A 44783-nucleotide genomic window follows, 5' to 3' on the forward strand; every position below is an offset into this window, starting at 1 on the left:
TGCGAGACCAGCACGATGCCGACCCGGCCGTGCGCGGGCGGCCGGCCGGGGGTCGGCCGGGGCAGGGGGGTGCGCGAGGGCGGGGTGCGGGGCGCCGGGGGGTGGGCCGACGGGGCCTCGGAGATGGGGATGACATCGGCGCGGGTGCCGTCCCGGCGGCTCATCGGCGGCTCCTCGGGGCGTTCGGTGGGGGCTTCCCTCACTCTGGCAGCTTGCTCGCCGCCCGCCCCGCCGGGACACGCTCAGGGCGGGTTCCGGGCCGCCTCACGCCGTATCACACCGCTCCCGGCCGCGGGGTGGTGTGCCGGCCGCCGGCCCCGGTGCGGGTGGAGACCTCGGCAACTCGCTGACCGGGGCGGCGAGGGTGGCTAGGCTGGCCGGGACGCCGTCGGGAGGAGAGCAGCAGTGCCAGCCAACATCGGAACTGACGTGGAATCGGCCGCCGAGCCGGTGGACCTGGTGCCGGAGCTCGCACCGAGCGGGAAGCCGAAGGTCGACTTCACCGGCGCCACCTGGCAGTGCTCCAGTCAGGGCGTCGGCGATGTCCAGATCGCGTTCGTGGACGGCTACATCGGGATGCGGGACGGCCGCCAGGAGGACGGGCCGATCCTGGTCTTCACCCCGGGCGAGTGGCGGGCTTTCGTGCTCGGTGCGCGGGACGGCGAGTTCGACCTCACCTGAGCCGCCGGTGGACGGGCCCCGAGCGGGGGTCCGTCCACCTCTGCATCGGACGCGCATCGGTCCGATCTCGTTTGAGCGTACCCCGTCATATTTTCTGTTGACTGTTAGACAAACGCAGCTCAGAGTATGAGCACAGGCAGACGCCGTGCCCACCGCCCCCACGCGGCCAGACACGGCGCCTGCTGTGCAGCCCGGCAGCGCTGCCAGGCCTGCCTCCCAGTCATCCCCTGCGCACCGGGGGTGCGTTGGCCGGTCCCGACCCGCGAGGGGTCGGCAGTCGCCGGGAGGCTGGCACCGGCTCCGAGAGCGACTCGGACCCGGTACCGGGTGCTCGGGACCCGCACGCCCCCACGCGGCGGCGTCCCGAGCAGATCCGCGGGAGCGACGGGCCGGGGCCCCGCGGACCTTGCTTGTGTGGCATCGAACTGTTGGCTTGTGTGTGCTGTGTGCGACGTCGAAGCTGGGTGCTCGGCTGTTCGGCACGACATATGTGCACAGTGAGGGATACGCGTGTAGGGCCGCGTTGCGACATGCCGTCCCCCCGGAGGGTGAAACCCAGAACGGCTGTCGTGCTGAACCGAACGTAGCCCGGACGGTTGCTCAGAGTCAACATTGGTCTCTGAGCGTGGATCTCCGGCCGGTGCCCGACCCACCCCGCGAGCGCGGTGTGCCGGGCACGTACGATGTTCCCATGTCTTTTCTCCGCCGTCGCTCCGGACAGCCCGCCGGCCCGGACTTCGACGTGCTCGCGATGGACCCGGGCGACTGGCCCGGCGACTTCGGTGCGGCCATGATGACCGGCCCGGACGGCTCCTGCCAGGGGATTTTCCTGCGCTACGACCTGTTCGGCGGCAGAGGCCCGGCGATGTTCATCGGCAACCTCCCCGAGGGCTCGCCCGCCCGGGACACCGGGGACGACGTGCCCTTCGAGGTCCGGCAGCTGCTCGCGGCGCTGGAGAACGACGAACCGGTCGAGTTCGTCTCGGCCGAGGACTTCCCGGTGATGCTCGGGGACGACCTGCTGATCGTGAAGAAGGTCAAGGTCAGCGAGGGGCGGGTGTTCTGCTCCCAGTTCGGGCGCAGCGACGGCGTCCAGGTCACCATCGCCTCCTGGGACCGACCGATTTCGGACGACCTCTACCAGCTCCTGAAGCCGCTCCCGGCGGAGATGTTCCAGCAGGGCTGACCGGGCCGCCCGGCCGTCGAACGGCCGGGCGGTCGGCGCGTTCCGGGTGCTGCTTGACGGTTTCGATCACCGCTTCGTACAGTCGCGGACATGTCGTGCCGTCTCCCGCTGCTGACCCGTCGCAGCTATCTGGACCTGCGGCGTACGGCCAGTGCGGTGTGTCCGGGCCACTGAGGGGATCCGTCCCCGAGGCGGCGGGCGACCGGCCGGAAGGGCCGGCGCCGATCCGGGGGGCACACGTCCACCGACCTCCGGGGCCGCTCACCGGTACCGCGCGCCCGTTCGGCGTGCCGCCCGCAGTTGCCGAGCCCACGCTGCCGCCCGGAGGCACCAGCACCATGACCACGACCCCTGACGACCCGTCGCCCGTCGCCGCCGCCCTGGCCGGACTGCCCCGGGTCGTCGACCTGCTGGCCGCCCGCGCCGAGGAGCACGACCGCGACGCCACCTTCCCGTACCAGGGCATCGAGGCGGTGCACGAGGCCGGACTGCTCACCCTCACCGTCGGCCGGCGGTACGGCGGCCCGGGCGGCACGCTCGCGGACACCGTCCGGGTGCTCGCCCAACTCGGGCGCGGGGACGCCTCGGTGGCCCTGGTCACCGCGTTCACCCTGCTCCGGCACGCCGAGCAGGCCCGGGTGGCGGCCTGGCCGGCCGCGGGCTACCGGAGGCTGCTCACCGAGTCCCGGCGCGGACCGGTGCTGGTCAGCACCCTGCACGCGGAGCCCGGCGGCCGGCCGGGGGAGCTCCCGGCGACGCTCGCCCGACGGGACACCGAGGGCGGGTGGCTGCTCAGCGGCCGGAAGACGTACTGCGCCGGCGCCGAGGCGCTGGCCTGGATGGCCGTCACGGCGCGCACCGACGAGCCGGAGCCGCGGGTCGGCACCTTCCTGGTCCGGGGCGAGAGCGAGGGCGTCGAGGTCGACCCGACCTGGGACCAGCTCGGCCTGCGGGCCAGCGCCGGCCACGACGTGGTGCTGGACGCGGTCCGGGTGCCGGCCGAGCTCGCCCTCGGGCTGACGGTGGCGAAGGCCCCGTCCGCCGGCGGCTCCGGGCCGGCCGCGGACGATGCCGACGATGCCAGGGGTGCCGTCCCGGCGGCCGAACTCGCCCGCGCCTGGCGTGATCTCGCCCTCGCCGCGGTCGTCCTCGGGGTGGCCCGCTCCGCGGCGGACTGGCTGGTCCGGTTCCTGCACCGGCGCACCTCTGCCGACCTCGCCGAGCCGCTCGGCGGCCTGCCCCGGTACCGGTGCGCGCTGGGCGAGATCGAGGCCCAGCTGATCGGCGCGGAGGAGCTGGTCAACGGGCTCGCCCCACGGGTCGACCGGGCCGAGGCGGAGGCCGTCGCCCGGACCGGCCCCGCCCAGCTGCTGGCCACCCGCGCCGCGGTGTCCGCCGTCCAGCAGGCGGTGACGCTCACCGGCAACCCGGGGCTGAGCCGGCGCCACCCGCTGGAGCGCTACCTGCGCGACGTCCTCAGCTGCCGCGTGCACTTCACCCCGGACGAGGCCGTCCTGGACGCGGCCGGCCGGGCCGCCCTGGCCCGCGGGGCCCGGCCCTGAGGACCGGGCCCCGCGATCGGGCCTGAGGACGGCGCACCGAGGCGCGCACCGCGGCGCGTCGGCTCAGCGCGTTCCGACGGCGGCGCGGACGGCCCGGCGGGCCAGGGCGGCGTCGTCGTACAGCCGGCGGATCATGATCCGCTGCTCCTCGCCCGCGCCCGGCACGTCGTACAGCCGGATCTCCCGCATCAGCACGAGCACCAGGTTGACCAGGAAGGCGTCCCGGGCCATGGTCCCGCCGCTCTGGGCGAGCTGGCTGATCTGCCGGCGCGCCGCCGTGTCCCCGGAGAGCACGCTCCACAGCACCGCCAGGTCGTAGCCGGGCAGGTACCAGCCGGCCTGCTCCCAGTCGACCAGCACCGGACCGGACGGCGCCAGCAGCATGTTGCTGAGCAGGGCGTCGCCGTGGCAGAGCTGCAGCGGGGTGTGGCTCAGGCCGTGCAGCAGGCCGCGCAGGTCGCCCGCGTCCCGGTCGGTGAGCTGGCCCACCGAGTGGTACCGGGCGATCTCCAGCTGGTAGTCCAGCCGTGGCTGGAACACGTCGGTCGGCGGTCGCCACAGGTTGAGCGTGCGGACGGCGGTGAGCAGAGCCCGCACCTCGCCCGGGGTGGGCGCGTTGACCGGGTGGCGCTCCCGGGCGGCCGGGCGGCCGGGAACGCGCTCCATGACGAGCACGCAGCGGTCGTGGTCGGCCGCCACCAGCCGGGGCAGCCGCACCGGCGGGCGGTGCCGGACGAACGCCCGGTAGACCGCGACCTCGTGGTGGAAGTCGGCCACCAGCTGCTCGAAGTACTCGCTCCGCACCGCCTGCGGCGCCAGGCACTTGGCGACCACCGGGGCCCGCCCGATGGTGCCCGCCACCAGGATGTGGCGGCTCCCCTCGCGCAGCACCTGCCGCGGGGTGAAGGCGGGACATATCCGCGCGACACCGGCCAGTGCGGCCCGTACCGCGGGCGTCTGCAGGGCCGACGGGTCGATCCGCTCCGGTGCGCCGGACGGGCCGGGGCGCATCGGAGCCCGCAGCGGCCGGCCGTCACCGGGGCGGGTGGCCGGGATGCGGGTGGCGGGAATGCGGGCGGCCGGGATCCGGGCCGCCGACTGCCCGGCCTCGGGGGCGCGCAGCCCCAGCGCCGTACGGGCGGCCTGGCCCCGCGCGTCCGCGGACCGGCCGTCGGTGCCCCGCTGCGGGGCGGGGCGGCCCGGCGGCGGGAGCAGCTTCGGGCCGGGTCGGCCGGTGGCTGCGGTGGGGGGGCGCAGCGCGGTGCGGGTCGCGGTCGGCGTGGGGGAGGTCGCTGAGGAGTACATGGGGTGAGGGTGGTCCCTTCCTGTCCGTCGGCGGGTGAGCCCCGCGGTGCGGGGGAGGGCCGGTGCCGTGTGCTTCCTGGCGTGACGGCGGCCCTGGTTCGGTGCAGTGGGTGGAGCGCGGGCGCCGGGCACGGACGGGGACCGGAGCCCCCTGCTGCGGTGGACCGGCCGTCCGCACCCTGGGGAATGCGGTCGGCCGGACTGCCGCGGCCGTGCCCGGCGCCCCCGCGCCACCCGGCCGCGCCACCCCCTCGGGTGAGGACCGGGGACGCCCCGTTGACCCGGGCGGGAGTGAACCCGCCGCCGGCCTGGGGCGCCGCCCGAACCGAGGGGCGGGGTGGCGCACCTCTACATCACACCCGGACGGCACTGGTTCGTAATGTGGCGGACCCTGGCGAAGCCTGGCGAATGCTCGCCTGGCACATGACGGAGCCTCTAGCCTCGAACCAGCCGAGGAACCTGGGGGCTTCACTTGAGCAGGGGACCCAACACCCGACTCGCCGATCTGTTCGTCATGACCGGATGGTCGAAGGGCGAGCTCGCGCGGCTGGTCAACCGGCGCGGTGCTTCGATGGGACAGCAGCAACTGTCCACGGACACCTCGCGGGTGAGGCGGTGGATCGAGCAGGGGGAGATCCCGCGCGATCCGGTGCCCAGGGTACTGGCTGCCGTGTTCACGGAGCGGCTCGGCCGTGTCGTCACCACTGAGGACCTCGGTCTGGAGCGACACCGGCCCACCAGGACCGGAGCGGCGCAGCCCGCAGCACATCCATGGGAGCCGGATCGTACGGCCGCGGTCCTCACCGAGTTCACGGGAATGGACCTCATGCTGAACCGACGTGGATTGGTGGGCGCGGGAGCCGCGCTCACGGCCGGGGCGGTCGTCGCCGACTCGCTCAGGGGCTGGTTGGGCGGGGACGCCGTCGCCTACGCGGCCTCGGCGGCCGGACCCCGGCCGGTGGTCACCGGACAGGGCGGTGCCCGGCCGGTGGTGGACGTGTACGACGCGGGCCCGGTCGGGCTCGACGAGGTGGAGGCGCTGGAGCGTTCGGTGCAGGTGTTCCGCGCGTGGGACGCGGCGCGCGGCGGCGGACTCCAGCGCAAGGCGGTGGTCGGCCAACTCAACGAGGTGGGAGGCCTGCTGACGAGCCGCCACAGTCCGGTGGTGGAACAGCGGTTGTGGCTGGTCGCCGCCAACCTCGCGGTGCTGGCGGGCTGGATGTCGCACGACGTCGGCCTGGAGCCGACGGCGCAGAAGTACTTCGTGATCGCCGCTCAGGCGGCCAAGGAGGCAGGCGACCGTCCGCGGGCCGGCGAGGCGATCTCGCGGGCCGCCCGGCAGATGGTCCACCTCGGCCGGGCCGACGACGCGCTCGACCTGATGGCGGCCGCGAAGGCGAACGGCGGCCGGCTGCTGCCCCGGACCAGAGCGATGTTCAACACCGTGGAGGCCTGGGCGCACGCCTCGATCGGGCACTCCCAGGACACCTGGCGCCTGCTCGGCGAGGCGGAGGACCTGTTCGCCGAGGACGCACCGGAGCCCCCGCCGTCCTGGATGCAGGTGTTCGACGAGGCCGAGCTGCGCGGGATGCAGGCGCTGGTGCTGCGCACCCTGGCCGAGCACGACCCGGCGGCCGCCCCGCAGGCCCGCCGGCACGCCGAGCGGGTGATCGGCCTGCGCGAGGGCACCGGGCAGCTGCGGTCGGCGCTGTTCGACCGGATCACGCTGGCCTCGCTGCACTGGCTCACCGGCGAACCGGACGCGGCGGAGCTCCAGGCCAAGATGGTGATGAACCTGATCGGCCAGAACTCCTCGCACCGCACCTGGGACCGGCTGCGCGAGATGTACCGGCTGACCGCCCAGTACCGCGGGGTGCCGGAGGTCGACGAGCTCCGCGCGGAAATGGGGCGCGAGCTGCGGCGGGCGGACGAGAAGAACCGGCCCCGGCTCGCCTGAGCGGGCCGGCCGGGGGCCGTCAGACCGGGCCGGCCGGGGGTTCGGTGACGGCCGGGCGATGGTCGGTGGCGGGGCCGGGGCGCCGGAGCGGCGCGGTGCCGTCAGACCGGGTCGGCCGGGGCTGCCGCGCGCAGCCGCATCCGCAGGGCGGTGACGGTCCCGTCGTTGCCGAGGACGGGCTCGCCCGCGTACTCGATCGTGTCGTGCCCGCCGTCGGGCCGGCGGACGAGGAGCGTCCCGCCGGCGTGGCGTCCGTGCACGAGGGCGTCGGTCATCATGCGGCGAAGCTGCGGCCGGTCGCACTCGTCGAGGCGGTCGGGCAGCCGGTCGAGGCTGAGCGGGCCGTGCCCGGGATCGCAGCCGAGCAGCCGGAAGGTCTCGGCGGACCAGCGGATGTCGTCGGTGAGGAGGTCCCACTCGGCCGAGCCGACCCCGGGGCCGGACGGCGCCTGCGCCGTGCCGCCCACTCTGCCGTCCCCCGCAGTGTCGCCCGCCCCGGAGCCGTCCTGGCCGGCCCCGGAACCGCCGGCTCCGCCGCCTGTCCGCTCGCCGGCACGCCCGCCCGCCGGAGCGGTGCCCACGTGGCGGGCGGCGGCGTTCGGCATGATCATGGCGGTTCCATCGCTCGGCTGTGGCGGGCGGTGAGGGCCTGCCGGGGTGGTGAGAAGACTGTTGCACAGCGCAGTCACCCCCGTGGGGGATTTGGGGCAGATCCTTGGCAAAATTCCTCCGGCATATGCCACTGCGGAAGAACGGTCCGTCGCCCTGTGTGCGGCGGGGTGCCCGAGGCGGTAACCTTCGGTGATTCCGGCGCCCGGGCGCCCACCGCAGTACCGACCAGTGACCCCGGCGACGGAAATCCCGTTGCCACTACGACCGCCGCAACGGATGCTGACCTCATGTTCGAGCCAGTGATAGCACCCAGTGCCAGCCTCCTCGGCCTCCTTCAGCGAGGTCGCGGTGACGGGCAGCTCCATGCGCTGGCCGCCGACCGCACCGAGGCCATCGCCGCACTGGAGGAGTGCGTCACCAGGGATCCGCGAGCCGACTGGCAGGTCGAGAACCGCTCCCTCTACTACGCACGCCTCTACATGGAGCTGGAGGCTCCGCTCGACGGTATCGAGGACCACCTCCACTCCCCGGAGGACCTGCTCGACGACGACGAGACCCGGACCGGCCTCGCGCTCTCCGTGCTGGGCCACCTCGCCGCCTACGGCCGCCGCGACGCGCTGCTGATGCTCCGCGAGTACGCCGCGACCGGCGCCAACTGGGCCTGGGCGCTGGACGAGCTCGCCCTGCGGGACGACGACCGCGGCCTCCTCCTGCTCGGCACCGCCGTGCTGGACAGGTTCGCGCCGGGCCCCGAGGGCGACGCCGAGCTGCGCGAGTTCATCCGCGGCGCCTACGAGCCCCGGCCCTGGCGGCTCTGGGCGGCCTACCACCCGCGGGTCGCCGCGGCGAGCGAGCAGTCCCCCTTCGACGTCTGGCAGCGCCAGCTGAACCGCAGCGGCGTCACCCCGGGCTGGTCCACCGCCGACGTGCTGGCCTGGGCCGACCAGGGCGAACTCGGCGGCGCCGGGGTCGGCGCCTTCACCGGCCGCCCCGACCGGCCCGAGCCCGGCAGCGACGTCGACCCGGCCGCTCCCGACGCCGTGGACCGCAGGGCGGCGGCCGCCGCGCGCTGCCTGGCAGCGGTGGTCCGGCCCGAGGACCGGCCCGAGGTGCTGGAGGCAGCCCGCAACGGCCTGCCCGGCGCCCGGCGCGCCGCCCTGCGCTACCTCGTCGACCGGCGTGACCCCGCCGCCGCCGGCCTGATCGAGGCCGCGGCCGCGGACGTCGACGACCGGATCGTCCGGGCGGCCCTGGAGCTCCTCGGCCGGATGCGCGGCCCCGAGGCCCTGGCCCACGCCCGTCGCTGGGCCGCCCCGGACACCGGCGGCGCCGACAGCGCCCTCGGCGAGGCCGCCGTCCAGCTGCTCGCCGACGCCGGCGAGCCCTGCGACGCGCCGCTGGTGGTCGCCGGGCTGCGCCGCTGGATCTCGGTGCGCGGGGTGACCGGCACCGGGCTCGGGGCACTGGTCGACGGTGCGGGGCGGCTGGCCGCCGCCGACGCCGTCCCGGTCCTGCGCCACATCTACGGCGAGGCTGCCTCGTCCGAACTGCGCGGACGCGCCGCCCGGGCCCTGGCCGCGACCGACGTGCACTTCCCCGAGGGGCCGGCCGTCGAGTGCCTCTGGGACTGCGAGGAGTCCACCCGGGAGCTCGCCGCGAGGCACGTCGCCACCACCGGCGACGCCCGCGTGCTGGAGCGCCTGCGCCGGCTCGCCGCCGACCCGGCCGAGGAGGCCGAGGTCCACGCCGCCGTGCGCGGCCGGCTGACCGCCGCCCGGGAGCGCAGCCGATAGCCGGCACCGGATCCGGCACGACGGGCGCGGTCCGACGGACCGGTCCGACGAAGCGGATACGACGAAGCGGAAACGACGAAGCGGGCCGGGCACCTGGGAAGGTGCCCGGCCCGCTTCGGCTTTCGCGGGTCCTGCCGTGGTCCCGGCGGCCCGCTGCGGTGGAACCGCGTTCTACTTCGCGTCCCGGTCCGCGTCCTGCCCGACGCTACTTGACGACGCCGGCGTCGGGCGCGAGGGTGCCCATGCTCACGAGCGCGATGATCAGGATGCCGAGCGCCACCCGGTAGATCACGAACGGCATGAAGCTGTTGTTCGAGATGTACTTCAGGAACCAGGCGATGGCCGCGTAGCCGACCGCGAAGGCGATCAGCGTGGCCAGGATGGTCGGTCCCCACGCGGGCGCCGGCCCCTCGCCGATCTTGAACAGCTCCAGCACGCCGGAGGCGAGCACCGCCGGGATCGCGAGCAGGAACGAGTAGCGGGCCGCCGCCTCGCGGCTGTAGCCGAGCAGCAGGCCGGCGCTGATGGTGCCGCCGGAGCGGGAGACGCCCGGGATGAGCGCCAGCGCCTGGGCCATGCCGTAGCAGGCGGCGTGCGGCAGGGTGAGGTCGGTGATCGGCCTGGCGTACCGCACGGCGCGGGTGCGGTCGGCCACGGCCAGGATCACACCGAAGACGATCAGTGTGCATCCGATGATCCGCAGGTCGCGGAGGTTGGTCTCGATGGTGTCCTGGAACAGCTTGCCCAGGATGCCGATCGGCAGCGTGCCCATGATCACGAACCAGCCCATCCGGGCGTCCTGGTGCGAGCGCAGCGCGGGCCGGAACAGCGAGAGCGTCCAGGTCTTCACGATCGAGGCGATGTCGCGCCGGAAGTAGATCAGCACCGCGGTCTCGGTGCCGAGCTGGGTCACGGCGGTGAACGCCGCGCCCGGGTCCTTCCAGCCCAGCAGGGCCGGGAAGACCCGCAGGTGGGCGCTGGAGGAGACCGGCAGGAACTCGGTGAGCCCCTGGATCAGGCCGAGGACGGCCCCGTGGAACCATTCGATCACCGGACACCCGCCCGGGGTATCCGTCGCTCGATGCGCATCAGCGGTCCTTGTTGGTGGTCGGTGCGGGAGCATGCGCTGCGGCATGCGCGAGGCACATGCCGATGGCATGCGAAGGACCGGTCCCGCCCGACGCTCGGGCCGTGCGAAGGCCCGGCGCGCGCCTGATGCTACGCGGTGGAGATGACGGGCTTTCGCGCGCCCCCGTTCCGGACCGGTTCGCCCGGTGCGGAACGGGTGCTCGGTGTGCGATGGATGTGCGGCCGGGGCTGCCCCGCCCGGGCTGGGTCGGAGGCCGGCCGCGCCCTCTCAGGCGGAGGCCGGTCGGGCCCGCACCCAGACCCGGTCGTCCGTGAGGTAGGTGTCCACGGCCAGTCCGGCGTCGGCCAGTGCCCGTTCGAACTCGGCCGTGGTGAGCGGCCGGGACAGGAAGGTCTGGGTCCAGCGGGCGTCGGGGAACTCGTACTCGACGAACACCGAGTTCACCCCGTCCCCGACCGGCGTGGCCGAGGCGATCCGGACCAGCCCGTCCGGCCCCAGCGGCCGCTCGCGCGGCACGTTGTCCTGCCAGTCCTCGCCCTCGCGCTGCAGCAGTACGCAGCCGTCGTCCGTGACGTGCCGGCGGCAGGCCTCCAGCAGGCCGCGCCGGACGGCCGGGTCGCCGGCGTGCACCAGGAAGGACGCCAGCAGGACGGCGTCGAACCGCTCGCCGAGGTCGAGGTGCTCGATCGGGCTGCGGACCGTGCGGGCGGCGCCACGCACCCGGGCCAGCATCTCGGCGGACTCGTCGACGGCCGTGACCGTGAAGCCTCGCTCGATCAACGGGTGCGTCATCCGGCCCACGCCGCAGCCGAGTTCGAGGATGCGTGCGCCGGCGGGCAGCGCCTGTGCGATCACCTCCGGCTCGCCGTGCAGGGGCATCCGTGCGTACATCTCGACGGCGCAGCCGTCGGGGGTGATCGCGCCCGGTCCGGTTCCGTCGTAGCCCTTGCGTCGTTCGTCTGCCATGCGCCCATCGGAACACGCGGGGGCGGGGTGGGGAAGGGCGCCTCGAAGCGGGCGCCGCGGCAGGGCCGCGCGAGGGCCGGGAAAGGGTTGCGACATACCCCTAGGGGGTATATGTTCCATGACGTCGGAACGAGGGGCGCGGCGCCAGGGGCGCAGCGGCGGAGCACGCGGAGGACGACATGACACACCCGGCACAGCACGAGCACCACCAGCAGCACACCGGTCACGGGAGCCACGAGGGGCACGAGGGTCACGGTGGCCACGAGCACGCCGGTCATGCCGGTCATGCGGGTCACGGCCATGCCGGTCACGCCGGTCACGGTGCCGCCCACGGGGGCGGGGCGAGCTGGCGGACCGCCGCGCAGGCGACCCTGCACTGCCTCACCGGCTGCGCCATCGGCGAGGTCCTCGGCATGGTCCTCGGCACCGCCTTCGGCCTGCACAACGGAGCGACCGTGGTGCTCTCGGTGCTGCTCGCCTTCGTCTTCGGCTACGCGCTCACCATGCGCGGCGTGCTGAAGGCCGGCCTGGACGTCGGCGCCGCCGTCAAGGTCGCGCTGGCCGCCGACACGGTGTCGATCCTGGTCATGGAGCTGATCGACAACAGCGTGATGATGACCGTCCCGGGAGCGATGGACGCCGGCCTCGGTGACCTGCTGTTCTGGTTTGCGCTGGCGGGCTCGCTCGTCCTCGCCTTCGCGCTGACCGTGCCGGTGAACAAGTGGATGATCGGCCGTGGCCGCGGCCACGCGGTCGTCCACGCCCACCACCAGCACTGACGCTTCTGGCCCACCGGCATCGACGCGCCCCTTCCGGCGCCGGACGCCCCGGGTGCACCGGACCACCGCAGCGGCCCGCACCGACCGTCGAACGGTCGATGCGGGCCGCGGGCGTTTGTGCTGCAGAGGTGGGGTGGCCGGGACCGGGAGGGGCGGGGCGTGGCGGCCCGGCCTCAGGGTGCGGTGCGCTCCAGCTCCGCCAGCGTCTCGCGCAACCAGGTCAGCTCCGCCTCGGAGGTCGCGCGGGCGATCAGCAGGAGGCCGCGGCGGAACGGGTCGCCCACCTCTTCGGCGCCGATCGGGCGGGTGCCGTCGTAGAAGAAGCTGGCCGGCTCGCTGAGGAAGTCCAGGCGGCGGCGGAGCACGGCGGCCTGGGCGGCGGGCTCGGCGTCCAGGTGCCGGAGGAAGGCGAGCACGGTGAACCAGCGGTTCTCGTCGCTGATGTCCAGCTGCTCGGGCTCGCGCAGCCGGCCGAGCAGGCCGGCCCGGCCGGCCTCGGTGAGGTGGAGGGTGTGGCGGGGGGCGGCCGTCGTCCCGGGCTCGGTCTCGCGCACCAGCAGGCCGTCGCTCTCCAGCCGCTTGATCGCCGGGTAGAGCGTGCCGTCGCTGATCGGCCGGACGTGCCCGGTGAGCGCGGCGAGGTGCCGGCGCAGCTCGTAGCCGTGCAGGGGGCGGTCGTGGAGGAACCCGAGGATCGCGAGCTTCAGCATGGGGCCACTCTCTCAGAGATCGAATCCACATATCTCGCTATCGCTATACCTCGGCTTCGAGGTATGTTCTTCGTGCTGCGGCGGACGCCCCGGCCGCGATGCCCGCGCGCCGGAACCGCCGCCCCTGTCCCGAGGAGGAGTTCGAAACATGCGCTACGCCCCGGTCACCCCGAACGGCGACCTGATCCGCTGGGTGGAACTGCCCGGTGCCGAGCCGGCCCGGCTCTACCTCCACGGCCTCGGTGCCAGCTCGCCGGTCTACTTCGCCGCGGCCGCGGCCCACCCGCTGCTCGCCGGGCGGCGCTCGCTGCTGATGGACCTGCTGGGCTTCGGCATCAGTGACCGTCCGGTGGACTTCCCGTACACGCTGGAGTCGCACGCCGATGCGGTGGCGGAGGCGGTCAGGGCGGCCGGGCTGGAGCAGGTCGAGGTGATCGGGCACAGCATGGGCGGCGGAGTGGCGATCGTGCTGGCCCACCGGCACCCGGAACTGGTCGCCGACCTCGTCCTGGTCGACGCCACGCTGGACCCGGTCGAGCCCACCCGCACCCCGGGTGGCAGCGGCATCGCGACCTTCACGGAGGAGGAGTTCCTGGCCGGCGGGAGGGCGCAGGTGGAGGAGTGGGTCGGTCAGTTCTGGTGGTCCACGATGCGGCTGGCCGGCCCCGAGGCCCTCTACCGCAGCACCATCCACCGCACGCGGGGCACCGTCCCCACCATGCGCGAGATGCTGCTCGACCTGGAGATCCCGCGGACGGTCCTCTACCCGGAGGCCGACGGTGAGCCGGCCGGCGCGGACCGGCTGCGCGAGTCGGGCGCGGAGTTGGTGGCCGTTCCGGACTCCGGCCACAACATCATGTTCGACAACCCCGAGGACTTCGCCCGGTCCACCGCCCGCGCACTGGCACGCCGCGCCACTACGGCATGACGTGCCGTCGGCGGCCCGGCACGGAGCGGCGGAATGGCACGACGTGCCGTTCGTTCGCGCCGTGTCACAGGGGCGCGTCATGCCACAAGGGCTCGCCGTGTCATGGGGCCGCGCCGTGCCACAGCGGCTCGCCACGCCACAGCGGCTCGCCGTGCCACGGGGGCACGGCGAGCCGCGGCGGACCGAACGTCCTGGTCACCGCCCCCGGAGGAGGACGAATCGCAGAGGTGTTCCCGGGCGGGCCTGGGCGGCCGCGGGGAGGTCGGCGCGTGGCACGACGCCGACCACCGGATAGCCGCCCGTGGTGGGGTGGTCGGCGAGGAAGACCACCGGCCGTCCGTCCGGCGGGATCTGGACGGCGCCCAGCACCATGCCCTCGCTCGGCAGCTCCTCGTGGCGCGCACGGGTGACCGCCGGTCCCTCGGTCCGCAGCGCGATCCGGTTGCCGGCCGAGGCCACCGTGTAGTGGTCGCGGGCCAGCCAGGCGACCGACTGCGGTTCGAACCAGTCCGCGTGCGGCCCGAGCCGCAGCCGCAGCACCAGTTCGGTCGGCGGCGCGGGCAGCGGCACAAGATCGGGCCGCGGCCGCCCGGGCGTCGGCACGCCGACCGGCAGCCGGTCGCCGGCGGCCAGCGGGGCCGGTCCGAGCCCGGAGAGCAGGTCGGACGAGCGGCTGCCGAGCACCGGGGGAACGGCGATCCCGCCCGCCACCGCCAGGTAGCCGCGGACACCGTGGGTGGCGGCGCCGATCTCGATCACCGCGCCGTCCGGCACGCGGACGGGCGCGCCCCACGCGGCGGTCCGGCCGTCCACCCGCACGGCCGACGGCGCACCGGTCACCGCGACGACCACCGCTCCGACGGCGCGCACCGCGCAACCGCCGAGCGTGGTCTCCAGGCCGGCCGCGTCCGGCTCGTTGCCGACCAGCCGGTTGGCGGCCCGCAGCGCGGGTTCGTCCAGCGCGCCGGCCCGCGGCACGCCGAGGTGGGCGACGCCGCGTCGCCCGAGGTCCTGGACGGTGGTCAGCGGGCCGGGCCGGACGACCTGGAGCTCAGCCACGGTCACCCCGCACCGCCGTGAACCGGACCCGCACGCCCGGCGCGAGCAGCGCCGCCGGTTCCCGGTCGGCGTCCCAGAGATCCAGGCCGGTGCGGCCGAGCAGTTGCCAGCCGCCGGGGGAGGAGCGCGGGTAGACGCCGGTGTAGGGACCGGCCAGGGCGACCGACCCGGCCGGGACGGAACTGCGCGGGGTGGCGCGGCGCGGCACCTCGTAGCGCTGCGGCAGGCCGGTGAGGTAGCCGAAGCCGGGCGCGAATCCGCAGAAGGCGACGACGTACTCGGGCTCGGTGTGGATCCGCACCGCGGCCTCGGGGGAGACGTCCCAGAGCGCGGCCACCTCGGCGAGGTCGGCGCCGTCGTAGACGGCCGGGACTTCGAGCAGCGGTCCGGGTGCGGTGTCCGCGGCGGTCGGGCGGGCTGAGCGCAGCAGGGCGGTGAGCGCCGGAAGATCGGTGGCGCCGTCCAGAAGGACGGTCCGGGCCGCGGGGACGATCTCCTCGACGGCGGGCAGCTCGCCCTCCGCCTGGCGCTCACGCAGCCAGCGGTACAGGGCGCCGACCTCGGCCGGGTCGGCCGGCTCGACCAGCAGGGCGTCCTCCCCGACGGTACGGATCACCGGCGCGCGGCCGGCATCGTCCGGCGTGCCGGGCCGGCCGCCGGTGGTGGCACCCGCGGAATCGCCCGCGCCCGACCCGCCCGCGCCCGACCCGCCCGAACCCGAGCTGCCCGAACCTGAGGGGCCTCCCGCACCCGAGGGGCCTCCCGCACCCGATGCGCCCGCGCCCGAGGAACCGCCCGGCACCCGCCCCCCGCCCCGCCCCGCGGGCGTCACGCGAAGGCCTCCACCCGGACCCCGGCCGAGGCGAGCGCCCCGCGGATCCGCCAGGCGAGCTGCGCGGCGCCGGGCGTGTCCCCGTGGACGCAGAGCGAGCGCGCCTGCACCGCGATCGGTTCGCCGCCGACGGCCTCCACCACGCCGTCCCGGGCCATGCCGACCGCGCGGGTGATCACCGTCTCGGGGTCGTGCACGACGGCGTTCGGCTCGCGGCGCGGGACGAGCGTGCCGGCCCAGGTGTAGGCCCGGTCGGCGAAGGCCTCGGTGACCACCGGGAGTCCGACGCCCTCGGCGACCGCGAGCAGCCGGGAGCCGGGGAGGCCGAGCACCGGCAGCGGGCCGTCGCAGACCGCCCCCGCCCGCAGGACGCCCGCGACCACCGCCTCGGCCTGCTCGGAGTCGCCCACCACCCGGTTGTAGAGGGCGCCGTGCGGCTTGACGTAGGAGACCCGGGAGCCGGCCGCGCGGGCGAAGACCTGGAGGGCGCCGATCTGGTAGGCGATCTCGTCGGCCAGCTCCTCCGGCGGGACGTCCATCGCCCGCCGGCCGAAGCCGGCCAGGTCGCGGTAGGAGACCTGGGCGCCGATCCGGACGCCGCGCTCGGCGGCCAGCGCGCAGACCCGGCGCATCGTCGAGGGATCACCGGCGTGGAAGCCGCAGGCGACGTTGGCGCTGGTCACCACGGACAGCAGCGCCTCGTCGTCGGTCAGCGTCCAGCGCCCGAACCCCTCGCCCAGGTCCGCATTGAGATCGATCACCGCATCGGCCACGCCCGTCCGCCTCCCAGCAGCTCTTGAGCCAGATGGTAGGGCCTGCGTGTCACCGCCGTTGCCGCCCGCCCCGGCCGGGCCCGTGCGCACCGCGGCACCCGGCACCCGGCCGTTCGCCCGGACGGATCAGCCCGTCGTCCGCAGGCGGTTCGGCGGCCGGTTCAGCCGGCCGCTCGGAGGGTGCCCGCACCATCCCGGCTCGCGTTCGCGGCGCCGCTGCCCGTGCCGTCCCCGACCGCTCCCGCGCCACCCGCCGAGGCGAGCCGCTCCAGCGGCCGCAGGGCGCGCAACACGATCAGCAGCGGGACCGCGCCGACGATGCCGAACGACATGTCGATGAATCGCCAGTAGAGCGGAATGCCCCGGAGCGGGCCGCAGACCAGGGCGAGGGGAATGACGCCGGCGCAGGCGATGACGGCCCACCGGATCACCCAGATGTTGCGCAGCGGGTCCTTGACCGGCCCCCAGAACGCGGCGGCGATGACCAGGTGGGCGAAGGCCAGCCAGTCCGTCCCGTAGGCGAGGAAGGGGTGGCGCGCATTGGTGTCGGCGATGCCGTCGCGGACGCGTTCGAGCCACCCGACCAGGGCGGGGACGTGATCGGTCAGCGGGGCGGCCGGGCCGGTGGCGAGCTCGGTCACCCACCGGGTCTCGGTCTCCAGGGGGAAGGCGGTCAGACCGCTCACGACCAGGCAGACGACGAACAGCCGGAGCCGGCGGCGCACCCGCCGCAGCACCACCCCGGCGTCGGTGCCGGACGAGTCGGCGCCCAGACTGCGAGCGTCCGTCCCGCCGGCGCCCGCACCTTCCCTGCCGCTCGAACCGTTGATGTACGAAGCATCGGTGGCCACAGCGCAAACCTCCATGCCGAAGTCCGGGCGGGGACTGGTCCCGCCCGTGCGACACCGACTCTAGACCCGCGAATTGAACGCGTTCAACTCCGCCTCCCGTGCCCCGGAGACGCCGGTGGCCGGACCCGAAGCGGGCCCGGCCACCGGTCTGGAAGAGGCGCCGCTACGCGGTGTAGGTGAAGCGGTCGGCGGCGCCCGGCGCACTGGTCCCGCCCGCCGTCGTGACCGTCACGTCCACCGTGCCCGTCCCGGCCGGCGCGGTGGCCGAGCAGAACGTCGGGCCGCAGGAGACGTGCGCGGCCGGAACGCCGCCGAAGGCGACCGAGCCGTACGTCAGGTTCGTGCCCTGGACGTACAGCTGGGTGCCGCCCGCGGCCGGGCCGCTCTTCGTCGTCAGGTTGGTGACGACCGGAGCCGCCGGCGGCGCGGGCGGCGCGCCGGTGTAGTCGAAGGCGGTCGGCGCCGCGGCCGAGCCGCCCGGGGTCACCACGGTGACCGGGACGCTGCCGGAGCCGCCGGGCGTGGTCACCGTGCAGGCGGTGTCGGTGCAGGTGCCGCTCGCCGGGGCGCCGCCGAACAGCACGAATCCGTTGGTGAGGTGGGTGCCGGTCACCGTGACGGCGGTGCCGCCGGCGCCCGGACCGGTGGTGGTGCCGAGGCCGGTGACGGCGGGAGCGGGCGCGGTGCTCCGCGGCTGCAGGCCGCTGCCGAGCAGGTAGGTGGAGACGTTGTCGGAGGGGTCGGTGTCGCCCGCGTTGGCCACCGTGACGGTGATCGCGCCGCTGGGCCTGGTGCCGTGCGAGGCGACGTACACCTTCATGAAGTCGCTGCGCCCCGGCGCGCGAGTCCCCGTGAACACCGCTTCCAGCCGCCTCCCGTCGGCGGACACGGTCTGGGTGAAGGTGTAGTCGGCGGGCACGGCCGTGAAGGCGGCGCCGCTGGTGGTCAGCCCCGGCGGCAGGTCGACCGTGAGCCGGGTCGGTCCGGTCAGGTCGGCGGTGCCGTTGGACGTCCAGGTCACCGCGAAGTTGGTGCTGTCGACCGGGAAGATCGGGTAGTTGCCCGCCTGCGTGACGCTGACGTTGGGGCCGGCCGCCGCGGCCCGGGCGGGCGTCGCGGCGGAGGCGGAAGTGGCCGCGGAGGCCGAAGCGGCGGCGCCCGCGGCGAGGGCGGTCGCGGCCAGGGCGGCGGCGAGGCCGCCGCGTACCAGTCTGGTGATCATAGGACGCATGATGACCGGGCCGGGCGGCTCGCCGCCGGGTTTCGTCGAAATCCAGTTCTATTGACGGGCCCGGCCCGCCCGGGTTCGGCCGCCTGGGCCCGGCCCGTCCGTAAGGTCCGTTTCGGTCGATGTCGGTATCTACCTCTAACCTTGTCCACCGTGACCGCCATCGCTGACCCGCCCACCGAGCACGGGCTCCGGCCGCCCGCCGGGCCCGCCGCCGTGCGGCCCGCGCCCGGCCCCGCCGCCGACGAGGGCCTCGCCCGCCGGCTCAAGGCGCTGGCCTGCACCGCCCCGCTGCACGACCTGGACAGCCGCAAGGTCATGCTGGCCGGCGAGTACGGCGGCTACGCGATGGCCGAGGTCGGCCTGGCCGCGATCGACCTGGTCACCCTGAACATGGACTTCGACACCGGGGCGGACCGCGAGACAGTGCTGGCCCGCCTGCTGCCCCGGGTCGCCGCCCAGGCCGCCGGCCGCCCCGCCGCGGAGCACGAGCGGGTGGCCCGCTGGGTGCTGGAGTCGCTGATCAACGTCGGCAGCGTCGACCGCGGCTTCCGCGCCGTCTACGGCACCTTCGGTCCGGACGGCGAGTACGTCCGCCGCGACTACGACTTCAAGCTGATCGAGGAGGTGCCCGGCCCCGACGGCGGCGTCTACCTGCGCACCACCGACGAGGCGGTCAACGTCCTGGTCGGCGCGCTCGACACCGACGTCACCTCGGCCCAGATCGCCGCCGAGGTCAAGCTGGAGGTGCTGATCCGCCGCGGCCGCCTGGCCGACGCCCAGCTCGCCGCCGAGCAGGCCCGCTACCGGACCGTCCAGTACGCGGAGACGCTGCGCCGCGCCCTCGACGCCACCCGGCGCAACGTGCGCGCCGTGGACTGGATGCAGGCGATCCCCGATCTCATCGACGAGGCGCTCGACCACATCGCCGACCGCTACCGGCACGAGAACGCGATTCTCACCAACATCCGCAAGGCCCGCGACGAGGCCGAGGAGCCCGAGCACAAGCGCCGCGCCGCCGAGCTGGTCGACATCGTCAAGGACTGCATCCGCCGCCACACCCAGCTGCAGACCCGCCTGCTGGAGGCCGGTCCGCTGTTCCGCGCCGAGCAGGACCGCCAGGCCTTCGCCACGCCGGGGGCCCGGAGCGGGACAGACCTCTACGGCCAGCTGCTCGCGCCCGTGCTGCGGCTGCCGGTGGAGCAGGCCGTCCGGCCCACCGGCGCGTTCTTCGCCCGGGGCATCGGCCTGCGCACGCCGGTCTCCGTCCGGGTCGCCGACCTGGTGGACCTGCTGCTCACCCCGCCGGTGGAGCGCGAGCACCTGGGCGCCGAGCTGCCCGACCCGGACCTCGTCGCCACCCCGGACGACAGCCGGTTCTCCGAGGCGCAGCTGGAGGCCGCGCTGGAGCTGCTCGACCTGCCCGCCGACGCCCCCCGCCGGCTCTCCGGCCTGCTCGCCGACGCCCGCAAGCAGGACCCGGAGCTTCCGTACCTGGTCGCGCTGCTGGCCGTGCACGCGGCGAGCCCGCCGGTCGGCACCGCCTACCGCCAGGGCGAGGAGCGGCTGCTCTTCGCGGTGGACGACGGCACCCCGCTGCGCGACCCGGAGTTCGGCGGCGCCGACCTCATCGTGGGCAGCGCCCTGCTGGACGCGGCCGGTATGGCCGCCGACCGCAAGGACGCCAGTTGACGGCCGGGTCGCCGACGCGCCGCCGGCCGTCCGCTCCGCGCCGGACCGCCACCGGCCCGTCCCACGGTGCCGTCGGCACGCTCAGAACCGGCGGTTTCACAGCCGACACTCTCAGAGCCGGCACCCCCGGACCCACCGCCACCCCCTGCACCGCCCGGACCACCCGTACCAGCAGCAACACCCGCGAGGAGCACCGCCCGTGACGACCCACCACGACACGTCCTGGGCGCCCGAGACCGAGCCCGCTGCCCCGGCCGCGATCACCCCGGCCGACGTCGCCGACGCCGCCCGGCTGGTCTCCTTCGGCCTCCAGGCCAAGCTGCTCCCCGCCCGCGACGCCGAGTACGCCGAGCTGGTCCGCCGTCACCGCGAGGACCCGCCGTTCGCCCGGCTCGCGGACGCCGTCGCCACCGGCATGGGCCTGGTCGTCCTGGAGGTCTCGCCGCGCGCCGGCATGGCCGTCGCCGCCGCCGAGGACTCCGTCTTCGCCGTCCGGATGGGCGACTACTCGCGCCGCGCCGCCTCCGAGTCCACCGACCGCTTCCTGCACGGGCTGGCCCACCTCGCGGTCGCCGCGATGGCCTTCCCCCGCCCCGAGGACCTCGCCGACGACGGCTACCTCGGCCGGATCACCGTCAACGGCGTCGACGCCTTCGTCCGCCAGGCCTGCCGCCGGCTGGAGGAGCAGGCCGACGCCGCGGGCACCAACACCGACCCGCAGAGCGACGCCCCCGGCCTGGAGGCCGCCTGGCGGGTCTGGGCCCGGCGGACCGCCACCGGCGCCACCAAGGACGCCCGCCGGCTCTCCGGCTCCACCATCGGCATCGTGGCCAAGGCGGTGATGTTCCTGGTCGACTCCGGGTTCCTCCAGAAGGTCGCGGACGACGCCGGCGGCACCTACCGCACCACCGCCCGCTACCAGCTCCAGGTCCGCGACCTGGCCGGGAGCGCGGCGATGGCCGAGCTGCTCGACCTCGGCGTCGTCCCGGTCTCCGACGGCAGTGCCAGCCTGCTGCCGCCGGACACCGGCGACGAGCTGGTCGCCGACGCGGGCCTGCCGTTCCACTCGCTCTGACGCTCCGAGCGGCGGCGTCCGCCGCGGAGCCGCCCGTGACGGCGGCGCCGGAACGGCGGCCCCCGCAACGGCGCCGGACGGAGCGGCGCCCGCCCACCGCCGCCGCACCCACCGCAGCACCCGCCACCGCACCGCCACCGCGTCGCCCCCAACGGCGCCGGTGCAGGCCACCGGCCCCGGGGCGCCACCCCCCGACCGTCCGACCACCCCACCCGCTTCCTGGAGAACCGCCGCACATGTACGAGCTCAACCGGGTCCGCCTGTACTCGATCGGACCGGCCGGCGCCCGCTACGCCGACACGGTGCTCGACCTGCGCGGCGTCGGCGAGCCGGTCGCCGACCCGGCGCCCCAGCAGATCGGCCTCTTCGGCGAGGACACCGACGGTCCGGTGCGCCGCCCCGCCCCGGCCGGCGTGCTCTTCCTGGAGAACGGCGGCGGCAAGTCCGTCCTGCTCAAGCTGATCTTCTCGGTCATGCTCCCCGGCCACCGGAACACCCTCGGCGGCGCCAGCTCCGGCGTGCTGCGCAAGTTCCTGCTCGCCGACGACTGCGGCCACGTCGCCCTGGAGTGGCAGCACACCGTCACCGGCGAGCTGATCGTGGTCGGCAAGGTCAGCGAGTGGCGCGGCCGCCAGGTCTCCTCCGACCCGCGCAAGTTCGCCGAGACCTGGTACTCCTTCCGCCCCGGCCCGGGCCTGACGCTGGACTCCCTCCCGGTCGCCGAGCGGGTCAGCCTGGCGGGCGACCAGAAGGCCCGCGGACGCCGCCGCACCATGAAGGGCTTCCGCGACGCCCTCACCGAGGCCGGCAAGGCCCACCCCCACCTCGACCTGGTCTTCGAGGACGGCCACGACCGCTGGACCGAGCACCTCGGCGACCTCGGCCTCGACCCCGAACTCTTCCGCTACCAGCGCGAGATGAACGCCGACGAGGGCGAGGCCGCCGGCCTCTTCGCGGTCAAGCACGACAGCGACTTCACCGACCTGCTGCTGCGCGCCGTCACCGACACCCGCGACACCGACGGCCTGGCCGACCTCGTCCACGGCTTCGCCGCCAAGCTCGGCCGCCGCGCCGAACTCACCGCCGAACGCGACTTCACCGCGGGCTCGCTCGACCTGCTGGAGCGGATCGCCGAGGCGACCACCGCCCGCGAGACCGTCCGCGAGGCCCACCGCACCGCCGAGCGCCGCACCCGCCGCCTCGCCCACGCCCTGGCCTCCCGCGCCGCCGCCGAGCGCGACCGCGCCCAGGACCTCGCCATCGAGGTCGCCGCCGCGGCGAGCGCCGTCACCGCCGCCGAGGCCGACCGCACCCGGCACACCCTGATCACCGCCGAACTCACCCACCGGCACGCCACCCTCGGCCTGGCCGCCGCCACCACCGAGGCCGCCGCCCTGCGCCGGGAGCTCACCGACGCCCGCACCCTGCACTCCGCCTGGCAGGCAGCCGAGGCGGTGCTGCGCCACCGCGCCGCCGCCGACCGGGTGGCCCGGGTCGCCGCCGCCATCCGCGAGGCCGAGCTCGACGCCGCCCCGGCCCTGGCCGCCCGCGCCCGCGCCGCCACCGCCCTCGCCCGCGCCCTCGAAGCCGCCGCCGCGGCCGCCGAGACCCGCGCCGACACCGAGGAGGAGCGCGCCGGCGAGCTGCAGGCCGACGGCGCCAAGGCCCAGTCGGACGCCACCGAGGCCGCCACCGCCGCGCAGAAGGCACGCAGCGAGGCGGAACACCTGCGCCAGCGCCTCGTCGAGGTCGAGCAGGAGACCGCGGCCGCCGTCGAGGCCGGGTTCATCGACGCCGACGGGGACGTCGACCCGGCCCGCGCCGCGCTGCACGCCGCCGACGTCGAGAAGAGCGCCGGCGCCGCCCTGGCCCAGGCCCGCACCGCCGCCGAGGCGGCCGCCACCCGGCTGCGCGAGGCCGCCGCCGCCACCGGCCGCGCCGAGCTCGCCGCGGCGCGCGCCAACGACGCCCGCAAGGCCGCCGCCCGGGCCCTCGCCGCCGAGCAGCGCACCGCCGCCCTGCTCGCCACCGAGCCGCGCCTGGCCGACCTGCTCTCCCTGACGCCCTACCAGGACAGCGCCGAGGAGGACGCGGGCTTCCTCACCCCCGCCGTCCTCGACCGCTCCGCCGAGTACCTGCGCGAGCTGCTCGACGAGGCCATCGCCACCGCCGAGCGCACCCTGTTCGACCTGCGCACCGCCGCCGCCGACGACGCCCGCATCCTCGCCGCCCTCGGCGACGGCGGCCTGTTGCCGCCCGGCCCGGACGTCCTCGCCACCGTCGAGTACCTGGCCGAGCACGGCATCCCGGCGCTGCCCGGGTGGCGCTACCTGGCCCAGTCCGTCGACCCGGCCGACCACGAGGCGATCCTCGCCGCCCGTCCCGAACTGGTCGACGGCGTGGTCATCACCGACCCCAACTCGCTGGAGCGCGCCCGCGAGGCGCTGCAGGCCGCCGCCCTGCTGCCGCGCTCCACCGTCGCCGTCGGCGCCGCCGCCTCCCTGATCGCCCCGATCACCGACGAGCCGGCGTTCTTCCTCGTCCCGCCGAACCCGGCCATGCACGACGAGTCCGCGGCCGACGGCGAGCGCCGCGAGCTGCGCGCCCGCGCCACCGCCCGCGAGGAGCACATCCGCGAGCTGGCCGCCCGCCTCGGCGGCGACCGCGCCCTCGCCGCGCGCCTCGCCTCCTGGCACGCCAGCTGCCCGCCCGGCACCCTCGCCGAGCTGGCCGCCGCGGCCGAGGCCGCCCGGGAGCACGCCGAGCAGGCCAGCGCCGCCCTCGGCACCCTGCGCGCCGACCACGACGAGGCCGAGACCGACCACGCCGCCGCCGCCGTCACCCACGAGGAGCACCGCGAGAGCGCCCAGCGCGCCCGCCGCCGCGCCGACGCGCTCTCCGGCCTCGCCTTCCGCCTGCGCGAGCGCGCGGGCTGGACCCGCCGCCAGCGCGAACTCGCCGAGGACGCCGCCGAGTGCGACCGCCGCCAGACGGTCTGCGCCGAGCGCGCCCGCACCTGCGACGAGGACCGCCGCGCCGCGCAGCGCGCCGCCGACGACGCCCGCCGCACAGCCCGCACCCTGCGCGCCGAGCGCGCCGAGATCCCGGCCGGCGAGCAGTCCGACGAGCCCGACACCACCGCGCCCGGCGCGCTGCCCGCACTGCGCGAGGCCTACCGCGCCGCCTCCCAGCTCTACGAGAAGGTCGGCGTCGGCGCCGACCTGCGCGCCGAGCAGGCCCGCGCCGAGGGCGACGAGGCCACCGCCGCGGCCGAGCTCGACCGCCTCACCAACAAGGTCCGCACCCGTGCCGAGGAGCTGCTGGGCAGTCCGGACGGCGCCGACGGCCCGGCCCGCCAGGCCGCCGCCGCCCGCGCCGAGGAGCTGGTCGCCACCATCGAGGCCCGTGCGGCCGCCGCCAGCGAGCAGCTCGGCCGCCTGCGCGGCGAGGCCGAGCGCTCCGCCCCGGCGGACGGCGACGCCCACACCGAGCTGCCCGAAGACCTCGTCCCCACCGACCCCGAGCACGCCCAGGTCCTGCTGCGCACCGCCACCAGCCGGCTGGCCGAGCGCCGCGAGACGGTCGACTCCGCCCGCACCGCCCACGCCGACCTGCAGCGCACCTTCGACGCCGCCGAGGCCGCCGCCGCGGACTTCGACGAGCACGCCGGCCAGCTCCGCGACGGCCTGCGCGAGCACCAGGACGACGAGGGCCGGCCGGTCGAGCCGTACCTCGGCTCGCTCGCCGACGCCCGCACCGCCGCCGCCGAGGCCCGCCGGGCCCTGCGCACCGCGGCCGGCGAGCTCTCCTCGGCCGAACTCGCCGTCCGCGACGCCTCCGACGCCCTCGTCCGGCACGCCAACGCGGCCCGCTACGAGGCCGTCCGCACCCCCGCCCGCCAGCAGATCCGCGAGCTGCCCGCCTCCGCCCTGCCGGACCACGCGGCCGCCTGGGCCGCCGCCTTCGCCCCCCGCCTGCGCGTGCTCACCGACGAGCTCGCCCAGCTGGAGAAGAACCGCGGCTCGATCGTCGACCGCCTGCGCGGCCTGGTCGAGTCCTCGCTCGCCACCCTGCGCGCGGCGCAGCGGCTCTCCCGCCTGCCCGAGGGCCTGGGGGAGTGGTCCGGCCAGGAGTTCCTGCGGATCCGCTTCGAGGACCCGGACCACGCCACCCTGGTCGAACGGCTCGGCGAGGTCATCGACGAGGCGACCCGGGCCGCCGTCAGGAAGAACAGCGACCTCCGCCGCGACGGCATGTCGCTGCTGCTGCGCGGCGTCGCCGCCGCGATCGGCCCGCGCGGCGTGAGCGTCGAGATCCTCAAGCCCGACGCAGTGCTACGTGCCGAGCGGGTGAGCGTCGGCCAGATGTCCGACGTCTTCTCCGGCGGCCAGCTGCTCACCGCGGCCATCGCGCTCTACTGCACCATGGCCGCGCTGCGGGCCAACGACCGCGGCCAGTCCCAGCTGCGGCACGCCGGCACGCTCTTCCTGGACAACCCGATCGGCCGCGCCAACGCCACCTACCTGCTGGAGCTCCAGCGGGCGGTCGCGGACGCGCTCGGCGTCCAGCTGATCTACACCACCGGTCTGTTCGACACCACCGCGCTCGCCGAGTTCCCGCTGGTCATCCGGCTGCGCAACGACGCCGACCTGCGGGCCGGGCTGAAGTACATCTCGGTGGAGGAGCACCTGCGGCCCGGCCTGCCGGCCGCGCCGGACCCGGACGGCCCGACCATCCACGGCGAGATCACCGCCACCCGGATGTTCAAGCGCCCCGCGGACGCCCCGGCCTCCTGACGCGCGCGCCGGACGCCCCGCTCCTCCGCCGGGGAGCGGGGCGCCCGTGTCCCGGCCGGGGGCCGGGGCGCAGCCGCTGCGGGCACCGGAGCGGCCACGGCACCCGCAGCGGCCACGGCATCGGTACGCGCAGCGGCCACGGGCGCGCGCAACGGCCACGGCACCCGCAGCCGCTACGGCATCGGCACGCGCGACTGCCGGCCGCCCTGCGGTGGCCGGTTCTGCTGCGACTGCCACCCCGGCGACGGTCGCTCCGGCGGCTGCCACCCCTGAGCCTGCCGTGCCTGCTGCTGCCGTTCCTGGGGCTGACGCGCGGGCGGTGCCGCCGGGTGGGGTCGCGGTTGCGGGTGGGGGAGCGGGCGCGGTTGCGGTGGTGGCACGGGCGCCGCCGCCCGGCTGCCCGCCATCGGCGAGGCCGCGTTCGGCCCACGCACCCGCTGGGCCGCCACCTGGCGCGAGATCAGGATCTCCAACAGGCACCACATCGTGCCGAAGACGCCGAGCCCCATCGCCATCAGCGCCGGCGTCAGCAGCCAGCTGTCGGCGTACGAGGCCAGTGCCGCGACCAACAGGCCGACCAGGGTGAACGCCAGGCAGAGCACCGCCCGGACGACGGCGACCCGTACCTCGTCGGGCAGACGGCGGCGACGGCGTGCGACGGACATCGGGCGACCCCCAGCGCGGTCACGGTGGCAGGACGGGTGGCACGGGCGCACGGAACGCGCCCCTGCGCACCACTCTGCCCTGCACCAACCGGACTATGCGCGCCAATCGGCCGAAGTTCCGTCAAATCGTGTGATCTGTGCCGGAAAGCCCCGACACCCGGGCCGGCCTCGCGCGCCGCCGCCGCGGACGCCTCAGCGCAGCTGCTGGTTGAGCTCCTCCAGGGCGCCCACCACGATCGTGCGCATCGCCTGCTCCGCGTGTTCGGCGTCCCCCGCGCAGATCGCCTCCGCCACCTCGCGGTGCAGCCGGATTGCGTACGACTCCGGCTGATGGGGCATCAGATGGTACTCGGTGCGGCCCGTGAGCACCGCCCCCACGGTGTCGCCGAGGTGGGCGAACATCTCGTTGCCGGAGGCCTTCAGCACTGTGGCGTGGAAGGCGATGTCGTGCCGGAGGAAGGTCTCCAGGTCGGCGGCCCGCGCAGTCATCGTCAATTCCACCGCCAGCGCGCTGAGTTCACGCCGCTCGTCGTCGCTGGCGTGCTGTGCGGCGAGTGCGGCGGCGGCCGGCTCCACGGCGACCCGCAGCGAGCCGAGCGACCGCAGCTGGGCCGGGCGGTCGGCGCCGGCCAGGCGCCAGCGGATCACCAGCGGGTCGAAGACGTCCCAGTCGGACTTCGGCAGCACGGTGATGCCGACCCGTCGGCGGGGGGCCACCATGCGCATCCCCTCCAGGACGCGCACCGCCTCGCGGACCACCGTCCGCGAGACCCCGAACCGCTCCTCCAGCTCCTCGCCGCGGAGCACCGCGCCCTCGGGAATCTCCCCGGACGCGATCGCCGGCCCGAGCTCCGCAAGCAGTCGGCCGGGCAGCCCCTGGATCTCCATCCGCCCAGCCTAGACGCCCGGTCCCGCTCCGCTCCCCAGGGGTTCGCCCCGCTCGCCGGTGGTCCGCCGCCCGCCCCCGACCGGTCTCTAAAAGTATGACGATTTGGTTTCCAGGACTTGAATACATCATATCTTTGGAGCGATAGTGGCGGCCAGCAACGAAGGAGCACCCCTCTATGGCTCTCAGCGTCGAGAACCACGGCACCCCCGCAACGCCCCTCACCGTCGTGGTGATGGGCGTCTCCGGTGTCGGCAAGACCACCGTGGCCCGCCTCCTGGCCGACCGCCTCGGCCTCCCCTACGCCGAGGCGGACGACTTCCACCCGCCGGCCAACATCGCCAAGATGTCGGCCGGCATCCCGCTCGACGACGAGGACCGCTCCCCCTGGCTGCGCGCCCTCGGCGGCTGGCTGCGGGAGCGGACGGAGGCCGGCACCGGCGGGGTGGTCACCTGCTCGGCGCTGAAGCACCGCTACCGCGACACCCTGCGCGCGGCCTGCCCGGGTGCCTTCTTCCTGCACCTCAGCGGCGGCACCGAGCTGGTCGAGGACCGGCTCGCCCACCGCACCGGCCACTTCATGCCGTCGTCGCTGCTCGCCTCGCAGTACGCCGCCCTGGAACCCCTCGGGGCGGACGAGCACGGCGCCGTCCTGGACGTCGGCCCGTCCCCCGAAGAACTCGTCGAGCTGGCCGTGGCGCTGCTGCGGCCCGTCAATGGAGACCTTGCGTGAGCCTGCCCCTCACCTTGCTGGCGGCCGCCCCACCGGCCGCCCTGCCGCACACCGGCAGCGACACCCGCTTGCTGGTCGCGGTGCTGCTCAGCATCGGCGCGATCGTCGTGCTGATCACCAGGCTGAAGCTGCACCCGTTCCTCGCGCTCACGCTCGGCTCCGGGCTGCTGGCCGCCGTCGCCGGCGCCCCGTTCGACAAGCTGCTCGCCAGCTTCTCCACCGGCTTCGGCGCCACCGTCGCGGGCGTCGGCCTGCTGATCGGGCTCGGCGCCATGCTCGGCAAGCTGCTCGCCGACTCGGGCGGGGCCAACACCATCGCGGACACCGTGCTGGCGCGCTCCGGCACCCGCGCACTGCCCTGGGCGATGGCGCTGATCGCCGCCGTACTGGGCCTGCCGCTGTTCTTCGAGGTCGGCGTGGTGCTGCTGGTCCCGATCGTGCTGCTGGTCGCGCGCCGCGGCGGCGTCCCGCTGATGCGGATCGGCATCCCCGCCCTGGCCGGGCTCTCGGTGCTGCACGGCCTCGTCCCGCCGCACCCGGGCCCGCTGGTCGCCGTCGACGCGCTCAAGGCCGACCTCGGCGTCACCCTGGCGCTCGGCCTGCTCGTCGCCGTCCCGACCCTGATCGTCGCCGGCCCGCTGTTCGCCCGCCTGGCCGAGCGCTGGGTGGGCCCGCTGGAGATCCCGGCCACCACCACCCCGGTGGAGACCGAGAAGCACGAGCGCACCCCGTCCTTCGGCGCGGTGCTGGCGACCATCCTGCTGCCGGTGGTCCTGATGCTCGGCAAGGCGCTCGCCGACGTGGTCATCGACGACCCGAAGGCCCTGTTCCAGCGCGTGTTCGACTTCATCGGCTCGCCGCTGGTCGCGCTGCTCGCCGCGACCCTGCTCGGCATGGTGACGCTCGGCCGGGCGGCCGGCTTCTCCAAGGAGCGGATCTCCGCCACCGTCGGCTCGTCGCTCGGCCCGATCGCGGGCATCGTCTTCATCGTCGGCGCGGGCGGCGGCTTCAAGCAGACGCTGATCGACGTCGGCGTGGGCAACGCGGTCAGCGCGTGGTCGAGCAAGTGGCACATCTCGGCGCTGCTGCTCGGCTGGCTGATCGCCGTCCTGATCCGGCTGGCCACCGGCTCGGCCACGGTCGCCACCATCACCGCGGCCGGCATCGTCGCGCCGCTCGCGGCCGGCATGTCCTCCACCCACGCGGCCCTGCTGGTGCTGGCGATCGGTGCCGGATCGCTCTTCCTCTCGCACGTGAACGACGCGGGCTTCTGGCTGGTGAAGGAGTACTTCGGGATGAGCGTCGGTCAGACGCTGAAGTCCTGGTCGGTGATGGAGACGGTGATATCCGTGGTCGCGATCGCCCTGATCCTGCCGCTCAGCCTGGTCATCTAGGCGCGGTCGCGACCGAACGCCCTTGCCGGCCCTGCGCCGCACCACCCCGCACGTCACCCCCGAGGGGCGGCACCCGTATCGACCGGGTGCCGCCCCTCGGCGCGTTCCGGGGTGCTCAGCCGAGCATTCCGCCCAGCACGGCGGCGGTCGCGGCGAGCAACTCCTCCGCCGCCTCGCCGCCGGCCGCGGTCCGGGCCAGCAGCCCCTCCCGCGCCGCCAGGATCACTCCGGCAGCCTGCGCCGCGGAGGCGCCCGGCGGCACCAGCTCCGGCAGTGCCCGTTCCAGCACCGCGGCGAGCGCCCCGGACACCGTGCGGTCGTGCGCCGCGACCCGGTCGGCCAGCCCGGCGGTGCGGGCTGCGAGCAGCCGGAACTCCAGGAAGAGCAGGATCCAGCCGGCCTCGTCCGGGTCGACCCGCAGCAGCGCCTCGACCAGGCGGCGGGCCCGCTCCTGCGGCGCGAGGGCCTCGCAGGCGGTGGCCAGCCGCTCCAACTCGGCCATCCGGCCCGCAGCCTGTTCGTCGAAGAGCGCCAGCAGCAGGTCCTCCTTGCTGCCGAAGTTCGAGTAGAAGGCGCCGCGGGTGTACCCGGCGGCGGCGCAGACGTCCTCGATGCTCGTCCGGGCGAAGCCGACGGTGAGGAAGAGCTCGCTCGCCGCGGCGAGCAGCCGGGCCCGGGTGTGGGTGCGGCGGCGGGGCGGCCGGGGATCGGCGGGTCGGGCCGGGGGAGGGTTCACACCGGAACGATACATGGTGTATTCAATACATGCCGTATTGAATACGAGCCGTATTGAACGCGGGCCGTGCCGAGCACGGGTCGCGTCGAACCGGAGGGGACCGCGCCATGAACCGACTGCTGATCACCCACGCCCACCTGCTCCACCCCGAGGACGGCACCCGCACCGAGCCCTCCTGGCTGGAGGTCGCCGACGGCCGGATCGCCGCCACCGGCACCGGGCGCCCGCCCGCACCGGGCGAGGACGTGCGGGTGATCGACGCCCGCGGTGCCACCGTGCTGCCCGGCCTGATCGATGTGCACGTCCACCTGCTGGTCACCAGCCTCGATCTGCGGGACGTCGCCGACTGGACCCCCGGCTACGCGACCGTCCGCGCTCTCGCCGAGGCCGAGCGCATGCTGCGGCGGGGCTTCACCACCGTCCGGGACGTCGGGGGCGCCGACCACGGCATGGCCCGCGCCCTGGCCGAGGGCCTCGTGCCCGGCCCCCGGCTCGTCCACGGCGGCAAGGCGCTCTCCCAGACCGGCGGACACGGCGACCTGCGCCCCCTCGGTGACGACGCGCTGCCCTGCTGCGAGGCCCGCCCGCACTTCGGCCGGATCGCCGACGGTGTCGACGCCGTCCGGGCCGCCGCCCGGGACGAGTTCCGCAAGGGCGCCGCGCACCTCAAGGTGCTGCTTTCCGGCGGCGTCGCCTCGCCGCACGACGAGATCGCGGCCGTCCAGTACAGCGAGGAGGAGATCCGCGCGGCCGTCGAGGAGGCGGAGAACCACAACCGCTACGTCACCGTGCACGCCTACCATCCGCGCGCCATCGACCGGGCGCTGCGGGCCGGGGTGCGCTGCGTCGAGCACGGCAACCTGCTGGACGACGCCAACGCGGCGCTGCTGCGGGAGCGGGACGCCTTCCTGGTCCCCACCCTGGTCGCCTACGAGCAGACCGCGAAGCTCGGCGCCGCCTCGGGCCTGCCGCCCGCGGCGATCGGCAAGCTCGCCGAGGTCCGTGACCAGGGGCTGGCCGCGTTGGAGCGGGCCCACCGGGCGGGCGTCAACCTGGTCTACGGGAGCGACCTGCTCGGCCCGCTGCACCCGGCCCAGCTGGAGGAGTTCCGGCTCCGCGCCGAGGTGCAGCCGGCCGCGGACGTGATCCGCTCGGCCACCGTCACGGCGGCGCGGCTGCTCGGCATGGCGGGGGAGATCGGCACCCTCGCCCCGGGCGCCCACGCGGACCTGCTGGTGGTCGACGGCGACCCGCTGGCGGACCTCGCCGTGCTCACCCGGCCGGAGTGCCACCTGCGCCAGGTGATCAAGGCCGGCGTGCCGGTGTGACAACCGGTGGGACAACAGTGGTGGGACAACGCGAACGGGCGGGCGCCCGGACCTACCGGATGCCCGCCCGTTCCACACCGCTGAGCACCGGTGCGCCACGCGAGGCTGTGCCTACTGCTTACCCGTCCCCGCGCTCCGCGAGGCCGTGCCTACTGCCTACTTGCTTCCACGCTTCGCGAGGCTGTGCTTACTTGCTTCCACGCTTCGCGAGGCTGTGCTTACTTGCTCCCACGCTTCGCGAGGAAGGTGTCGACCTCCGCGCGGATCTCCGGCGTGTCCAGGCCGCGCACGGTCATCGTGGTGCGGCGGCGCAGCACGTCGTCCGTGGTGTACGCCCACTCGTTGTCGGCGGCGTAGGCGACCTGCGCCCAGACGTCCGGACCGTCCTCGTGGATCGGCCGGCCCAGCTCCGGGTTCTCGTCGATCAGGCGGGCGATCTCGAAGGAGAGCGTGCCGTAGTGGCTGGCCAGGTGCTTGGCGACCAGCGGCTCCATGCGGGAGCCCGGCTCGCGGTCGATCAGCAGCCGGTGCGCGACGGCGTTCGGGGCGCCGACGCCGGGCAGCGGGACGGTCGGGGCGATCGGGGACATGTCCTCGCCGAGGCTGGTGCCGGGCACGTGGGCCAGCTTCTCCAGCACGGTCCGGCCGATGTGCCGGTAGGTGGTCCACTTGCCGCCGGCGACCGACAGCATGCCGCCCTTGCCCTCGGTGACGACGGTCTCGCGCTTGGCGGCGGCGGTGTCGCCGGGGCCGCCGGGCAGGACCCGCAGGCCGGCGAAGGAGTAGGTGATCAGGTCGCGGTCGAGGTGCTCGTCACGGATGGCGTGCGCGGCCTCGCCCATGATCTGGTCGATGTCCGCCTCGGTGGCCCGGACGTCCTGCGGGTCGCCGGTGTACTCCTCGTCGGTGGTGCCGAGCAGGACGTGGTCCTCCCACGGGATGGCGAAGGAGACGCGGTACTTGTCGATCGGGATGGTGAGGGCGGCGCGCCACGGGGCGCGGCGCTTGACCACCACGTGGGCGCCCTTGGACAGGCGGATCGACGGCGCGGCGCCGGCGTCCTCCATCCGGCGCAGGTGGTCGACCCAGGGGCCGGTGGCGTTGAGGACCAGGCGGGCGTCGACGCCGAACTCGGTGCCGTCCAGACGGTCCTTCAGCTCGGCGCCGGTGACCCGGCCGCCGGTGAAGCGCAGGCCGGTGACCTCGGCGTGGTTGAGCACCACGGCGCCGGCGTCGACGGCGGCGCGCACGGTCATCACGGCGACGCGCGAGTCGTTCATCTGGTGGTCGCCGTAGACGGCGACGGAGCGCAGGCCCTCGGTGCGCAGCGCGGGCACCTGCTGGGCGGCGTGCGCGGCGGTGGAGACGCGGCCCATGCCGTCGCGGAAGGCGGAGAGCGCGGAGTAGAGGAAGACGCCGGCGCCGAGCTTGGGGGCGCTGTGCGGGCCGCCCTTGTAGACCGGCACGAAGAAGGTCAGCGGGTTGACCAGGTGCGGGGCGACGTCGGTGGAGAGCGCGCGGCGCTCCTTGTGGTTCTCGGCGACGAGCTTGACCGCACCGGTCTGCAGGTAGCGCAGGCCGCCGTGGACGAGCTTGGAGGAGGCGCTGGAGGTGGCTCCAGCGAAGTCGCCGGCGTCCACCATGGCGACCTTGAGGCCGGCCTGGGAGGCGGTCCAGGCGACGGCCGTGCCGAGGATGCCGCCCCCGATCACCAGCAGGTCGTAGGTGGCCTTGCCCAGCAGCTCGCGGGTCTCGGCGCGGGAGGCGGTGCGGCCGGCGGTGCGCTCGGCGCCCAGGGTCGGAATGGTTGCCATGGTGTGTGTTACGGCGACGCGGGTCGGGCGGCGCCGTTACTCCTCTCGGTGTGCGGTGCGGCCCCTGCTGAGAGGCCGGTCGGCCCGGTGCGGCGGGCCGGTGAAACGGGGGCGAGCCGGCCGGGGCCCGTGGCCCCGGCCGGCTCTGCGGTCAGTTCTGCTCGTCCTCCTCCACCCAGCCCATGGTGCGCTCCACGGCCTTGAGCCACTTCTTGTACTCGCGCTCCCGGGTGGCCTCGTCCATGCGCGGGGTCCACTCGGCGGCGCGGTGCCAGTTGGCCCGCAGGGTGTCGAGGTCGTTCCAGAAGCCGACGGCCAGACCGGCGGCGTAGGCGGCGCCCAGCGCGGTGGTCTCGGCCACGTACGGGCGCTCGACCGGGGCGTCCAGGACGTCGGCGATGTTCTGCATGAGCAGGTTGTTGCTGGTCATGCCGCCGTCGACCTTGAGCGCGGTGAGCTCGACGCCGGAGTCCTTCTGCATGGCGTCGACGACCTCGCGGGTCTGCCAGGCGGTGGCCTCCAGCACGGCCCGGGCCAGGTGGCCCTTGGTGACGTACCGGGTGAGGCCTGCGATCACACCGCGGGCGTCGGAGCGCCAGTACGGGGCGAACAGGCCGGAGAAGGCCGGGACGAAGTAGGCGCCGCCGTTGTCCTCGACGGTGTTGGCGAGGGTCTCGATCTCGGCGGCGGTGGAGATGATGCCGAGCTGGTCGCGCAGCCACTGGACCAGCGAGCCGGTGACGGCGATCGAGCCTTCCAGCGCGTACACCGGGGCCTGGTCGCCGATCCGGTAGCCGACGGTGGTCAGCAGGCCGTGGTACGAGTTGACGATCTTCTCGCCGGTGTTGAGCAGCAGGAAGGTGCCGGTGCCGTAGGTGGACTTGGCCTCGCCCTCGTCGAAGCAGGTCTGGCCGAACAGCGCGGCCTGCTGGTCGCCGAGCGCGGAGGCGACCGGGACGCCGGCCAGGTCGCCGACGGCCTCGCCGTACACCTCGGCGGAGGAGCGGATCTCCGGCAGGACGGCCATCGGCACGCCCATCGACTCGGCGATGCTCTCGTCCCAGGCCAGGGTCTTGAGGTTCATCAGCATGGTGCGGCTGGCGTTGGTCACGTCGGTGACGTGCTTGCCGCCGTTCACACCGCCGGTGAGGTTCCAGATCACCCAGGTGTCCATGGTGCCGAACAGGATGTCGCCGGCCTCGGCGCGCTCCCGCAGGCCCTCGACGTTGTCCAGCAGCCAGCGGATCTTCGGGCCGGCGAAGTAGCTGGCCAGCGGGAGGCCGGTCTCGCGGCGGAAGCGGTCCTGGCCGACGTTGCGGCCCAGCTCGCGGCAGAGGCCCTCGGTGCGGGTGTCCTGCCACACCAGCGCGTTGTGCACCGGCTCACCGGTGTTCCGGTCCCACAGGACGGTGGTCTCGCGCTGGTTGGTGATGCCGATCGCGCGGATGTCGTCCTTGGTCAGGCCGGCCTTCTCCAGGGCGCCGCGGATGACCGACTGCACGCGGGTCCAGATCTCGGCGGCGTCGTGCTCGACGTAACCGGGCTGGGGGAAGATCTGGCGGTGCTCCTGCTGGTCGACGGCGACGATCCGGCCGTCCGCGCCGAAGATGATGCAGCGGCTGGAGGTGGTGCCCTGGTCGATCGCGGCGATGTAGTTGCCGGTGCCAGTGGAGGTCATGAGGGTCCTCGGCTCATTCGGGGGTTCGGGGTGGGTGGGTCCGACTGTCGGGTCAGTCCCCGTGCTCGGGCTGGGTGATGCCCTGTTCCGGAAAGATGGCCGGCTTTAGAAGATGACGTTGTAGAGGCCACCGGCGAGCAGGCCGCCGACGAGCGGGCCGGCCACCGGGATCCAGGCGTAGGACCAGTCGGAGCCGCCCTTGTTCGGGATCGGCAGCAGCGAGTGGACGATGCGCGGGCCCAGGTCGCGGACCGGGTTGATGGCGTAGCCGGTCGGGCCGCCGAGCGAGAGGCCGATGCCCACGACGGTGAACGCGACGATCAGGATGCCGAGGCCGGACTTGCCGAGGCCCTCGTTGCCCGCCTGGGTGAGGATCGCGAAGCAGAGCACGAAGGTGCCGATGATCTCGGTGAGCATGTTCTGGATCGGGTTCCGGATCTCGGGACCGGTCGAGAAGATGCCCAGGGTCGGCTCCTTGTTCTCCTGGAACTGGCCGAGGTAGGTGGCCCAGACGAGGACGGCGCCGATCATCGCGCCGAGCATCTGCGAGCCGAGGTAGAGCGGAACGTCGCCCCATTCGCCGCTCTTGACGGCGAGGGCGAGGGTGACGGCCGGGTTGAGGTGCGCGCCGGACTTGGATGCCGACATGTAGGCGGCGATCATCACCGCGAAGCCCCAGCCGAAGGTGATCGCCAGCCAGCCGGCGTTGATGGCCTTCGACTTCTTGAGCGTCACAGCGGCGCACACGCCGCCGCCGAGGAGTATGAGGGCGGCGGTGCCGAGGGTTTCGCCGACGAAGATGTCGCCGTTGGAGAACGCGGACACAAAGACTCCCTTGTCCATTTGGCCCGGAGGTGCGGGTGGGGGCAGGTGGCCGAGCGACCGCTGTGCGGGTGAGCGCTCTGTGGGAGTGGTCTGCTCGGCCATCGTTCGACAATGTCGACCGTCATGCGGAAGCTTCCTCCCCGCGCCGCCTTCGCGTCAAGGCCGGGTTACGCAGCTGTGACCCTTCACTCGAAGTTACCGAGCGGATATGGCCGAATGCGGACAAAACGCCAAGGCGCGGACAGGCGTCAGGCCCGTCCGCGCCTCAGTGTGAACACGGGGTTACCGGCGCGCTCGCGCCCGGGGAGCGGCCGCCGGGCCGGCCGGAGGGCCGCGCCTCGGAACCGGCCGGAGGGGCAGCCGCTAGAACCGGCCGGCCCCGAGGTCGCGGGAGATCGCACGCGCCGCGCTGCGCACCGAGGCGACCAGCGAGGGCTTGACGAAGCCGTCCTCGCAGACCCGCTCGACCGGGCCGCTGATGCAGACCGCGCCCACCGGGTTGCGCCGCCGGTCCTGGATCAGCGCACCGATCGAGGCCACGCCCTCCCAGGTCTCCTCGATCGAGTCCGTCCAGCCGCGCTCGCGGGTCAGCGCCGCCTCCGCGTCCACGTCCGCGGCCTCGGTCAGCGTCCGCGCGGTGTACGGCTCGAACGGGCCCTCGCCCAGCTCGCCCCGGGCCACCGGGTCGTAGGCCAGCAGCACCTTGCCCAGCGCGGTGGAGTGCAGCGGCTGCATCGAGCCGACCTCCAGCACCTGCCGGGTGTCGTCCGGCCGGAACACGTGGTGCACGATCAGCACGCCCTGCTGGTGCAGCACCCCGAGGTAGACGGTCTCGCCGGCCGCCCGGGCCAGGTCGTCCGCCCAGACCAGCGCCCGGGCGCGCAACTCGTGCACGTCCAGGTAGCTCTGGCCGAGCCGCAGCAGCTCCGCGCCCAGCTGGTACTTGCCGCTCTCCGGGTCCTGTTCGACGAACCCCTCCTGCTGGAGGGTGCGCAGGATGCCGTGCGCCGTGCCCTTGGCGAGGTCCAGCGCCGTCGCGACCTCGGACAGGCCCAGGCGGCGCTCACCGCCGGCCAGCAGGCGCATGATCGCGGCGGCCCGGGAGAGCGACTGGATCGGGCCGGGCATTCGATACCTCCGGGCTGACAGGCGGTCGACAATGTCGACCGCAGTGGTAACGGGACGAGTCTGCCAGGCCGCCACCGGTCCGTGCACCTTCCCCCTCGGTAATCGCCCGCCCCGCGTTCACCTCAGCGCCGGTCGCGCGCCACTTCGGCCGCCAGCGCGGCGATCTCCCGCGGACCCACCCGGCAGCAGCCGCCCACCAGCCGGGCGCCGTCGCCCAGCCACCCGGCCACCTGCCCCGGGCGGAAGGTCGGCGCACCGCGCCAGTCCCGCGCCCCGGCGTCCCAGTCCTCCCCGCTGTTGGGGTACACCACCACCGGCTTGCCCGTCACCCGCGCCGCCAGTGCCACCGCCCGGTCCGCGTCCGCCGGCGAGCAGCAGTTCACCCCGACCGCCACCACCTCCGCGGCCTCCGCCGCGAGCGCGAACGCCTCCGCCAGCGGCTGGCCCGCCCGGGTCCGCCCGCCGTCGATGCTGTACGACAGCCACGCCGGCACCCCCAGCCCGCGCACCGCCCGCAGCAGCGCCCGCGCCTCGTCCGCGTCCGGCACCGTCTCCAGTGCCAGCACGTCCGGCCCGGCCGCCGCCAGCACCTCAAGCCGCGGCCGGTGGAACGCCTCCAGCTCGGCCACCGACAGCCCGTACCGCCCCCGGTACTCCGAGCCGTCCGCCAGCACCGCGCCGTACGGCCCCACCGACGCGGCCACCCAGCGCCGCCGGCCCGCCGCCGCCGGCCCGGCCGCCTCCCGCGCCAGTTCCACCGCGCCCGCCAGCAGCCGCGCCGCGTGCGCCCGGCCCACCCCGCGCCGGGCGAACCCCTCGAAGCTCGCCTGGTAGCTCGCGGTGATCGCCACCTCCGCCCCGGCGTCGAAGTACGCCCGGTGCACGGCCACGACCGCCGCCGGATCGTCGGCCAGCAGTCGCGCCGACCAGAGCGCGTCGGACAGGTCGTGCCCGGCCGCCGCCAACTGGTTCGACATCCCGCCGTCCAGCACCAGCGGACCGGCGGCCAGCGCCGCGGCGAAGTCGTCCCCGGCCACCACGAGCCCCCTTCCCGAACCGAAACCCCTGGTCCACAGCCTAGGACGCGGCCGCCAGCCCACCCCTCCAAAATCATTTGCCGCGGTCCCCGGAGGTCGCTACGTTGTGCTCAGTCGGAGAACGACGACCACGCACGGAGAGGAGCCGGCCATGGCCGCGGAGCAGCCCCCCGCCGACACCGGCACCGACGAGAGCGCGTGGCTCGCCGCCTACGACCCGCGCGCCTACACGCCCGTCGCCGTCACCGTCGACGTGGTCGCCCTGACCCTGCGCCACGGCAGCCTGCACGTCCTGCTCGTCGAGCGCGCCGCCCCGCCGTACCAGGGCGCCTGGGCGCTGCCCGGCGGATTCCTGCGCGCGGGGGAGGAGGACCTCGACGAGGCCGCGGCCCGCGAGCTCGCCGAGGAGACCGGCCTGCACGGCACCGCCGACGCCGAGGCCGCCCTCAGCCGCATCCACCTCGAACAGCTCGGCACCTACGGGGCCCCGGACCGCGACCCGCGGATGCACGTCGTCTCGGTCGCCTACCTGGCCTTCGCCCCCGACCTGCCCGACCCCGAGGCCGGCTCCGACGCGGCCACCGCCGCCTGGCACCCCGTCACCGCCCTCGACCTCCGGCCCCGCAGCGGCCGGTCACCAGCCACCGGTGTGCCCGCCGACACCCACGGGGGTGGCGTCGGGGGGCACACCGGTCCCGCCACGGAGCCGACCGCGGCCGCCCCGCACACCGCGGAGGCCGGCCCCGCACCGATCGCGCTGGCCTTCGACCACGCCCGCATCCTCGCCGACGGCCTCGACCGCGCCCGTGCCAAGATCGAGTACAGCCCGCTGGCCACCGCCTTCCTCCAGTACGACTTCACCATCCCCGAGCTGCGCGCCGTCTACGAGGCCGTCTGGGACGAGAAGCTCCACCCCGGCAACTTCCACCGCAAGGTGCTCTCCGTCCCCGGCTTCGTCGACAGCACCGGCACCACCACCGAACGCGGCGGCGCCCGCGGCGGCCCGCGCGCCCGCACCTACCGCGCCGGCGACGCCCGCCTCCTCCACCCCGCACTGCTGCGCCCCACCCACGAGGACGAGATCCGCTGACCGGCCCCCTCGGCCGCACCCCGGGCGCACTACCATCCGGCCATGACCACTCAAGAGGTGAGCAGGACGAGCAACCGGCCCAACTCCCACTGTCACTGGTGCGGCGCGCCCTACCCGCCGGGTACCGAAGCCTGGCCGCGCACCTGCCCGGGCTGCTCCGAGATCAGCTACCGCAACCCGCTGCCCGTCGTGGTCACCCTCCTCCCGGTCATCCAGGAGGACGCCGAGCCCACCCTCGTCGTCATCCGCCGCACCATAGAACCCGGCTACGGCCAACTCGCCATGCCCGGCGGCTACGTCGACTACGGCGAGAGCTGGCAGCAGGCGTGCGTGCGCGAACTCCGCGAGGAGACCGGCATCCTGGCCGACGCCGCCGACATCACCCTGGTCGCCACCGACTCCGACACCCGCGGCGGCTTCCTCTGCCTCTTCGGCCTGCTACCCGCCCGCCCGCTGGCCGATCTCCCGCCCTCCAAGCCCACCGAGGAGACCGACGGCTGGCTGCTCGCCACCCCGGAGACCTCACTCGTCTTCGCCTTCCACACCCGTGTCTCCCAGGCCTGGTTCAACGGCGAGTTCGCCCCCCGCTGACCGCCCCCGGCCACCGGGCTGACCAGGCGCGCGCCCCCGGAGCAGACCCTGGCGCACCAGGCGATCACGTGGCAGGGTCTGCACCGACAGCCCCAACCGGACGGACCCTGCCACAAGCGCGCCCGTCCCTCCACCGGCCGGGAGACCACCACCGTGAGCACCCCACCCCAGGACCAGCCGCTCTGGCGCCCGCACCCCGCCCGCGCCGCCAGCACCGGGATCGTCGCCTTCCAGGCCTGGGCGGCCCGGCACCACGGAGCCCCGGCCGCACCGCTCGCCCCCGTCGACGACGACCAGCAGGCCGAGCGGCGCTACGCCGACCTGCACGCCTGGTCCACCGAGGACCTCGACCGCTTCTGGACCGCCGTCACCCAGTGGTTCGACGTCCGCTTCACCCAGGCCCCCGACGCCGTCCTCGCCGACCCGGCCATGCCCGGCGCCCGCTGGTTCCCCGGGGGCCGCCTCAACTACGCCGAGCACGCCCTGCGCGCCGCCGAGGACGAGGCCAACGCCGACAAGCCGGCCATCCTCCACCTCGACGAGACCACCGAGCAGCCGACCGCCCTCACCTGGTCCGAACTCCGCCGCCAGGTCGGCTCGCTCGCCGCCGCCCTGCGCGCCCGGGGCATCGGCCCCGGCGATCGCGTCAGCGCCTACCTGCCCAACATCCCGCAGGCGGCCGTCGCTCTCCTCGCCACCGCCGCCGTCGGCGCCGTCTGGACCAGCTGCGCCCCCGACTTCGGCGCCCGCAGCGTCCTCGACCGCCTCCAGCAGATCGAGCCCGCCGTCCTCTTCGCCGTCGACGGCTACCACTACGGCGGCAAGGACCACGACCGCACCGAGGTGGTCGCCGAACTCCGCCGCGAGCTCCCCACCCTGCGCACCGTGGTGCACATCCCGCTGCTCGGCGCCCCCGCCCCCGAAGGCGCCCTGCACTGGGACGACCTCGTCGCCGGCGACACCGCGCCGGTCTTCGAGCCCGTCCCCTTCGACCACCCGCTCTGGGTCCTCTACTCCTCCGGCACCACCGGCCTGCCCAAGGCCATCGTCCAGAGCCAGGGCGGCATCCTGCTCGAACACCTCAAGCAGGCCGGCCTCCACCTCGACCTCGGCCCGGCCGACCGCTTCCTCTGGTACACCTCCACCGGCTGGATGATGTGGAACTTCCTCCTCGCCGGCCTGCTCACCGGATCCACGATCGTCACCTACGACGGCAGCCCCGGCCACCCCGACACCGGCGCCCTCTGGTCCGTCGCAGCCCGCACCCGCGCCACGGTCCTCGGCACCTCCGCCGCCTACGTGATCGCCAGCCGCAAGGCCGACCTCCACCCCGGCCGCGACCTCGACCTCTCCGCCGTCCGCTGCATCGGCACCACCGGCTCCCCGCTCCCGCCCGACGGCTTCCGCTGGATCTACGACGAGGTCAAGGAGGACGTCTGGCTGGCCTCCGTCAGCGGCGGCACCGACGTCTGCTCCTGCTTCGTCGGCGGCGTCCCCACCCTGCCGGTCTACCTCGGCGAGATCCAGGCCCCCTGCCTCGGCGCCGCCGTCGAGTCCTGGGACGTCCAGGGCCGCCCGCTCACCGACGCCGTCGGCGAACTCGTCGTGACCAAGCCCATCCCGTCGATGCCCACCGGCTTCTGGAACGACCCCGACGGCACCCGCTACCACGACAGCTACTTCGACACCTACCCCGGCATCTGGCGGCACGGCGACTGGATCACCGTCACCTCCCGGGGCACCGTCGTCATCCACGGCCGCTCCGACTCCACCCTCAACCGCCAGGGCGTCCGGATGGGCTCCTCCGACATCTACGAGGTCGTCGAGCGGCTCCCCGAGATCGCCGAGTCGCTGGTCATCGGCCTGGAGGAGCCCGACGGCGGCTACTGGATGCCGCTCTTCGTCGTCCTCGCCCCCGGCGCCGACCTCGACGACGACCTCATCGGCCGCATCCGCACCTCACTGCGCACCGAGCTCTCCCCGCGCCACGTCCCCGACGAGGTCATCGCCGTCCGCGGCCTCCCGCACACCCTCACCGGCAAGCGCATCGAGGTCCCGGTCAAGCGACTGCTCTCCGGCACCCCGCTGGAGCAGGCCGTCAACCCCGGCTCCGTCGACAACCTGGACCACCTGCGGTTCTTCGAGCAGCTCCGGCTCGACCGCCAGGCCGCCCAGGGCTGACCCGGCTCCGGCCCGGCCCCCGTCGGCCCCCGCCCGGGGGCCCATCGGCTCCCGGACACGGCGAAGGGGCGCCCCCCATGACGGGGGCGCCCCTTCGACACCTGCGATCGCCGGCTACTCGCCCGACAGCACCTGCTGCGCCGCGGCCCGCGCCGCCTCGGCGCTGTCCGCCGCCCGGGCCGCCTCGGCCGCCCGACGGCACTGCGCCAGCGTGTACTTGGCCAGCGTCGTCCGCACGTACGGGATGGACGCCGCGCCCATGGAGAGGCTGGTGACCCCGAGACCGGTCAGGACGACGGCCAGCAGTGGGTCGGAGGCCGCCTCGCCGCAGACGCCGCAGCTCTTGCCGACGGCCTGCGCCGCCTCGGCGGAGCTCGCGACCAGGTCCAGCAGGGCCGGCTGCCACGGGTCCTGCAGCCGGGCCAGCGCGCCGACCTGCCGGTCGGCGGCGAAGGTGTACTGAGCGAGGTCGTTGGTCCCCAGCGAGAGGAACTCGACCTCCTGAAGGATCGAGCGCGCCCGCAGAGCAGCGGAGGGGATCTCCACCATGGCGCCGAACTTGGCGTCCAGGCCCGCCTCGCGGCACGCGTCCGCGAAGTCCCGGGCGTCCTTGCGGTCGGCCACCATCGGGGCCATCACCTCAAGGTGCACCGGCAGCCCCTCGGCGGCCGTCGCCAGCGCGCGCAGCTGGGTCTGCAGGACGTCGGGGTGCTCCAGAAGCGTCCGCAGACCGCGCACGCCCAGAGCGGGGTTCGGCTCGTCCGCCGGGGTCAGGAAGTCCAGCGGCTTGTCCGCGCCCGCGTCCAGCACCCGCACCACGACCCGGCCCTCCGGGAAGGCCTCCAGCACCTTCCGGTAGGCCTCGACCTGCTTGGCCTCGGCGGGCGCCTTCGCCGAGTCGTCCAGGAAGAGGAATTCCGTCCGGAACAGGCCCACGCCCTCCGCACCGGCCTCCAGCGCGGCCGGCAGGTCTGCCGGGCCGCCCACGTTGGCCAGCAGCGGAACCCGGTGTCCGTCGGAGGTCTGCCCCGGGCCGGAGGAGGCGGCCAGCGCGGCCTTGCGCTCGGCGGCGATCCGGCGCAGCTCCTCCTTCTTCTCCGCGGACGGCTCCACCAGCACGTCACCGGAGCTGCCGTCCACCGCGACCACCGTGCCCTCGGCGACGCCGGTCGCCCCCGGGAGCGCGACCACGGCCGGCACGCCCATGGCCCGGGCCAGGATCGCGCTGTGGCTGGTCGGCCCGCCCTCCTCGGTCACGAAGCCCAGCACCAGCGTCGGGTCGAGCAGCGCGGTGTCCGCCGGCGCGAGGTCGCGGGCGAACAGCACGTACGGCTCGTCGCTGTCCGGCACACCCGGCATCGGCACGCCCAGCAGCCGCGCCACGATGCGGTTGCGCACGTCGTCGAGGTCGGCGACCCGGCCCGCCAGGTAGTCGCCGGCGGAGGCGAGCAGCGCGCGGTAGGCGGCGAAGGCGTCGTAGATGCCGCGCTCGGCGCTGCTGCCGACGGCGATCCGGCGCGCGACGTCCGCCATCAGCTCCGGGTCCTGCGCCATGAGCGCCTGGGCCTCCAGCACCGCCTGGGCCTCGCCGCCGGCCAGGTTGCCGCGGGCGGTCAGGTCCGCGGCGACCGCCTCGACGGCAGCCTGGGCACGGGCCTGCTCACGCGGCGCGTCCTCGGTCGGGATCTGGGTGGCCGGGGGCTCCAGCACCGCCGTGCCCATGTGCCGCACCTGGCCGATCGCGACCCCGTGGCTGACACCCACGCCGCGCAGCGTCTTCTCCATGTCTCATGTCTCCGCTGAGAGAAGCGGCCCCGCGGGTACCGCTGTGCCGGGCCGCCCCGTCGAGTGCCGCGGGGCGGGTGTGTCCGTAATAAGAGGTCAGTGCCAGCTGAAGAGGGCGTCGCCGACGGCGACCTTGCCGCTCTCCACGGCGTCGCCGAGCGACTCGGGCGAGGCCTCCAGGGCGACGATCGGCGAGATCGGAGACTTGCCGGCGGCCTCGACGGCGGCCGGGTCCCACTTGATGACGGCCTGCCCGCGGGTCACCGTGTCGCCCTTGCCGACCAGCAGCTCGAAGCCCTCGCCGTTCAGCTGCACGGTGTCGATGCCGAGGTGGGTGAGCACACCGTGCCCGTCGGCGTCCACGACCACGAACGCGTGCGGGTGCATCGACACGACGACACCGTCCACCGGGGCGACGGCCTCGGTCGGCTGGCGCACCGGGTCGATCGCGGTGCCGGGGCCGACCATCGCGCCCGAGAAGACCGGGTCCGGCACGCCGGCGAGCCCGACGACACGGCCGGTCAGCGGCGACGTCACAGTGGTCATGGTTGAGCCTCCCAAGTGCGCAGTACAGCGAGCGGCCGCGAGCTGCGGCAGGACATCGACTGAAGCCTAAATCATGTCAACTTCGGACATCTGCTGACATACCAGGGCGCAGAACCGTGCCCCGTCCGCCCACGTCGGACGTCATCCAGACGACCGACAGTGGTCTAGTCCTCTTCACCGATGCGCCGCACTCTACAGGCATCTTGGCGAATCGGGACCATTGCTGTATATGCTCGCGAGAGCAACAAATGGCGCCGCCGAACGGGTGACACCGGGGTGGCGCGATTCGCACTCCGGCTCGTGACCCGCTATGGTTGGTCGAGTCGCCGCAAGACGACGGTTAACAGCGGATTTCGGATGCGAAAAGCCCCGGTAAACGGAGCGGAAAGCGTCTGGTAAGCTGGAAACACGAAAGAACGAAGCGCCCGGAGGGCCGGTGTGAAAGCCGCCTGAAGGAAGTGTCCGTTCCTTGAGAACTCAACAGCGTGCCA

At 74.7% G+C, this 44783-nt stretch carries 37 protein-coding genes (1 of these 37 only partly in view); 16 read left to right on the forward strand and 21 right to left on the reverse strand.

All coding sequences use genetic code 11. From position 1 onward, the window contains the following. Positions 1–164 carry the 5' portion of a PTS-dependent dihydroxyacetone kinase phosphotransferase subunit DhaM gene (locus ACIPSC_RS34085; RefSeq protein ID WP_400832124.1) on the reverse strand. It extends 376 nt beyond the left edge of the window, so the window shows 164 of its 540 coding nt (coding positions 1–164); its start codon is at positions 162–164; the stop codon falls past the left edge of the window. A gap of 286 nt (positions 165–450) precedes the next feature. Here ACIPSC_RS34085 and ACIPSC_RS34090 point away from each other — a divergent pair, with 286 nt between their 5' ends. The 3 genes from ACIPSC_RS34090 to ACIPSC_RS34100 all read left to right on the forward strand — a co-directional run bounded on the left by ACIPSC_RS34090 (position 451) and on the right by ACIPSC_RS34100 (position 3429). Beyond that, positions 451–681 (forward strand): DUF397 domain-containing protein, encoded by a 231-nt coding sequence (locus ACIPSC_RS34090; protein ID WP_400832222.1) that lies wholly within the window; start codon positions 451–453, stop codon positions 679–681. A 691-nt stretch (positions 682–1372) separates the two neighbouring features. After that, positions 1373–1867: a hypothetical protein gene (locus ACIPSC_RS34095; protein ID WP_400832127.1), complete on the forward strand. Its 495-nt coding sequence runs from the start codon at positions 1373–1375 to the stop codon at positions 1865–1867. A gap of 338 nt (positions 1868–2205) precedes the next feature. After that, positions 2206–3429: an acyl-CoA dehydrogenase family protein gene (locus ACIPSC_RS34100; RefSeq protein ID WP_400832130.1), complete on the forward strand. Its 1224-nt coding sequence runs from the start codon at positions 2206–2208 to the stop codon at positions 3427–3429. A gap of 63 nt (positions 3430–3492) precedes the next feature. Here ACIPSC_RS34100 and ACIPSC_RS34105 read toward each other — a convergent pair whose 3' ends face one another. Further along, positions 3493–4734 carry a phosphotransferase gene (locus ACIPSC_RS34105; protein ID WP_400832133.1) on the reverse strand — a complete coding sequence of 414 codons (1242 nt, stop codon included), beginning with the start codon at positions 4732–4734 and terminating at the stop codon, positions 3493–3495. Positions 4735–5206: 472 nt separating this feature from the next. On the opposite strand from ACIPSC_RS34105, the gene ACIPSC_RS34110 reads away from it, so the two are divergent. Continuing rightward, positions 5207–6691, forward strand: coding sequence for a hypothetical protein (locus ACIPSC_RS34110; RefSeq protein ID WP_400832135.1), 1485 nt, complete (start codon positions 5207–5209; stop codon positions 6689–6691). A 101-nt stretch (positions 6692–6792) separates the two neighbouring features. On the opposite strand, the gene ACIPSC_RS34115 is transcribed toward ACIPSC_RS34110, so the two are convergent. Continuing rightward, positions 6793–7302, reverse strand: coding sequence for a hypothetical protein (locus tag ACIPSC_RS34115; RefSeq protein WP_400832138.1), 510 nt, complete (start codon positions 7300–7302; stop codon positions 6793–6795). Positions 7303–7590: 288 nt separating this feature from the next. Between ACIPSC_RS34115 and ACIPSC_RS34120 the strand changes: the two genes are divergently transcribed. After that, positions 7591–9096 carry a HEAT repeat domain-containing protein gene (locus tag ACIPSC_RS34120; protein WP_400832141.1) on the forward strand — a complete coding sequence of 502 codons (1506 nt, stop codon included), beginning with the start codon at positions 7591–7593 and terminating at the stop codon, positions 9094–9096. A 205-nt stretch (positions 9097–9301) separates the two neighbouring features. Here the strand turns inward: ACIPSC_RS34120 and ACIPSC_RS34125 are convergent, their stop codons facing one another. After that, the gene (locus ACIPSC_RS34125; RefSeq protein WP_400832225.1) at positions 9302–10144 is read right to left on the reverse strand and encodes an undecaprenyl-diphosphate phosphatase; all 843 of its coding nucleotides are present in this window, start codon (positions 10142–10144) and stop codon (positions 9302–9304) included. A gap of 309 nt (positions 10145–10453) precedes the next feature. Further along, complete coding sequence (locus ACIPSC_RS34130; RefSeq protein ID WP_400832144.1) at positions 10454–11152, reverse strand: class I SAM-dependent methyltransferase; 699 nt, start codon at positions 11150–11152, stop codon at positions 10454–10456. A 179-nt stretch (positions 11153–11331) separates the two neighbouring features. Between ACIPSC_RS34130 and ACIPSC_RS34135 the strand changes: the two genes are divergently transcribed. After that, entirely contained in the window at positions 11332–11931 is a 600-nt protein-coding gene (locus ACIPSC_RS34135; RefSeq protein WP_400832147.1) for a DUF4396 domain-containing protein, read from the forward strand. 173 nt (positions 11932–12104) lie between these two features. Here ACIPSC_RS34135 and ACIPSC_RS34140 read toward each other — a convergent pair whose 3' ends face one another. After that, positions 12105–12641 carry a PadR family transcriptional regulator gene (locus tag ACIPSC_RS34140; RefSeq protein WP_400832149.1) on the reverse strand — a complete coding sequence of 179 codons (537 nt, stop codon included), beginning with the start codon at positions 12639–12641 and terminating at the stop codon, positions 12105–12107. A gap of 148 nt (positions 12642–12789) precedes the next feature. Between ACIPSC_RS34140 and ACIPSC_RS34145 the strand changes: the two genes are divergently transcribed. Next, positions 12790–13569, forward strand: coding sequence for an alpha/beta fold hydrolase (locus tag ACIPSC_RS34145; RefSeq protein ID WP_400832151.1), 780 nt, complete (start codon positions 12790–12792; stop codon positions 13567–13569). A 195-nt stretch (positions 13570–13764) separates the two neighbouring features. Here the strand turns inward: ACIPSC_RS34145 and ACIPSC_RS34150 are convergent, their stop codons facing one another. The 5 genes from ACIPSC_RS34150 to ACIPSC_RS34170 all read right to left on the reverse strand — a co-directional run bounded on the left by ACIPSC_RS34150 (position 13765) and on the right by ACIPSC_RS34170 (position 18306). Next, positions 13765–14634, reverse strand: coding sequence for a biotin-dependent carboxyltransferase family protein (locus ACIPSC_RS34150; RefSeq protein WP_400832154.1), 870 nt, complete (start codon positions 14632–14634; stop codon positions 13765–13767). After that, positions 14621–15244, reverse strand: coding sequence for a 5-oxoprolinase subunit PxpB (gene pxpB / locus ACIPSC_RS34155; protein ID WP_400832159.1), 624 nt, complete (start codon positions 15242–15244; stop codon positions 14621–14623). Before pxpB ends, ACIPSC_RS34150 begins: the two co-directional genes overlap by 14 nt. Positions 15245–15456: 212 nt before the next feature. Then, the gene (locus ACIPSC_RS34160; protein ID WP_400832161.1) at positions 15457–16233 is read right to left on the reverse strand and encodes a LamB/YcsF family protein; all 777 of its coding nucleotides are present in this window, start codon (positions 16231–16233) and stop codon (positions 15457–15459) included. Between the two features lie 161 nt (positions 16234–16394). After that, positions 16395–17084 (reverse strand): hypothetical protein, encoded by a 690-nt coding sequence (locus ACIPSC_RS34165; RefSeq protein ID WP_400832163.1) that lies wholly within the window; start codon positions 17082–17084, stop codon positions 16395–16397. A 163-nt stretch (positions 17085–17247) separates the two neighbouring features. After that, a complete protein-coding gene (locus ACIPSC_RS34170; protein WP_400832165.1) occupies positions 17248–18306 on the reverse strand; it encodes an IPT/TIG domain-containing protein in 1059 nt (352 codons plus the stop codon). Between the two features lie 159 nt (positions 18307–18465). Here ACIPSC_RS34170 and ACIPSC_RS34175 point away from each other — a divergent pair, with 159 nt between their 5' ends. The 3 genes from ACIPSC_RS34175 (at position 18466) to ACIPSC_RS34185 (ending at position 25875) form a co-directional block, all read left to right on the forward strand. After that, the gene (locus ACIPSC_RS34175) at positions 18466–20004 is read left to right on the forward strand and encodes a hypothetical protein (RefSeq protein ID WP_400832169.1); all 1539 of its coding nucleotides are present in this window, start codon (positions 18466–18468) and stop codon (positions 20002–20004) included. Positions 20005–20203: 199 nt separating this feature from the next. After that, entirely contained in the window at positions 20204–21079 is an 876-nt protein-coding gene (locus ACIPSC_RS34180) for a hypothetical protein (protein ID WP_313766669.1), read from the forward strand. Positions 21080–21315: 236 nt separating this feature from the next. Then, entirely contained in the window at positions 21316–25875 is a 4560-nt protein-coding gene (locus ACIPSC_RS34185; RefSeq protein ID WP_400832174.1) for a hypothetical protein, read from the forward strand. A gap of 173 nt (positions 25876–26048) precedes the next feature. On the opposite strand, the gene ACIPSC_RS34190 is transcribed toward ACIPSC_RS34185, so the two are convergent. Together ACIPSC_RS34190 and ACIPSC_RS34195 are read right to left on the reverse strand one after the other, a co-directional pair. Beyond that, on the reverse strand, positions 26049–26540 hold the full coding sequence (locus ACIPSC_RS34190; protein ID WP_400832177.1) for a hypothetical protein: 492 nt from the start codon (positions 26538–26540) through the stop codon (positions 26049–26051). Between the two features lie 192 nt (positions 26541–26732). Beyond that, positions 26733–27428 (reverse strand): FadR/GntR family transcriptional regulator, encoded by a 696-nt coding sequence (locus ACIPSC_RS34195; RefSeq protein ID WP_400832180.1) that lies wholly within the window; start codon positions 27426–27428, stop codon positions 26733–26735. Between the two features lie 176 nt (positions 27429–27604). Here ACIPSC_RS34195 and ACIPSC_RS34200 point away from each other — a divergent pair, with 176 nt between their 5' ends. Together ACIPSC_RS34200 and ACIPSC_RS34205 are read left to right on the forward strand one after the other, a co-directional pair. Continuing rightward, the gene (locus ACIPSC_RS34200) at positions 27605–28159 is read left to right on the forward strand and encodes a gluconokinase (protein WP_400832183.1); all 555 of its coding nucleotides are present in this window, start codon (positions 27605–27607) and stop codon (positions 28157–28159) included. 2 nt (positions 28160–28161) lie between these two features. Continuing rightward, entirely contained in the window at positions 28162–29553 is a 1392-nt protein-coding gene (locus ACIPSC_RS34205) for a gluconate:H+ symporter (RefSeq protein WP_400832229.1), read from the forward strand. A 115-nt stretch (positions 29554–29668) separates the two neighbouring features. Here ACIPSC_RS34205 and ACIPSC_RS34210 read toward each other — a convergent pair whose 3' ends face one another. Continuing rightward, positions 29669–30289: a TetR/AcrR family transcriptional regulator gene (locus ACIPSC_RS34210; protein WP_400832187.1), complete on the reverse strand. Its 621-nt coding sequence runs from the start codon at positions 30287–30289 to the stop codon at positions 29669–29671. A gap of 107 nt (positions 30290–30396) precedes the next feature. Here ACIPSC_RS34210 and ACIPSC_RS34215 point away from each other — a divergent pair, with 107 nt between their 5' ends. Continuing rightward, entirely contained in the window at positions 30397–31617 is a 1221-nt protein-coding gene (locus tag ACIPSC_RS34215; protein ID WP_400832192.1) for an amidohydrolase family protein, read from the forward strand. 218 nt (positions 31618–31835) lie between these two features. Here ACIPSC_RS34215 and ACIPSC_RS34220 read toward each other — a convergent pair whose 3' ends face one another. The 5 genes from ACIPSC_RS34220 to mmuM form a co-directional block, all read right to left on the reverse strand. After that, positions 31836–33431: a glycerol-3-phosphate dehydrogenase/oxidase gene (locus tag ACIPSC_RS34220; protein ID WP_313766676.1), complete on the reverse strand. Its 1596-nt coding sequence runs from the start codon at positions 33429–33431 to the stop codon at positions 31836–31838. 151 nt (positions 33432–33582) lie between these two features. Continuing rightward, positions 33583–35109 carry a glycerol kinase GlpK gene (glpK, locus tag ACIPSC_RS34225; protein WP_400832194.1) on the reverse strand — a complete coding sequence of 509 codons (1527 nt, stop codon included), beginning with the start codon at positions 35107–35109 and terminating at the stop codon, positions 33583–33585. Positions 35110–35214: 105 nt separating this feature from the next. After that, on the reverse strand, positions 35215–35952 hold the full coding sequence (locus tag ACIPSC_RS34230) for an MIP/aquaporin family protein (protein WP_380237897.1): 738 nt from the start codon (positions 35950–35952) through the stop codon (positions 35215–35217). 345 nt (positions 35953–36297) lie between these two features. Next, positions 36298–37062 carry an IclR family transcriptional regulator gene (locus ACIPSC_RS34235; RefSeq protein ID WP_400832199.1) on the reverse strand — a complete coding sequence of 255 codons (765 nt, stop codon included), beginning with the start codon at positions 37060–37062 and terminating at the stop codon, positions 36298–36300. Positions 37063–37184: 122 nt separating this feature from the next. Next, positions 37185–38099 (reverse strand): homocysteine S-methyltransferase, encoded by a 915-nt coding sequence (mmuM, locus tag ACIPSC_RS34240; protein WP_400832201.1) that lies wholly within the window; start codon positions 38097–38099, stop codon positions 37185–37187. Positions 38100–38250: 151 nt separating this feature from the next. Between mmuM and ACIPSC_RS34245 the strand changes: the two genes are divergently transcribed. The 3 genes from ACIPSC_RS34245 (at position 38251) to ACIPSC_RS34255 (ending at position 41961) form a co-directional block, all read left to right on the forward strand. Beyond that, positions 38251–39189, forward strand: coding sequence for an NUDIX hydrolase (locus ACIPSC_RS34245; RefSeq protein WP_400832203.1), 939 nt, complete (start codon positions 38251–38253; stop codon positions 39187–39189). Positions 39190–39231: 42 nt separating this feature from the next. Continuing rightward, a complete protein-coding gene (locus tag ACIPSC_RS34250) occupies positions 39232–39780 on the forward strand; it encodes an NUDIX domain-containing protein (protein ID WP_400832206.1) in 549 nt (182 codons plus the stop codon). Positions 39781–39933: 153 nt separating this feature from the next. Continuing rightward, a complete protein-coding gene (locus tag ACIPSC_RS34255; RefSeq protein WP_400832210.1) occupies positions 39934–41961 on the forward strand; it encodes an acetoacetate--CoA ligase in 2028 nt (675 codons plus the stop codon). Between the two features lie 114 nt (positions 41962–42075). On the opposite strand, the gene ptsP is transcribed toward ACIPSC_RS34255, so the two are convergent. Both ptsP and ACIPSC_RS34265 read right to left on the reverse strand, forming a co-directional pair. Then, positions 42076–43746, reverse strand: coding sequence for a phosphoenolpyruvate--protein phosphotransferase (gene ptsP / locus ACIPSC_RS34260; RefSeq protein WP_400832215.1), 1671 nt, complete (start codon positions 43744–43746; stop codon positions 42076–42078). 96 nt (positions 43747–43842) lie between these two features. Beyond that, positions 43843–44292, reverse strand: coding sequence for a PTS glucose transporter subunit IIA (locus ACIPSC_RS34265; protein ID WP_400832219.1), 450 nt, complete (start codon positions 44290–44292; stop codon positions 43843–43845). Positions 44293–44783 lie beyond the last annotated feature (491 nt).

The sequence above is a fragment of the Kitasatospora sp. NPDC090091 genome, assembly GCF_044747365.1.
GTDB lineage: Bacteria > Actinomycetota > Actinomycetes > Streptomycetales > Streptomycetaceae > Kitasatospora.

What these genes read in the sequence shown, in the direction of transcription:
- ACIPSC_RS34135 (WP_400832147.1), top strand. Translation starts at nt 11,332, where the DNA reads ATGACACACCCGGCACAGCACGAGCACCACCAGCAGCACACCGGTCAC.
- ACIPSC_RS34145 (WP_400832151.1), top strand. Translation starts at nt 12,790, where the DNA reads ATGCGCTACGCCCCGGTCACCCCGAACGGCGACCTGATCCGCTGGGTG.
- ACIPSC_RS34200 (WP_400832183.1), top strand. Translation starts at nt 27,605, where the DNA reads ATGGCTCTCAGCGTCGAGAACCACGGCACCCCCGCAACGCCCCTCACC.
- ACIPSC_RS34105 (WP_400832133.1), bottom strand. Translation starts at nt 4,734, where the DNA reads ATGTACTCCTCAGCGACCTCCCCCACGCCGACCGCGACCCGCACCGCG.
- ACIPSC_RS34245 (WP_400832203.1), top strand. Translation starts at nt 38,251, where the DNA reads ATGGCCGCGGAGCAGCCCCCCGCCGACACCGGCACCGACGAGAGCGCG.
- ACIPSC_RS34115 (WP_400832138.1), bottom strand. Translation starts at nt 7,302, where the DNA reads ATGATCATGCCGAACGCCGCCGCCCGCCACGTGGGCACCGCTCCGGCG.
- ACIPSC_RS34170 (WP_400832165.1), bottom strand. Translation starts at nt 18,306, where the DNA reads ATGATCACCAGACTGGTACGCGGCGGCCTCGCCGCCGCCCTGGCCGCG.
- ACIPSC_RS34235 (WP_400832199.1), bottom strand. Translation starts at nt 37,062, where the DNA reads ATGCCCGGCCCGATCCAGTCGCTCTCCCGGGCCGCCGCGATCATGCGC.
- ACIPSC_RS34100 (WP_400832130.1), top strand. Translation starts at nt 2,206, where the DNA reads ATGACCACGACCCCTGACGACCCGTCGCCCGTCGCCGCCGCCCTGGCC.
- ACIPSC_RS34185 (WP_400832174.1), top strand. Translation starts at nt 21,316, where the DNA reads ATGTACGAGCTCAACCGGGTCCGCCTGTACTCGATCGGACCGGCCGGC.
- glpK (WP_400832194.1), bottom strand. Translation starts at nt 35,109, where the DNA reads ATGACCTCCACTGGCACCGGCAACTACATCGCCGCGATCGACCAGGGC.
- ACIPSC_RS34130 (WP_400832144.1), bottom strand. Translation starts at nt 11,152, where the DNA reads ATGGCAGACGAACGACGCAAGGGCTACGACGGAACCGGACCGGGCGCG.
- ACIPSC_RS34195 (WP_400832180.1), bottom strand. Translation starts at nt 27,428, where the DNA reads ATGGAGATCCAGGGGCTGCCCGGCCGACTGCTTGCGGAGCTCGGGCCG.
- ACIPSC_RS34250 (WP_400832206.1), top strand. Translation starts at nt 39,232, where the DNA reads ATGACCACTCAAGAGGTGAGCAGGACGAGCAACCGGCCCAACTCCCAC.
- ptsP (WP_400832215.1), bottom strand. Translation starts at nt 43,746, where the DNA reads ATGGAGAAGACGCTGCGCGGCGTGGGTGTCAGCCACGGGGTCGCGATC.
- ACIPSC_RS34095 (WP_400832127.1), top strand. Translation starts at nt 1,373, where the DNA reads ATGTCTTTTCTCCGCCGTCGCTCCGGACAGCCCGCCGGCCCGGACTTC.
- ACIPSC_RS34215 (WP_400832192.1), top strand. Translation starts at nt 30,397, where the DNA reads ATGAACCGACTGCTGATCACCCACGCCCACCTGCTCCACCCCGAGGAC.
- ACIPSC_RS34220 (WP_313766676.1), bottom strand. Translation starts at nt 33,431, where the DNA reads ATGGCAACCATTCCGACCCTGGGCGCCGAGCGCACCGCCGGCCGCACC.
- ACIPSC_RS34140 (WP_400832149.1), bottom strand. Translation starts at nt 12,641, where the DNA reads ATGCTGAAGCTCGCGATCCTCGGGTTCCTCCACGACCGCCCCCTGCAC.
- ACIPSC_RS34190 (WP_400832177.1), bottom strand. Translation starts at nt 26,540, where the DNA reads ATGTCCGTCGCACGCCGTCGCCGCCGTCTGCCCGACGAGGTACGGGTC.
- ACIPSC_RS34120 (WP_400832141.1), top strand. Translation starts at nt 7,591, where the DNA reads ATGTTCGAGCCAGTGATAGCACCCAGTGCCAGCCTCCTCGGCCTCCTT.
- ACIPSC_RS34265 (WP_400832219.1), bottom strand. Translation starts at nt 44,292, where the DNA reads ATGACCACTGTGACGTCGCCGCTGACCGGCCGTGTCGTCGGGCTCGCC.
- ACIPSC_RS34230 (WP_380237897.1), bottom strand. Translation starts at nt 35,952, where the DNA reads ATGGACAAGGGAGTCTTTGTGTCCGCGTTCTCCAACGGCGACATCTTC.